The organism is Bacteroides sp. B1-V-101, assembly GCF_023656585.1.
GTDB classification, from domain to species: domain Bacteria; phylum Bacteroidota; class Bacteroidia; order Bacteroidales; family Bacteroidaceae; genus Bacteroides; species Bacteroides thetaiotaomicron.
The window spans coordinates 1-49,963 of sequence record NZ_JAMOKH010000045.1 but is presented as its reverse complement, the minus strand read 5'-3'; the positions used below and the strand labels follow the sequence as shown (position 1 = coordinate 49,963).

Below are 49,963 nucleotides of genomic sequence, written 5' to 3'. Positions count from 1 at the left end.
AAGTAAACCGGAGGCAGGAATAATAAATAATAAAGTAAACAGCTGCCAGGGTTAGTAATATTTCTAGTCAACACATAGCAGCTATTAGAGATAAACAAGTCAACCATTATTAGGGAAGTACAGAAAGTAGGAATAGAGTGCCGTTCTCTTTAGCTCTTCACGGCCGTGAACAGGTCTGCTCATGGCTGTGATCAACTCTTGTCACGACCGTGAACAATGCTTGCCACGGCCGTGAACAACTAAAGAGATCGGTGTCTTAATGGAACAATAAAGACACTATAAGAGAAAGATACCGGTAGTATACGGTATTTGTTGCGTAGGATCAGGACTCGGATGAAGTAGGCTTGATGGGGAGATAGCAGTAGGTGAGATGAACAGTGAGATTGGGAGGGAAGTGACAATAAAATGTATGGATGTAGCTATTGTCACCGTATTATCACCGCTTATTATCACCGATGATATGTTTATAATCAGTTAGTTAACTTCGAAAAGTGATAAGTGACAATAAAAAAGCGTTTTATTGCTTAGGGAAGAAACGTTTGTGTAGCTTTTGGTTATACAGGTTTGAATTGATTCGTAACGGTTCAAAAATGAATGAAACAGTAGTATCTCCATTGGGGGCACCCCCATTTTAAGATACTATTACTATCATTTTGCTCAAATCCGTACGTAAATGAAATGAATGATTGTGCTTCTTCCAGAAGCGGATTACACAGATTGATACGGTTTTTGGTAGATTGTACCGCTAAAAAAATGTGAAATCTGTGTAATCCGTATCTAAATCTTATGGTTTGCTTACGCAATAATTGTATACTTTCAGATTCTGTACCTTACTATTAAAGTTTCCTGCTTTCTCCAGCGGGAAAACTAGTGTACGTACATAGTTCATTGAATCTTTTCCCGCATTAAAGTAAAGTTTCTGCGTATTCATTTCATCAACCACTTTACCGTTGACTCTCAGCGTTGTACTGCAATTGTTTCCTTCTATCTGAATTGTTGCTTTTTCTCCTGGATTCACTTTGTAGGGGAAGGTATTCAGATAGCCGTCGCGTGCAAATCCCATCATCCCCCGAATAGGGTCTGACAGATAGAATACGGCGTTAGGCGAACGGAACAATTCGGTTCCTTCACTTTCTTTTGCTCCGGTAATGTCGAAACTGACAGTGTAATTATAGCCAATTTCCGGATAATCGGAAGTGCTGCCGGGAGCGACTGTGGAACGTTCGTATACCAATTCCGGCTTTTTGCCGATTCTTGCCAGTTGGTTGACTCCGGGCGCTTCGCTGAGGAGGGCACGTTTTTCATTGAATGTTTCATAAGGAATGCCTGTTTGAGCGCCTGTCCACATCTTTACAGAGAGTGTTTGCAGGGGCGAGAATATACGGTGATGGATGTCTTTCACCGAGATACCGTTGCCGACATGGTCGTTCCAGATGGCAAACATACCGCCAAGAATGGAAGGATGTTTTTCGTCGAATACAGCTTTGCCGATATGGGCGGGTGTCCACTCCTTATATAAGTATGGTTCGTTGAGGTAATCATAATAGTAGCCGGCTTTCGGAACGATATATATCAGTCCGTCCGGAATACTGATCAGTTGATATCCGTCTTTGATCATGGTTGCCGGATCGGCGTATCCGTTGTACCAAGCATTCATGACGACATTTTCTGATTTGACGGGCGTATCGCCTTTGGCATGGCTGAGCGCGCCCCATACAACTGCTTGCTTGCCGAAACCTTCCACAAAACGGATGTAATGGTCGGTGAAAGCACGGAATTTTTCTACCACGTCTTTCTTCGCGTTCGAGTATTCGTCTGTACCGATATGTACACGCTTGCCTACGAATACCGGATTGTCGCCCTCCAGATATTCTTTGAACAGAGCATCTACGAATTCGTAAGTTTCCGGCTTGAATAAGTCGAGGTGATCCATGCCGTACTCCTTGCTTCCGATTTCCGGTTTGTAATGGGTGAGAGCCAGTGAGTGGGCGGGAACGTCAATTTCCGGAATGATTTCCACGAAGTTGGATACCGCCTGTTTCTGGAAGTCGATAAATTCTTTCTTGGAGTACGAGCCGTCACGGGCTGTCAATCCCGGATAAGTCTCTGATTCCAGCCGGAAGGCAGCGTAAGTCTTGTCCCAGTTGTGTTCGAAGTATTGCTTGAATCCATTATCGTTCAGATGGACTTGCAGGGTGTTCATTTTGTAGTAAGCCATGATTTTCACCAAGTCCTGCAGATAAGCCATCGGAATGAACTTACGGCCACAGTCTATCATGAAACCGCGAAGCGGATAATCGGGATAATCACGAATCGTTCCTTGCGGGAGTGAGCGTTCCTGATTTTGTTCCGCCAGTTGCAGGAGTGTGCGTGTGCTCCAGTAAAGACCGGTCGGGGTGGGAGCGGAGATGGCTACACGGTCGGTTATCTTGATGGCGTAACCTTCCTCACCGAGCTTCTTGTCTGCCGACAAGGATAGGACGAAATCGCCGGGCGTGGCTTTGCCTTGTGCTACGCTTAATGTCTGCCCGAACATCTGTTGATAATCGTCGGCAAACATCCGGGCTATTCTCAGTAATTCGGGATTTTGGGAAGTGCAGACGATTCGGGCGTCTTTTCCCGGGGTGAAGTTACCGTCTTTTCCCGTCCATTGTTTGAGTTCGGGGACAACAAACGGTTTCGGGTTGACAGCGGCACGGGTTAAGCTACCCGTCAGACAAAAGATGACCAATAAGGCCAGAACTTTCAAAGATACAAACTTGTTTCTCATAAGGGGGATTTTTGTGTTTTTGTTAATTAATAAATGATTATAGTTAATTATTGGCTGAAAGTAGGCATAATTTGGATATCTGTCAACAAGTGAAGCTATTTATTTTTTATTTTTGTGTTTTTCAAAATGATTAAACCCGATTCAGAATGTTAGTACTTCTATCTTGTGCCAAGACGATGAGTGCGGTGTCGAAGGTGAAAGTCCCTTTGACTACGATCCCCCGTTTTCAGAAGGAAGCGGCGGAAATAGCGTTGCAGATGTCCCAGTTTTCTGTAGACGAATTAGAACGTCTGCTGCGTGTAAACGCAAAGATTGCTGTGGAGAATTATAAACGTTATCAGGCTTTTCATGCGGAAACCACTCCGGAATTGCCTGCTTTGCTGGCGTATACCGGCATTGTATTCAAACGGCTGAATCCGAAGGACTTCTCTGCAGAAGATTTCGGGTATGCGCAGGAACATTTGCGGCTGACTTCTTTCTGTTACGGTCTGTTGCGTCCTTTGGACGTGATTCGTGCTTATCGGCTGGAGGGGGATGTCGTATTGCCGGAATTGGGGAATCAGACTTTGTTTTCTTATTGGCGGTCGCGTCTGACGGATACGTTCATAGAGGACATCCGATCGGCAGGAGGAATCTTGTGTAATCTTGCCAGTGACGAGATGAAAAGCCTGTTTGACTGGAAGCGGGTGGAGAGCGAAGTCCGTGTGGTCACTCCCGAATTTCATGTCTGGAAGAATGGAAAGCTGGCTACGATAGTGGTGTATACCAAGATGTCCCGTGGCGAGATGACACGTTTCATATTGAAAAATAAGATCGGAAATCCGGAGGAACTGAAAGGATTCTCGTGGGAAGGGTTCGAGTTTGACGAATCGCTTTCGGATGAAAGGAAATTGGTATTTATTAATGGGATGGGAGAATAAGGAATATGACAGAAGTAGAGAAGATGCGTAGCAGCCAGTTGGCTGATATGTCCGCGCCGGAGTTGCAGGTGCGTTTTGAGCATGCCAAGAAGTTGCTGGCGATCATGCGCGGGTTGAGCACGTACGATGACGGGTACAGAGAATTGTTGGAAGAACTGGTGCCGGGTATTCCTGAAACTTCGGTGATCTGTCCTCCTTTCCATTGCGATCACGGAGACGGGATAAAGTTGGGCGAACACGTGTTTGTCAATGCCAACTGTACTTTTCTGGACGGAGGGTATATCACAATCGGTGCCCATACGCTAGTCGGTCCTTGCGTACAGATTTATACACCGCATCATCCGATGAATTATCTGGAGCGTCGCGGTTCGAAAGAGTATGCTTATCCGGTTACGATCGGCGAGGATTGCTGGATTGGCGGCGGTGCTGTCATTTGTCCCGGTGTGACGATTGGCAACCGTTGTGTGATAGGAGCGGGAAGCGTCGTGACGAAAGATATTCCCGACGACAGTGTTGCAGTCGGGAATCCGGCGCGCCTTATCCGTAAGCAGGCTTGACCGGGAATCTTATTTCCCGGATTTGAGTGTTCCCACATTGTTGGCTTTATCTTGTTCTGTTTAGTGGACAGGCTTGGAGAAGGGAAAGTTGCATGAAAAAAAACTTTTTTCATTATTTGCTGATAATCAGTTGGTTTTTATTTTTGATAAAAAGTTTCTTGAAAAATAATATGCAAAATGTTTGGAGGTTTCAAAAAAAGCCGTACCTTTGCATCGCTTTTGAAACGGAAGTGTACGGGCGCTTAGCTCAGCTGGTTCAGAGCATCTGGTTTACACCCAGAGGGTCGGGGGTTCGAATCCCTCAGCGCCCACAAAGAATACCGAAACACTTCCGTCAACAAAAGGGCGCTTAGCTCAGCTGGTTCAGAGCATCTGGTTTACACCCAGAGGGTCGGGGGTTCGAATCCCTCAGCGCCCACGAAATAGAAGTCTTACGAAGAAATTCGTGAGACTTTTTTTATTTCTTACCGCTTTTATACAAACTTTCTTTATCCTTTTGCCTTATAACTCAGGAAAAAGAGTTAATTTTGCAGTCTGATAATTATCTAAGAAAACGTATGGAACTTGATGTATTAACGGCCATATCTCCGATTGATGGTCGATATAGAGGCAAAACTAAAGCTTTGGCAGCTTATTTCTCTGAATTTGCACTGATTAAATACCGTGTACAGGTAGAGGTGGAATACTTTATCACCTTGTGCGAACTGCCTTTGCCGCAGTTGAAAGGAATCGATAGCAGCGTGTTTGAAACTTTACGGAATATCTACCGTAACTTCTCGGAAGCAGATGCGCAACGCATTAAAGATATCGAAAGTGTAACCAACCATGATGTAAAAGCCGTAGAATATTTCCTGAAAGAAGAATTCGATAAGCTGGGTGGAATGGATGACTATAAAGAATTCATTCACTTCGGATTGACTTCTCAAGACATTAATAATACGTCTGTGCCTCTTTCTATCAAGGAAGCTTTGGATAAAGTCTATTATCCGCTGATCGAAGAACTGATTGCACAACTGAAAACGTATGCAACAGAATGGGCTGAAATCCCGATGCTTGCCAAAACTCATGGGCAACCGGCTTCTCCGACTCGTTTGGGTAAGGAAGTGATGGTATTCGTTTACCGCCTGGAACGTCAGCTGGCTATGCTGAAAGCATGTCCGATCACTGCAAAATTCGGTGGCGCTACCGGAAATTACAATGCTCATCATGTAGCATATCCTCAATATGACTGGAAACAATTCGGTAATCGGTTTGTTGCAGAGAAACTGGGACTGGAGCGCGAAGAATATACCACTCAGATTTCGAACTACGATAACTTGTCTGCTGTCTTTGACGCGATGAAACGTATCAACACCATAATGGTGGATATGAACCGTGACTTCTGGCAGTATATTTCTATGGAATACTTCAAGCAGAAGATCAAAGCCGGTGAGGTAGGATCAAGCGCGATGCCGCATAAAGTGAATCCGATCGACTTTGAAAATGCGGAAGGTAATTTGGGTATCGCAACTTCTATTCTGGAACACCTGGCTGTGAAACTGCCTGTTTCCCGTTTGCAGCGTGACCTGACAGACTCTACGGTGCTCCGTAATGTAGGCGTGCCTTTCGGTCATATCGTGATTGCTATTCAGAGTTCACTGAAAGGACTTCGCAAACTGTTGCTGAACGAACCGGCTATTTACCGTGATTTGGACAACTGCTGGAGCGTAGTGGCTGAGGCAATCCAGACGATTTTACGCTGCGAGGCTTACCCGCATCCGTATGAAGCATTGAAAGCTTTGACCCGGACCAACCAGGCTATTACAGAAAGTTCTATTAAAGAGTTTATCGAAGGCTTGAACGTAAGCGAAGATATTAAAAAAGAGTTAAGAGCAATTACTCCGCATACATATACGGGACTTTAATTGTTTACTTATACAATAAACGTGTTTTTTTAATAGGCCGTGAGGCCAAAGTCTAATTTTATTCGAATAAAAAAATGAGCACAGAAAACGAAGAATGGCGCGAAAATTCTTACAATGAGGAGAATACAGGTGCCGGCCGTGATGGTAACAAGTCTTACAACAGAGAAGGTGGAGAACGTCCGTATCGTCCTTCTTACAACCGTGAAGGTGGGGATCGTCCGTATCGCCCGCGATTTAATCCGAATAGTGAAGGTGGAGAGCGCCCACAGCGTTCTTATGGTGAACGTTCTTATGATCGCCCCCAACGTCCTTCTTACAATCGTGAAGGTGGAGACCGTCCGTATCGTCCTCGCTTCAATAGCAACAATGAAGGAGGCGAACGTCCGCAACGTCCTTACAACCGCGAAGGTGGTGAACAACGTTCTTATGATCGTCCTCAACGCCCTTCTTACAACCGTGAAGGTGGAGACCGTCCGTATCGTCCGAGATTTAATCCGAACGGCGAAGGTGGCGATCGTCCGCAGCGTCCTTACAATCGTGAAGGTGGCGAGCAACGCTCTTATGGCGACCGTCCGTACCGTCCCCGTTTTAACAGTGGCGAAGGTGGCGACCGTCCTCAGCGTCCTTATAACCGCGAAGGTGGTGATCGTCCATATCGTCCCCGCTTCAACAGTGGTGAAGGTGGTGGCTACCGTAATAACAACGGTGGTGGCTATCGTCCGAGATTTAACAATGACCGTTCGCAGGGTGGCTATCGTCCGCGTCCGCGTACCAGTGATTACGATCCGAATGCTAAGTATAGCATCAAGAAGCAGATTGAGTACAAGGAACAGTTTGTTGATCCGAACGAACCGATTCGTCTGAATAAGTTCTTGGCTAATGCCGGTGTTTGCTCACGTCGCGAAGCTGATGAGTTTATCACAGCAGGTGTGGTTTCTGTAAACGGTGAAGTAGTAACTGAATTGGGTACAAAGATCAAACGCTCGGATGTGGTGAAGTTCCACGATGAACCGGTAAGCATCGAACGTAAGGTATACGTACTGTTGAATAAGCCGAAAGATACGGTTACTACATCGGATGATCCGCAGGAACGCCGCACGGTAATGGATCTGGTAAAAGGCGCTTGCAACGAACGCATTTATCCGGTAGGGCGTCTTGACCGCAACACGACTGGTGTACTTCTGTTGACAAATGACGGTGACCTGGCTTCCAAGCTGACACACCCGAAATTCTTGAAAAAGAAAATATATCATGTTCATCTGGACAAGAACCTGACAAAAGCAGATATGGATCAGATTGCAGCCGGCGTACAGTTGGAAGACGGTGAAATCCATGCAGATGCTATCAGCTACACAGATGATTTCAAGAAAGACCAGGTAGGTATCGAGATTCACTCCGGCAAGAACCGTATCGTTCGCCGTATTTTCGAATCACTGGGATATAAAGTAGTAAAACTCGACCGTGTATTCTTTGCCGGACTGACCAAAAAAGGTCTGCGCCGCGGAGACTGGCGTTACCTGTCGGAAGCAGAAGTAAACTACCTCCGCATGGGGTCGTTTGAGTAATATATAATATTGTATTAAAAAAGTTTTATGGAAAAGATTGGTAGAACAAAAATTGTTGATCTGTTGAAGCGCGAAGATATTGGCGCTATGGTCAATGTGAAAGGATGGGTTCGCACCCGCAGAGGTAGCAAACAAGTTAACTTTATCGCACTGAATGACGGTTCTACAATAAATAATGTGCAGATCGTAGTAGATCTGGCTAATTTCGATGAAGAGATGCTGAAACTGATTACTACCGGGGCTTGTATTAGTGTGAACGGAGTAATGGTGGAATCTGTGGGTTCCGGTCAGAAGGTGGAAGTGCAGGCTAAAGAAATCGAAGTGCTGGGTACTTGCGACAATACATATCCATTGCAGAAAAAAGGTCACTCCATGGAATTCTTGCGCGAGATCGCTCACTTGCGTCCGCGTACCAATACCTTTGGTGCAGTGTTCCGCATTCGTCACAACATGGCGATTGCTATTCACAAGTTTTTCCATGAAAAGGGATTTTTCTATTTCCATACACCGATTATCACAGGTTCCGACTGTGAAGGTGCCGGACAGATGTTTCAGGTAACTACCATGAATCTGTATGACTTGAAGAAAGACGAAAGAGGTTCTATCTCTTATGATGACGACTTCTTCGGCAAGCAGGCAAGTTTGACAGTATCCGGTCAGTTGGAAGGTGAATTGGCGGCCACTGCTTTGGGTGCTATCTACACATTCGGTCCTACTTTCCGTGCCGAAAACTCCAATACTCCCCGCCATTTGGCAGAGTTCTGGATGATTGAGCCGGAAGTTGCGTTCAACGACATTGCCGACAATATGGACCTGGCAGAAGAGTTCATCAAATATTGTGTGAAATGGGCGTTGGATAACTGTGCGGATGATGTGAAGTTCCTGAACGATATGTTCGATAAGGGCTTGATTGAACGTCTGCAAGGTATATTGAAGGATGATTTCGTTCGTTTGCCTTATACGGATGGTATCAAGATTCTGGAAGATGCCGTTGCGAAAGGTCACAAGTTCGAATTCCCTGTTTACTGGGGGGTAGACTTGGCTTCCGAGCACGAACGCTATCTGGTGGAAGATCACTTCAAACGTCCGGTGATTCTGACTGATTATCCGAAGGAAATCAAAGCCTTCTATATGAAGCAGAACGAGGATGGAAAGACAGTACGTGCGATGGACGTTCTTTTCCCGAAGATCGGTGAGATCATTGGTGGTTCTGAACGTGAAGCGGATTATAACAAGCTGATGACTCGTATTGAAGAAATGCATATCCCGATGAAGGATATGTGGTGGTATCTGGATACCCGTAAGTTCGGTACTTGTCCTCACTCCGGTTTCGGACTCGGTTTTGAACGTCTGTTGCTGTTTGTAACAGGTATGTCAAATATCCGTGACGTGATACCGTTCCCGCGTACACCGAGAAATGCTGATTTCTAATATTTCGGTATATTTATGTAAAACTCGCATAATCTTTTGATTGTGCGAGTTTTTTTATGCATTTGATTGTTACTTTCTCAAAATAAATCTTTATATTTGGACATACGCCTTTAAAAGTGTTAACTAAAATCATATTGTCATGAAAAAGCTCTATTTCTTTACCATGCTTTCAATTATGTTGTTAGCGGTAACAGGTGCGACGGCCCAAAAGAAAACCAAATTCAAACCGGCCGATTTGAAAGGGATCTGGCAGTTGTGCCATTATGTATCAGAATCTCCCGATGTTCCGGGATCGTTGAAACCCAGTAATACATTTAAGGTATTGAGTGATGACGGCAGAATCGTGAATTTTACCATTATTCCCGGTTCGGATGCGATTATCACAGGATATGGTACGTATAAACAGTTGACTGATGATTCTTATAAAGAGAGTATCGAGAAGAATATCCACCTTCCGATGCTCGATAATCAGGATAATATTCTGGAGTTTGAAATAAAGGATAATGATTATCTGCATTTGAAATACTTCATCAAGAACGATCTGAACGGAAATGAACTGAACGCTTGGTATTATGAGACCTGGAAACGGGTGGAGATGCCGGCTAAGTTTCCGGAAGATATTGTGCGATAAATTAGATTGCAATATAGATTCTTTGTTGTTTTTTGACCTCCCCGGTGTCAATCCGGAGGAGGCCTTTTTATTTTCTGCACCTTATCTACAAATATAGTAAGTTTCCCTTGTCATTCAACCCGATAAATCCAAAAAAAGCTAGAAATAGTTTGCCAATTCAAAGAAAAGCCGTACTTTTGCAAGCCGATTATTATCACAAAATGATAAGAGATTAATTCATAGCAAGTTAGTCCTCCTTTGTCCGGGGAGGCTGATATGTGGTGAAGAAAATTTTTAGTAGTAACATTTAAAAAACAAAATTAGAGTGGATACTTTAAGTTACAAGACCATTTCTGCAAACAAAGCGACCGTAACCAAAGAATGGGTTATCGTTGACGCTACAGACCAAACTTTAGGTCGTCTGGGAGCAAAAGTTGCAAAATTGCTGAGAGGAAAGTACAAACCAAACTTTACTCCTCACGTAGACTGCGGTGATAACGTTATTATCATCAATGCAGACAAAGTAAAACTGACTGGTAACAAATGGAATGACAGAGTATATTTGTCATATACAGGCTACCCTGGTGGTCAGAGAGAAATGACTCCTGCCCGTTTGATCACTAAACCGAACGGCGAAGAGAGATTACTGAAAAAAGTAGTGAAAGGTATGCTTCCTAAGAATATCTTGGGAGCTAAATTGCTGGGTAACCTGTATGTATACGCTGGTAGCGAACACAAACATGAAGCTCAGAGCCCGAAAATGATTGATATTAATTCATATAAATAAGATATAATGGAAGTAGTAAATGCATTAGGCAGACGTAAACGTGCAATTGCACGTGTATTCGTAAGCGAAGGTACAGGAAAGATTACTATTAACAAGAGAGACCTTGCAGAGTACTTTCCATCAACTATACTTCAGTATGTTGTAAAACAACCATTGAACAAGTTGGGTGCTGCTGAGAAGTATGACATCAAAGTAAACTTGTGTGGTGGTGGTTTCACTGGCCAGTCTCAGGCATTGCGTTTGGCAATCGCTCGCGCATTGGTTAAGATGAACGCTGAAGATAAGGCTGCACTTCGTGCTGAAGGCTTCATGACTCGTGACCCACGTTCTGTAGAGCGTAAGAAACCGGGACAGCCGAAAGCTCGTAGAAGATTCCAGTTCAGCAAGCGTTAATGTGCTGCCTGACCGAGGAATATGTTTAGTATCTAAACTACTGGGACTCTGCTCATAGACTACCCAGCGGTTGGTTTAGAAAAAACAAAAAAGAAAGTAAACGATTTAAAGAAAAAACAAGATGTCAAGAACAAATTTTGATACTTTATTGGAAGCCGGTTGCCACTTCGGACACCTTAAGAGAAAGTGGAACCCTGCAATGGCTCCTTATATTTTCATGGAACGCAATGGTATTCACATCATTGATCTCCACAAAACAGTTGCAAAAGTAGACGAAGCTGCTGAAGCTTTGAAACAGATTGCCAAATCAGGCAAGAAAGTTCTTTTTGTTGCTACTAAAAAACAAGCAAAGCAGGTTGTTGCTGAGAAAGCTCAATCTGTTAATATGCCTTATGTAATCGAGCGCTGGCCGGGTGGTATGTTGACCAACTTCCCGACTATCCGTAAGGCTGTGAAGAAGATGGCTACTATCGATAAATTGACTAACGATGGTACATATTCTAACCTTTCTAAGAGAGAAGTTCTTCAGATCTCTCGTCAACGTGCAAAATTGGACAAGACTTTGGGCTCTATCGCTGACCTGACTCGTCTGCCGTCTGCATTGTTCGTTATCGACGTAATGAAAGAAAATATCGCAGTTCGTGAAGCTAACCGTCTGGGTATCCCTGTATTCGGTATCGTTGATACTAACTCTGATCCTACAAACGTTGACTTCGTAATTCCTGCTAACGATGACGCTACTAAATCGGTAGAAGTTATCCTGGATGCTTGCTGTGCTGCAATGATCGAAGGTTTGGAAGAAAGAAAAGCTGAAAAGATCGATATGGAAGCTGCTGGTGAAGCTCCTGCAAACAAAGGCAAGAAGAAATCAGTAAAAGCAAGACTCGACAAGTCTGATGAAGAAGCTATCAACGCAGCGAAAGCTGCTGCCTTCATCAAGGAAGACGAAGAGGCTTAAATATATAAATGTGCCAATTTGCTAGCGTGCAGGCGTGTGGTAGTTACCTCATCCTGCATTGTATTGGCAGATTGGCACATTTTTTGTTTTGAAAATTATTATTCATTTAAATAAAGGAAATTATTATGGCTGTAACTATGGCTGATATTACCAAGCTGCGCAAAATGACCGGAGCTGGTATGATGGATTGCAAGAACGCATTAACAGAAGCTGAAGGCGATTACGACAAGGCAATGGAAATTATCCGTAAGAAAGGACAAGCTGTTGCTGCTAAGCGTTCAGAACGTGATGCTTCTGAAGGTTGCGTTTTGGCTAAGACTACTGGTGACTATGCCGTTGTCATTGCTCTGAAGTGTGAAACTGACTTTGTGGCTCAGAATGCTGATTTTGTGAAACTGACTCAGGATATTCTTGATCTTGCTGTGGCTAACAAATGCAAGACATTGGACGAAGTAAAAGCTTTGCCGATGGGTAACGGTACTGTACAGGATGCAGTGGTTGACCGTAGCGGTATCACAGGTGAGAAAATGGAGCTTGATGGTTACATGACTGTAGAGGGTGCAAGCACTGCTGTTTACAACCACATGAACAGAAACGGTCTTTGTACCATTGTTGCTTTTAACAAGAACGTTGACGAACAGTTGGCTAAGCAAGTAGCTATGCAGATTGCTGCCATGAATCCGATTGCTATTGATGAAGACGGTGTTTCTGAAGAAGTGAAGGAAAAGGAAATTGCTGTTGCTATCGAGAAAACAAAAGCTGAACAGGTACAGAAAGCTGTAGAAGCTGCTTTGAAGAAAGCTAATATCAACCCTGCTCATGTAGATAGCGAAGAGCACATGGAAAGTAATATGGCTAAGGGCTGGATTACAGCTGAAGATATAGCTAAGGCAAAGGAAATTATTGCTACCGTTTCTGCTGAAAAGGCTGCACATCTGCCGGAACAAATGATTCAGAACATCGCTAAGGGTCGTCTGGGTAAGTTCTTGAAGGAAGTTTGTCTGCTGAACCAGGAAGATATTATGGACGCTAAGAAGACTGTAAGAGAAGTATTGGCAGCTGCTGATCCTGAACTGAAGGTTCTTGACTTTAAGCGCTTCACTCTGAAAGCTGAATAATCTATCTCAAAAAGATAATAGAGAAGGGCGGAACTTTGATGGTTTCCGCCCTTTTTCATTATCCTCCGACTCCTTTGGTCTTTGTATATCCTTCTTTTATCAGCAGGTCTATCACTTTTTGTTTGAAATCTCCCTGTACGATGATTTCCCCGTCTTTGGCCGAACCTCCGACTCCGCATTTACTTTTTAGCATTTTTCCGAGTTCTTTTTGGTCATTCTCTGTTCCAACGAATCCGGTGATGAGTGTAACTACTTTGCCGCCACGGTTTTTTCGGTCGAGAGAAACCCGAAGGTTCTGTTTATTCTTGTCCAGCGTCACTTGTTCCTGATCGTCATCCATGTCATAGTTGAAATCAGGATTTGTAGAGTAGACCACGTTCAATCTATCTTTCCAATCATTATTTTTCATATACTTCAGCTTTTATTGTGTCAAAAGTAATATTTTGTGGGGAACTTTGCAATCTTTTGTTTACTTTGGCGTCTAATAATAAAACGAAATAAGACTAATAAACAGAAAATGATGAAACGATCCATAGCGTTTGCTCTCATATGTTCTTTTACTATTTCTCTTTGGGCACAAACATTTAAAGGCAGAGTAGTTGATCTTGCAGGAAATCCGATCCCCTATGCGGCACTCTATCTGAAAGAACTTAAAACAGGCTTCACCACCGATGATAGCGGCTGTTTTCAGACCTCGTTCCCGGCGGGACAATATACCTGTGAGGTTTCTTCTTTAGGTTTCGCCGGACAAACATTCTCCTTTTCCATATCTGCCGGAGATGTGGAAAAGAATATTGTGCTCTCCGAACAAATATATAGTCTGCGGGAAGTGAATGTGGTGAAAGGTGTGGAAGATCCGGCCTATTCCGTAATGCGTAAGGCGATTGCGAATGCTCCTTATTACCGGACACAGGTGAAGGGATTTAGAGCCGGCACCTATCTGAAAGGCACGGGAAAAATGAAGACTATTCCCGCAATTCTAAAGCTGTCGAAGGAAGTCAGAAAAGAGTCGAAAGAGTTTCCTGATGGGCAAAACCTATCGTACTTCAGACAAGAAAGCATGGATTGGCTGGAAAGGCTTGCCTTCCTATGTGTCTGAGTATAATTTTGTGGATGGCTTCTGGCTGGGAGCTAAGTTTGAAACAGGGTTGAAGCTATCGGAGGCATCTACTTTGCGATTCACTCCTTCTGCTTATTATACCACTGCCCGTAAAGCGGTAGCAGGGCAAAGTGAACTCTCCTTGAGTTATGCTCCGAGGCGACGGGGATACATGGAACTGTCCGGCGGAGTTCTTTCTGCCGATTATAATGGAGAAAGTGGAGAATCCCGTCTGATAAATACCGTTGCCTCTTCTTTCTTCGGGCGGAATGATGTGAAACTCTATGAGAAGCGTTTCCTGTCTTTCCAAAATAAGATCGAACTGGCGAATAGTTTGTTGCTTTCTACCTCGCTATCCTGGCAGCGACGGCAGATGCTGGAGAATCATATACACCGGAGCTGGTTCAAGAAAGAAGCGGAGTCGAATATTCCGGACAGCCGGGCATTCTATCCGATGCCGGAAAATGAATTGTTGAAAGCTTCCTTTGCCTTGGAATATACACCGGCTCATTATTACCGGATGTACAGAGGAAAGAAAGTATACGAAGAATCCAGATACCCTACCTTTACATTGCGTTATGACCGTGCCTTCCCGTTGAAAGGTTCTTTGCCTTCTCCGTCCTATCACTTGGCGGAGTTTTCGGCCAGGCAGAGCATAGAGTTCGGAATGTTTAATACACTGAACTGGGCTGTTAATGCCGGAACATTCTGGAATAAGAGCGGTATGCAATTCCCCGATTTCAAACATTTTGCGACCACAGGCTTGCCGGTGACGGAACGCTCGTTTGATACAGGATTCTCTTTGCTGGATAATTATGCATACTCTACCAATACCCGTTGGGTACAAGCCAATATGTCCTGGTATACACTCTATCTGTTGCTGAAGTTCCTTCCTTTTCTGAAAAAGAAGAATCTCGACGAAGCGCTGCATCTCCGTACACTCGTGGGATACGACCGTCGTCCCTATTCGGAAATCGGCTACTCCATCGGATTCATGAAACTGGCACGGTTAGGCGTCTTCCTTGGCTTCGACAGTTTGAAATACCGCTCGGCGGGAGTTTCCGTCAGCATTCCGTTGTCAACGTTTGCGGGAGAATAGCGCCTGTGTAGAAATAGTATGAATCATTCTTGCAATTCCGAAAAAAAACGTATTTTTGTCAATCTTATAACCTGAATAAATAAAAGAAATGGCCGAGAACCAAAAGATACAGCAGATAGATTGTACGAAAGTGCCGGAGCCTACTTTGCGCAGACTGCCGTGGTACTTGTCGAATGTCAAGTTGCTGAAGCAAAGAGGCGAACGTTTTGTCTCTTCTACGCAGATATCTAAGGAAATAAATATTGACGCTTCACAGATAGCAAAAGACTTGTCGTATGTGAATATCTCCGGGCGTACACGTGTAGGGTACGAGGTCGATGCGCTCATTGAGGTTTTAGAGCACTTCCTGGGGTTTACGGAGATACATAAGGCTTTTCTTTTTGGAGTCGGCAGTCTGGGAGGCGCACTTTTGCAGGACTCCGGTCTGAAGCATTTCGGGCTTGAGATTGTGGCTGCTTTTGATGTAGACCCGACTTTGGTCGGCACTAACCTCAACGGGATTCCTATCTACCATTCGGACGATTTTCTGAAGAAGATGGAAGAATATGACGTGCAGATTGGCGTGCTGACCGTTCCTATCGAGATTGCCCAGTGCATCACAGATATGATGGTGGACGGGGGAATCAAGGCAGTCTGGAACTTTACCCCGTTCCGTATCCGTGTACCTGAGGACATCGTGGTACAGAATACATCCCTTTACGCTCATCTGGCGGTGATGTTCAACCGCCTTAATTTTAACGAAATCAAATAATGAAGATTATTGCCGTAGGAATGAACTATGCCCTGCACAATCAGGAGCTGGGACATACATCCGTAAATAAAGAACCGGTTATTTTCATGAAGCCCGATTCGGCTATTCTGAAAGATGGCAAACCGTTCTTTATCCCCGATTTTTCGAATGAAGTACATTATGAGACGGAGCTTGTAGTACGCATCAACCGTCTGGGAAAGAATATTTCTCCCCGTTTTGCCAGTCGTTATTATGACGCATTGACGGTAGGTATTGACTTTACCGCCCGTGACCTGCAACGAAAATTCCGCGAAGCGGGCAATCCGTGGGAACTTTGCAAAGGCTTCGACTCTTCTGCCGCTATCGGCACCTTTGTTCCGGTAGACCGCTACAAAGATATCCAGTCTCTGAATTTCAATCTGATGATTGACGGCAAGGAAGTGCAGCGCGGCTGTACGGCCGATATGCTTTTCAAAGTCGATGATATCATTGCTTACGTCAGTCAGTTTGTAACCTTGAAGATTGGCGATTTACTATTTACGGGCACACCTGTCGGAGTAGGACCGGTCAGTATCGGTCAGCACTTGCAGGGATATCTTGAAGGAGAAAAGCTGCTTGACTTCTACATACGTTGACCCGTGTATTCTTTATTTGACTCATTTATTAAATAGCTTATGAAAATAAGAGTAGGTTTTGGCTTCGACGTACATCAGTTGGTCGAAGGTCGTGAATTGTGGCTGGGCGGTATCCGTCTGGAACATTCCAAAGGGTTGTTGGGACATTCGGATGCTGACGTATTGCTGCATACGGTTTGCGATGCCTTGTTGGGAGCCGCCAATATGCGCGATATCGGTTATCATTTTCCGGATACTGCCGGAGAGTACAAGAATATCGACAGCAAGATTCTTTTGAAAAAGACGGTAGAGCTGATTGCGACCAAAGGATACCGTGTCGGGAATATCGATGCGACTATTTGCGCGGAACGTCCCAAACTGAAAGCTCATATCCCTTTGATGCAGGAGACGATGGCAGCCGTCATGGGAATCGATGCGGAAGACATCTCTATCAAGGCAACTACGACGGAGAAACTCGGTTTTACCGGACGGGAAGAAGGCATTTCCGCTTATGCTACCGTGTTGATAGAGAAGGACTGACAAAGCAGATTACTAACCCCCTTAAACAATAAATAGTATGAATCGAACTTTAAAATTATTCTTAGCACTGGTCTCTTTGTGTATGACCGCCTTCTGCTTCGCCCAAAAGAGCGAATTGCAGTTCAACAAAGACGGTAAATTTAAAATCGTACAGTTCACCGACGTCCATTTCAAGTATAAGAATCCCGCTTCCGACATCGCATTGGAACGTATTAATCAGGTACTCGACGAAGAACAGCCTGATTTTGTAATCTTCACCGGAGACGTCGTTTATTCCGCTCCGGCAGATAAAGGTATGTTGCAGGTGCTGGAACAGGTATCGAAGCGTAAACTGCCGTTTGTTGTCACTTTCGGCAACCATGACAATGAACAGGGAATGACGCGGGAACAGCTATATGACATCATCCGTCAGGTGCCCGGCAATCTGATGCCGGATCGTGGCTCGGTCCTTTCTCCGGACTATGTCTTGACCGTGAAAGCCTCTTCCGATGCGAAGAAAGATGCAGCCGTCCTGTATTGCATGGACTCTCATTCTTACTCCCCGCTGAAGGATGTGAAAGGTTACGCATGGCTCACCTTTGATCAGGTCAACTGGTATCGTCAGCAGAGCGCAGCCTATACAGCACGGAACGGCGGAAAGCCATTGCCGGCACTTGCTTTCTTCCACATTCCTGTGCCGGAATACAATGAAGCTGCTTCCGACGAAAATGCCATCCTGCGCGGAACCCGCATGGAAGAAGCCTGTGCTCCGAAACTGAATACGGGCATGTTTACTGCCATGAAAGAGTCCGGTGATGTGATGGGAATATTCGTGGGGCACGATCATGACAATGATTATGCAGTGATGTGGAAAGGAATCCTGTTGGCTTACGGTCGTTTCACAGGCGGAAATACAGAATACAATCACCTGCCGAACGGTGCCCGTATCATCGTGCTTGATGAAGGCGCCCGCACGTTCACTTCCTGGATTCGTCAGAAAGACGGTATCGTCGACAAAGTGACCTATCCGGCAAGTTTCGTCAAAGACGACTGGACCAAGCGTTAACTATTGCCAGCTTCACGTTGCTGAGGCGGGTATATTTGGAACCGTAGCTTTCGAACAGGCGTGACACCCGCGCCGATGCTACATATATAATTTCTCCCGGTCGATATTCATGCTCTATTCCGGATAGGGTGCATGATACCGCACTGGGAGTTTTTGATGGGATGCTCATCGTCACCAGGTTGCCGCTGGCATCGTTCAGAGTCAGTATCTGCTTGACGAAAAATTGCGGAGTCGTCCCGTATACTCTTGTTTTATACGGATCGTCTTCCAGGCGCACCCGCATGACTTTCAACTTTAAGTCCATCAGCTTCTCGTTCACTTCTCCCAGATAGCGGCTCTTCCGGCGTACCTCTTTGCTCTTCCGCAGCATCACGTCCAGATGTATCGAGTGATATGCCTGGGCTATTTTGACAAAACGCTCCTGTTTGGGAATCTTCGGAGTAAACTTATAGGCGATCCAGCTTAGATAGGCAGGATCGACTTTGAGGATTTCGTGCAGGAAGTGTCCCCTGTATTTGCCGAAAAAGATGAGGTCGTCACCGTTACTCTGCATTCTCTTCTCGTTGTAATCCATCAGGATGAGGCACCGTCGCGAATAATAAAACATGGTGCTTGCCATCCGCAGGGACTCGTTAATATCGGGAGATAAATCGTGTATATAGAGAATCGATTGCTTTTCGGGCAGGGGAGAGTAGAGCCAAAGGGAATAGTTGGGTTTTCCCGGTCGGGGCAATACCACCAGATAAACTCCTGCCTCTTTAAAGGAGGCTCTGCCTCGGTTGTATTCATTCAGTTTGGCATACAATAAGGCTTGCTCGCTTTCGGAAATTCCCGGTAATTTTGGATTAGCCATAATTGTTCTCGCTTTTGGTATAATTCAAATATACGAAATTATGACCAGAAAAGCAAATTTTGGCGTGAGTTTCTTCGAATAAGATCTGTTGGCGAAGTTAACTCGTTTCCGATTCAGTTATACGCTAAATTGTTAGTCCATATAAATCAAGTATCAGTATCATATAGAGCAATCGTTGGTTTCCTCGGAGGAAACGCCGGTTCCCTTTAAAAGGAACGGTCGTTTCCATTAAAAGGAACGCCCGTTCCCTCACCGGGAAACGACAGTTTCCATTACAAGAAATGATAGGAAACTATAAATCATTGAGGTCTAATCACATAGAGCAATATCGGTAATATTATAGAGTTTATGTTCATGTCCGTACAGTTTAGCTCATTTCCGCACGTTTTTGAACTAAATGATAGTCAATAGTATCTTCAATCTCCTCCTTCGGGAAGGAGGAGTACCCGTAGGGGGAGGTGGTAGGTGAATGCATAAATCTTTCATATACAAAGAAATAGGAATAAACATTATTTCTCCTACCACCTCGGTCTTCGACCACTCCTCCTTCTCGAAGGAGGAGATTCGAGATACTATTGACTTTTTAGTCACCCCCAATGGAGATACTACTGTTTGATTCATTTATCATTCGTTTTGAATAATAGAAAATGATTGTCTGATGATGGCAATGGGGCTATTGTCTGTTCATTCATTCGGGGACGCAAACTTTTCATTTCCTTTTTATGGCTGTCTGACTATAATCTTGTACTTTTGTATTCTTCTAATGATTGGAAATTCGGATGAAAGAACGAGATAAAAGAGTATTGGTCGGCATGAGTGGCGGTATAGACAGTACCGCTACCTGTCTGATGCTACAAGAGCAGGGATATGAAATAGTAGGAGTCACGATGCGTGTTTGGGGAGACGAGCCCCAGGATGCCCGCGAACTGGCCGCAAGAATGGGAATTGAACATTATGTGGCTGACGAGCGTATACCTTTTAAGGAGACCATCGTGAAGAACTTTATCGATGAGTACAAGCAAGGACGTACCCCGAATCCGTGCGTGATGTGCAACCCCTTGTTTAAATTCCGTGTATTGGCGGAATGGGCCGACAAGCTGGACTGCGCCTACATTGCGACCGGACATTACTCCCGCCTGGAAGAGCGGAGCGGGCACATCTATATTGTAGCGGGAGATGATGATAAAAAAGATCAGTCCTACTTCCTATGGCGGCTGGGGCAGGATATACTGAAGCGGTGTATCTTCCCGTTGGGCGACTATACGAAAATAAAGGTGCGTGAGTACTTGGCGGAGAAAGGATATGAAGCTAAGTCTAAGGAAGGCGAAAGTATGGAAGTCTGTTTCATTCAGGGAGATTACCGTGATTTTCTGCGCGAGCAATGTCCGGAACTGGATACGGAGATCGGTCCGGGATGGTTTGTCAACTCCGAAGGAGTGAAGTTGGGACAGCATAAGGGAGCACCTTATTATACCATCGGTCAGCGGAAAGGACTGGAGATAGCCTTGGGAAAGCCCGCTTATGTGCTGAAAATCAATCCGCAGAAGAATACAGTGATGCTGGGAGATGCCGAACAACTGCAGACGGAATATATGCTGGCGGAACAAGACCGGATAGTAGATGAGCAAGAATTGTTCTCTTGTGAGAATCTTGCGGTGAGAATCCGTTACCGCAGCCGACCGATACCTTGTCGGGTGAAACGCCTCGAAGACGGACGCTTGTTGGTGCGTTTCCTTGAGACGGCTTCGGCTGTTGCCCCCGGTCAGTCTGCCGTGTTCTACGATGGACGGCGGGTACTTGGCGGTGCGTTTATCGCTTCGCAGCGGGGGATCGGACTGGTGATCATAGAGAATAAAGACGAATTGTAGAATAAAATAAATAGAGAGATTCAGATGAAAAGATTAGTATTAGCGGCATTGATCCTGACTACAGCGGTGGGAGCATCTGCTCAATTTACCTCTACCGATACCTTGAAATATCGGATCAGCCTCACAGATAAGGCTGCAACCACTTATTCCATCCAGCAACCGGAGGAGTTCCTTTCCAGAAAATCCATCGACCGCAGGTTGAGACAGAAGCTGGCTATCGACTCTACCGACTTGCCGGTATGCAAGAAGTATGTAGATGCCATACGAAAGAAAGGCGTCCATGTGCTTGTCACTGGAAAATGGGATAATTTCGTTACAGTCTCCTGCAATGACAGTATGCTGATCGATGAAATAGCCAAACTGCCTTTTGTCCGTTCCACCGAGAAAGTGTGGCAGGGAAAAGTGTCGGCAGTTACCAAAAGAGATTCGCTGATCAATGATCCGCAGCGTTCGGACAGCCTGTATGGGCCCGCTATCACTCAGATTGAAATGAGCCGAGCCAACCTTCTCCACGATGCCGGATTCAAGGGACAGGGCATGACGATTGCCGTTATCGACGCCGGATTTCATAATGCGGACAGAATCGAAGCGATGAAGAATATCCGCATACTCGGAACACGCGACTTTGTGAACCCCGAAGCGGACATCTATGCCGAAAGCAACCACGGTATGTCAGTGCTGTCTTGTATGGCAATGAATCAGCCGAATGTCATGGTCGGCACCGCACCGGAAGCCTCCTACTGGTTGCTTCGCAGTGAGGATGAGGCTTCCGAGCATTTGGTAGAGCAGGATTATTGGGCGGCAGCCATCGAATTTGCCGATAGTGTGGGCGTGGATGTTGTGAATACCTCACTGGGTTATTATACCTTTGACGACCCGACCAAGAACTATCGTTACCGTGACCTGAACGGACACTATGCACTGATGTCAAGGGAGGCTTCGAAGGCGGCAGATAAGGGTATGGTCCTCGTTTGCAGTGCCGGTAACTCTGGCAGCGGCTCATGGAAGAAAATCACTCCTCCGGGCGATGCCGAGAATGTACTGACTGTAGGTGCTATTGATAAGAAGAAGTTACTGGCCCCGTTCTCTTCTGTCGGCAATACTGCCGACGGACGTGTGAAACCGGATGTCGTAGCAGTCGGCCTCAAGGCGGATATAGTGGGCACAGACGGTAATCTTCGTCTGGCCAACGGAACCTCTTTCTCTTCTCCTATCATGTGCGGAATGGTAGCTTGCCTGTGGCAGGCCTGCCCGAAGTTGACCGCCAAAGAAGTGATCGAACTGGTGCGCAGCGTAGGCGACAGATCCGATTTTCCGGACAACATCTACGGTTATGGCATTCCGGATCTCTGGAAAGCATACCAAATGAGCAAAGAATAACGAACGGTCCGCTATTCTTCGTTGTTAGGCTATATCAAATTCGCATCTCATTATAGAAATGTGTCATTCATTTATCGTTAATTATGCCTATGGATTCTCTTTCCCTACTAGAGCTAAATGCGCTTGTTCGGCGAAGTCTGGAGCAATGTCTGCCCGATGAATATTGGATACAGGCAGAACTGAGCGATGTCCGTTCCAATACTACCGGACACTGCTATCTGGAGTTTGTGCAGAAAGACCCGCGCAGCAACAATCTCGTAGCCAAGGCACGGGGTATGATCTGGAGTAATATCTACCGCTTGCTGAAACCTTACTTTGAGGAAACTACCGGACAGTTATTTACTTCCGGCATCAAAGTCCTGGTGAAGGTAACAGTCCAGTTTCACGAACTCTACGGTTACAGTCTGACTGTTCTCGATATCGACCCTGCCTATACGCTGGGCGATATGGCCCGCCGTCGTCGTGAGATACTCATGCAACTCGAAGAAGAAGGAGTACTGACTTTGAATAAAGAATTGGAAATGCCGGTTCTTCCTCAACGTATAGCGGTCATTTCCTCTGCCACCGCAGCCGGATATGGAGATTTCTGTCATCAGTTGCAGCACAATTCTGGCGGATTCTTTTTCTATACCGAACTGTTTCCGGCGTTGATGCAGGGCAATCAGGTGGAAGAGTCCGTATTGGCTGCATTGGATCGCATCAATGACCGGGTGAACGAGTTTGATGTAGTGGTTATCATACGAGGCGGAGGGGCGACTTCGGATTTATCCGGTTTTGATACGTACCTCTTGGCGGCCGCTTGTGCCCAGTTCCCGTTGCCCGTCATCACCGGTATCGGTCACGAGCGGGACGATACGGTGCTCGACTCTGTGGCACATACCCGGGTGAAGACTCCGACGGCTGCTGCCGAACTTCTGATTCACCGGATCACCGAATCGGCAGATCATCTGGAAGAGTTATCCGCCCGTCTGCAACAAGGGGCGTATGCCCTGCTCGAACAGGAAGGACGGAGGCTGGGAATGATTCAGACCCGCATCCCGAACCTTGTTCACCGAAAACTTACAGATGCCCGCTTTGCCTTGCTGGCAGCCGGAAAAGACTTGGCGCAAGCCACTCAGACCCTGTTGTCCCGTCATCGTCACCGGCTGGAACTTTTGCGGCAACGTGTGGCGGATGCTTCTCCCGACAAACTGCTGAGTCGTGGATATAGCATCACGCTGAAAGACGGAAAAGCGGTCACGGATGCCGCTTCGCTGAACCCCGGAGACCAGTTAGTGACCCGTCTGGCTAAGGGAAGTTTCACTTCCGAAGTCCGGCTCGATGAGCATTATTATTCATCTTAAATACAATAAATATGGCAGCTAAAAAAGAAACATACTCTCAGGCAATGGAGCGTCTTGAGAAGATAGTCCGTCAGATAGACAACAACGAACTGGATATCGACACTTTGAGCGAAAAAATAAAAGAAGCCAATGAAATTATTGCCTTTTGCACCGAGAAACTGACAAAAGCGGATCGGGAAGTCGAAAAATTGTTGCAAGAAAGGCGGCAGTCTGAATAATAAAAGTTATTTTTGCGAATCAAAGCGTAAAATAAACTAATACATAACGATATGAAAGAAATAGACTGGGCGAATCTGTCGTTCGGATACATGAAGACAGATTACAATGTGAGAATCAATTTCCGTAACGGCGCATGGGGCGAACTGGAAGTCAGCAGTGATGAACATCTCAATCTGCACATGGCAGCTACTTGTCTGCACTATGGTCAGGAAGCTTTTGAAGGTTTGAAGGCTTTCCGCGGCAAAGACGGTAAAGTACGTATCTTCCGTCTGGAAGAAAATGCGGCACGTCTGCAATCTACTTGTCAGGGCATTCTGATGGCCGAACTGCCGACCGAACGTTTCAAGGAAGCGATTCTGAAAGTTGTAAAGCTGAACGAACGTTTCATTCCGCCTTATGAAACCGGTGCTTCTCTATACATTCGTCCGTTACTGATCGGAACAAGTGCCCAGGTAGGCGTACATCCTGCCGAAGAATATATGTTCGTGGTATTTGTAACTCCGGTAGGGCCTTACTTCAAAGGTGGTTTCTCTACCAATCCGTATGTGATTATCCGCGAGTTCGACCGTGCCGCTCCTCATGGAACGGGTATCTACAAGGTAGGCGGTAACTATGCGGCCAGTCTGCGTGCCAACAAGAAAGCGCACGATCTGGGCTATTCCTGCGAGTTTTATCTGGATGCAAAAGAAAAGAAATATATCGACGAGTGTGGCGCAGCGAACTTCTTCGGAATTAAAGATAATACGTACATTACTCCGAAATCATCTTCTATCCTGCCTTCGATCACCAATAAGAGCTTGATGCAGTTGGCAGAAGATATGGGCATCAAGGTAGAACGCCGTCCGATACCGGAAGAAGAACTGGAAACGTTTGAAGAAGCGGGCGCTTGCGGTACGGCTGCGGTAATCAGCCCGATTCAGCGTATTGATGACCTGGAGAACGGAAAGTCATATGTTATCTCTAAAGACGGCAAGCCGGGACCGGTCTGCACGAAACTGTATAATAAGTTGCGTGGCATTCAGTACGGTGACGAACCGGATACACATGGTTGGGTGACGATTGTGGAATAATTGATCTTTAAGTATAATCTCTTTTAATTGCGTAATTACTATGTTGAAACAAAATTCAGAGTTGCGTGCTCAAGCACGTGAAGCCCTTCGTGGAAAGTGGCCTATGGCAGCCGTTGCTGCTCTTATTTATTCGGCTATCGCCGGTGGTTTGTCTTCCATTCCTTTTATTGGATGGATCGGGTCTTTGTTGGTCGGACTGCCTGTTGCATACGGCTTTGCTATTTTGATGCTGGCTGTATTCAGAGGAGCGGAAGAGGTTGATTTGGGAGTGTTGTTCGCAGGATTTCAGGAATATAGTCGTATCTTGACTACTAAACTGCTGCAGGCTGTTTATACTTTCCTGTGGTCATTGCTGTTGCTGATTCCGGGTATCATTAAGCATTATTCTTATGCGATGACGGACTATATTTTGAAAGACGAATCAGAATTGTGTAACAATGCTGCCATTGAAAGAAGTATGGCAATGATGGAAGGCAACAAGATGAAATTGTTCCTGCTTGATTTGAGCTTCATCGGTTGGGCTATCCTTTGCCTCTTTACTTTCGGTATCGGATTCTTCGTTTTGCAACCCTACATGCAAGTATCTCACGCTGCTTTCTATGAAGATTTGAAAGCTCAGCAGGGTGGTATTAATATCAATGTAGAAGTAACTGTAGAAAACTGATAAGCGAATAAATATCATTCTATAGAATGGAGTACGGAGCAATCTGTACTCCATTTATTTTTGTAGTTTACGCCAAAAGTAAGTACCTTTGCGTCCTAATCAGTAATGAGATGGGAAAGAATAAATTAGAGAAGTTTGCCGATATGGCGAGTTACCCGCATGTGTTCGAATATCCTTATTCGGCGGTGGATAATGTGCCTTTTGACATGAAGGGAAAATGGCATCAGGAGTTTTTCGGAAATGATCATCCGATCGTGCTCGAACTGGGTTGCGGACGGGGTGAATATACCGTCGGACTGGGCCGGATGTTTCCCGATAAGAACTTTATAGCAGTTGATATCAAGGGTTCCAGAATGTGGACAGGCGCCACGGAGTCCTTGCAGGCAGGAATGAAGAATGTCGCTTTCCTGCGTACAAATATCGAGATTATCGAACGCTTTTTTGCAGCAGGTGAAGTCAGTGAAATCTGGCTGACCTTCTCCGATCCGCAGATGAAAAAGGCTACCAAGCGTCTGACCTCCACTTACTTCATGGAGCGCTACCGTAAATTCCTGAAACCGGATGGAATCATCCATCTGAAAACCGACAGTAACTTTATGTTCACCTATACAAAGTACATGATAGAAGCCAATCAGTTTCCTGTCGAGTTTATCACCGAAGATTTGTATCATTCGGATTTGGTAGACGATATCCTGAGTATTAAGACTTACTATGAACAACAATGGCTCGATCGTGGTTTAAATATCAAATATATCAAGTTCCGCCTTCCGCAAGAGGGAGTTTTGCAGGAACCGGATGTGGAAATAGAACTTGATCCGTACCGTAGCTATAACCGTAGCAAGCGGAGCGGACTGCAAACGAGCAAATGATAAGTAATAAGTGACAAGTAATAAGTAATAAATAGTAATTGAGTGGAGTTCTTAACTTTCCACTCTCAATTCTGAACTAATTATGGCTCTTTATCCGAAATTAATATTGGATGCGCTGGCAACGGTGCGTTATCCCGGTACGGGAAAGAATCTGGTGGAAGCGGAGATGGTCGCCGACAATCTCCGCATTGATGGCATGGCAGTCAGCTTTTCGTTGATATTTGAAAAGCCGACCGATCCGTTCATGAAATCAATGTTGAAGGCTGCTGAAACAGCTATCCATACATATGTGTCACCAGATGTACAGGTAACTATAACAACGGAAAGCAAGCAGGCAGCCCGTCCGGAAGTGGGCAAACTGCTTCCGCAAGTAAAGAATATAATTGGTATCTCTTCTGGTAAGGGAGGGGTAGGCAAATCTACCGTATCTGCAAATTTGGCGGTGGCTTTGGCTAAGTTGGGCTATAAGGTCGGTTTGCTTGATGCTGACATTTTCGGTCCTTCCATGCCGAAGATGTTTCAAGTGGAAGATGCCCGTCCGTATGCGGAAAAGATCGATGGACGTGACTTGATAATTCCGGTAGAGAAATACGGTGTGAAACTGCTTTCTATCGGTTTCTTCGTTGATCCGGATCAGGCTACACTCTGGCGTGGCGGTATGGCGAGCAACGCATTGAAGCAGTTGATTGGCGATGCCGATTGGGGTGATCTTGATTATTTCCTGATTGACCTTCCTCCCGGCACAAGTGACATTCATCTGACCGTTGTCCAGACGTTGGCAATGACGGGGGCAATTGTTGTTAGTACTCCGCAGGCGGTAGCGCTGGCGGATGCCCGCAAGGGAATCAATATGTTTACGAATGATAAAGTGAATGTACCTATTTTAGGACTGGTTGAGAATATGGCTTGGTTTACACCTGCCGAACTGCCGGAGAATAAGTACTATATCTTTGGTAAGGAAGGAGCCAAGAAATTGGCAGAAGAAATGAATGTACCTCTGCTCGGTCAGATTCCTATTGTGCAAAGTATCTGCGAAGGTGGGGACAATGGTACTCCGGTGGCGCTGGATGAAGATACGGTAACTGGTCGCGCTTTCTTGTCATTGGCTGCCAGCGTAGTTCGTCAGGTAGATCGCCGGAATGTGGAGATGGCACCGACTAAGATTGTAGAGATGCACAAATAAGTGCTCTTATTTACTTTAAATATAAAACCTCCCGATGATGTACTTTTGTCTGTCATCGGGAGGTTGTTTTATCTTATCGTATATTGGTATAGCTTGTTGTTACTTTGCGATTGGTGATTCTACTTTTCCAATGCTTTCATCAATTGTTCTTTCATGGTGTCCACTCCTGGGAATCCGGTTTGTTTATAAGTGATGTTTCCTTCTTTGTCAATGACAAAGTAAGTAGGAACGCCCCGGATACTGAACTTCTCGCGCAGATAGCTCCATTGTTCATCCGTCACACGGAAATGTTCTCCGTGAATGTCAGGAATCATGTTTCTCCAGGTTCCCAGCGGAGACGTTTCACCTGTGATGTAAAGGTAGATGATGTCTTTGTCTTTCAGTTCTTTTTTCATCGGGAGAATCTGTTTGTTGGCAGACCGGCATGGACCACACCATGTTGCCCAAAAATCAACTAATAGCGTATGTCCCCGGAATTTGGAGATAATGGAAGGGAATAAATCTTCATTCGAAACTTCTCCTGTCTCATTAACGGTGAATCCTGTTTTCTTCTTGTTGATTTCTATTTGTTTCAGCAGATCATTGTTCATAGCCAGAGCCATCTCATTGTATGCTGCGGGCATAGTTGCCAGTTCTGCCTTTTGCTTATCGTTAAGTGGATTGAGATCTCTCATGGAGACTCCAATCACCTGTGCTTTAAGATTTTGTATTAAGTAACCGGTAGCTGTATGATTGCTCAGGCTTTTAAGAATCTTATCATCTATGCCTATACGGCGTATGATGTCAAACAGTATCGGGTATTTGCTGTTGTAACTGGCTTTGGGTGAAAGGATATAGGTGAACTCCTGAAGACTTTCATAATATCCTTGCGGAATATCAATCTTAGTCTCGGCATAGTATTTATTTGCTTTTTCTCCTTCCAGTCCATTCGTCATGATATGGGCTAATTTCAAGTTCCTTTCAGTTTCGATAATCTTTAGTGCGGCAGACAATTCGAGGTCAGTATTAATAATCTCCTTATATGCTGGGCTTTCTTTCGACTGTGTGATTTGCTTTCTGAACTCGGGGAGTCGGGCAAGTATTTGAGCTTTGTATTCTTCTGCTGTTTTACCATTCAGCTTTTTAATCTGTTGTTGGTATTCTTCATAGCTATTGCCTTCAATGAAACTGAAACTCATAGGATGATCAGCCAGTTCTTGCTGTACTCCGGCCAAATATCCTCCGTAATAGATTTCTTTTCCGTATGGTTTTTCTGTTTGGCGAAGATGTGACTGCTTGCGGGCATTTTCGCGAAGATTGATAACGATTGAAGTGGTTTCCCCCGGTGCCAATAAGTAGCTGACAGCTCCAAAAGGAAACCTGATCATGCATGGGGTGACCATGAAGACATTCATCTCATGATAAAACGTTCCGTCATCCTGAATGCGGATTTTTCCTTCCTGAGCTTCGTCTCTTATTACATCTTGAAAATAAAGACTGCCTTTGTTGGGCATCCCTTTTTGGTAGTCAAGGATTCTTCCTTTGAGGACCGCTTTGGCGTATTTAACAACAGGTTCGGGCAGCGTCGTTTTATGGTCTGCTTTAGTGACTGTTACGTCTTTAGGCAGTCTGAACTTGCTGAATGTTTTCTTGTCCAGCTGTATGCCCCATATCTTATATGCTCCCTCAAAGTCTCCTTCAGAGAAATCCAGGCAAGTCACGTTTTGAGGGATGGGTGGGAAAGTTAATTGGAATTCGGCTTCACCGGATTCGGGCATCCAGAACTCTTTGTCCAGTGTAATGCCGATTCCCTTTCGGACAGGGTATAGGTTGCCATTATTGTCTTTCAGTACACTGCCGGTTGCGATCTTTATCCAGTATTTGGGCCGATAGAAAGCTTTGATATACACAGTGGTGACTGTGTCACTCATGACAATTTTGTCTACCTCTATACTTGAGGAACTCTGAGCTAAAAAGGGAGGACGTTCTACGATTCTGTCTTTAGCTTGTGCCATACAAAGTATGCTTACCAGCAAACTTATCATTAATGCGAATCTTTTCATACGATTAGGCTTTTATCTCCAACAAATGTAATCATATTATTGTAATAATCTATGCAAAAACAGAAAAAGGAGTGGAATCGCTTACGATTGCTCCTTTTTTCTGTTATTTATTTGTTAGGGGAATAATGATATTTCCGGTTTTGCTTATTGAAGTCGGAATGTAATAGGGAATGTATATTCTACGGCAACGGCTTGTCCGTTCTGTTTTCCCGGTTCCCACTTAGGCATACCCCGCACTACACGAATCGCTTCAGCGTCCAACCATGCCGACGCACCTTCTAATATTTTTATATTCGACACGTTACCGTCTTTTCCGATGACAATCTGGACCAGCACTTTTCCTTGTTCCTTATTCTGCTGGGCCATAGTCGGATATTTTATATTTTTGGCTAAGTAGCGCATTAATCCCTCCTGTCCTCCGGGAAATTTAGGCATCTCGTCTACGACTTTGAAAGTTGGTTCATTATTGGGTGTGGCTTCTTTAGGACCATAGCCCACCACTACGACCTCTTCAAACTTTTCTATTGCTACTGCTTCGGGTGTTTCTGCCGGTTTTGCAGGTTCCGGACCGGACAGACGGAAAGTTACGGGAACCGTAAATCTTACGTTCACAGCTTGTCCTCTTTGCTTGCCGGGTTTCCAATTAGGCATGGCAGCAATCACTCGTTCAGCTTCCTTGTCAAGATAGGGGTCTACGCCTCGAACTGTTTTAACGTCGGAAATGCTACCGTCTTTTTTGACTACGAACATCACAATCACACGTCCTTGCTTTCCATTTTCATGAGCTGTTGCCGGATATTTGATATTCTTGGCGAGATATTCCATCAGTGCTGATTGTCCACCGGGGAAGTCGGGCATTTCTTCTACAACTTCAAATACGACAGAATCATTTACAGTAGCACTTTTAACGGGTGCCGGAGGGGGAGGAGGAGCTACCTCTTTTGTTTTCTGTGTTCCTTTTTTATCCTGTAATGTCGCTACTCCCGTCATTCCATCGGGAAGTTCCGGACCATTGGCGAGTTCGGTTTGCGAAACACCTTGTTCTTCCGGTGCTGCCATCATTTCTTTGGCAAATTCTTTCGTTGTACGAGCTACTACTTCGATGTTGCTGATAATCATCAACAAGGCAGCCAAGGGAAGGAACATCAGATATTTAGTCCTTCCTATTTCTTTGGTTCTTCGTTTATTCATCATTTTGATACGATTTTTAAGTGGTAAAACATTGAAACTATTAGATAAATTTGCTGCAGCCTTGTGATGTGCCAGTCCCAGCAAGTGGTACTGGTATGATTTACTATCATGTCCCGTCTCTAATACCCGGTGATCTGCCATGTATTCCAGATTACCTCTGACTTCCCGTTTCATCAGCCAGACGAAGGGATTGAACCAGCAGAAAGTACACATGATCTCACTGACGAGTACATCTGCTGAGTGATATTGGCGGGCATGAGTCTCTTCATGCGTGATTATTTCGCTGATCTCAGATTCTGTATGCGATTCCGGATGTATGAATATCCAGTGGAAGAAGGAAAAGGGTCCTGTACCTTTCTTCAATATGTGTACACGTGATCCTTGTATCGTGCTTTTCGGGCATAGGAAATGCAATCGTATGATACTGCCCAGCTGGATCAGGAAGCGTAGGGTAAGAAGTAATACACCGGTCCAGTAGATAAATCCCAGAATTTGTGGGATTAGCTCCTGCCAATTGGCCGTTGTTTCCTGTGGTGCCTCGATGATTTGCTCCGGAAGTATGATCGTAGCATAAAGATCTGCCATTGCCACCATCGGCTCCTGCTCCTTTATCCACTCTTGAATATTCAGTAAGGGATAGAGCAGAGAGATGCCAAAGAAGCATAACAGAGCGGTCCGTCGCCAGTGGAAGAAGGTGTCTTTATGAAAAAACAACCGATAGAAAGCGTAGAACAATGCGATGGCTACGTTTATCTTTAAGAAATAGGCAAGTTCCGGAGTCATATCGATAAAGTTTCAGTTTATTTTTCTTTTCCTTTCTCTATCAGGTCGATAATGTCCTTAAGGTCATCCGTAGATATCTTCTGGTCCTTTGCAAAGAAAGAAACCATTTCCTTATAGGAGTTCTCGAAATAGTTGCGGACAACTCCACTCATGAAGTGGCGTTTGTATTCATTTTCACGAATAGAGGGAGTATACTGGTAGGTGTTCCCTATATGTTTCGATTTAACGTATCCTTTCCGTTCGAGATTTTTCACGATGGACGCAACGGTGGTATAAGGTGGTGCCGGTTGCGGAAACTTGGATACGATGTCCTTTACGAAACAGTCTTGTAACTCCCAAATGTAGATCATTACTTCTTCTTCTTGTATAGTTAACTTTTCCATGGAGATGATGTTTAATTACGATTCTTTCGCAAAGCTACGAATATTTCGTAATAAAGCAATAGCTAGTCGGTTAAATATTGTAAATGCCTGTTTGGGATGGGGTGATTTGTGGGTAAAAGCCCCTGATTCTCGTAAGCATGAAAATAATGTGGATAAACGTTATATTCATCCAAATAAGCAATCTTTAGGACATTTAGGTGAACAAAAAGCCTATCGTGGCTTTTTTATATAAAATAAATGAAATACTTTTGTAGAGTATAAAACGTATGTTAATAAAAGGAGAGTGCGTTTCAACACAAAGCAAAGCTTGAAAGATTCCCCGTACTCGATAATGAAGCTATTAACTATGCAGCCCGGAGGGAGGAGGGAGGCAAACTAAAAAATGACTGATATGAAAAAAGGTTTGATTTTTGTGCTGTTTGCACTTGTTTCTATCGTTTCTTATTCTCAGATTTCCTGGAATGCTAAAGTAGGTATGAACATGAGTAATTTCACAGGAGACGCTGATACGGACATGAGAGTAGGTTTTAATGTTGGAGTGGGAATGGAGTATCAGTTTACTGATATGTGGTCTATTCAGCCTTCGTTGATGTTTACTCAGAAAGGTGCAAAACTGGGTGATATCAAGGCTAATCCGATGTACCTGGAACTGCCGGTAATGGCTGCTGCAAGATTTGCTGTGGTAGACGGTCAAAATGTAGTTGTAAAAGCCGGTCCGTATCTGGCATGTGGTATTGCCGGTAAATACAAGATAGCTGGCGTTAAAAGTGATTTCTTTGGTGATGATGCAGCGAAAAGATTTGATTTTGGTCTAGGTATGGGCGTTGCTTATGAAATCAATCGGTTCTTTGTTGACTTATCCGGTGAATTCGGATTAGTTAAGATGTACGATGGTGACGGCTCTCCTAAGAACATCAACTTCTCTATCGGAGTAGGTTACAAATTCTAATTGAATTATATTCTCTTTATAATACCATTCATAAAGTCCTCTGCCCAATAGATGGAGCGGAGGACTTTTTCATTTCCTCCCATAAAGAAATTTCTCTTCCTATAAAGAAAAACGATGTATACTTCCGAAGAAGCACACATCGTACTAAACTCTCTCTCTCTTAATTGTCTCAATCGGTCATCTGTTTGGCCAGATTCTCTTTTTCTTTCAGTTCTTTATATCTCTCTATGGCGTGTTTCCGGCTCATCAGTATTTGCCAGCGGTATACCCAGCAAGTGGTGAGGAAATAAACGCCTGCCTGTATCCACAAAGCTTTGTATTCAAAGGCGACTTCGCTTAAGGTAGCTCCCATATTATTGATCTTCACAAAGCCGTTGATGCCGAATGTGGACGGGAAAATGTAAGAAACATATTTCCAGAACGGAGGAATGGCAGCTCCCGGCCACGAAATACCGGAAATAAACAGCAACGGTACGGAGGTGAATACAAAAATCAGCATACAGGTTTCCCGGTTGCGAATGGCGATGGAGGTGGTCATTGCAAAGAAAATGCAGGCCGCCAGATAGGGGGCGACGAATAATACCAGTGAACCGGGTTGCCCGATTTGGTTGAGGCTGAATAGTCTTGGCACGATATGCAGCACGTAAAATGATACCAGTACGTACACAAGGAAGTAACTTAGCCCCTTGCCAAGTACAATTCGCAACGTTCCGTTATAATGCCGGTTGATGGGAACAAGGTCTTTAAACCGGTTGTTTTCCCGGGCAGTTCCTGCTGCCAGTCCGATTCCGAGCAATAGTGTCTGCTGTATGATCAGTACCAATACGGCAGGAATCAGGAAAGCGGCAAAACCGGCTGTAGGATTAAAGATGGAAATCTCTTCATATTCTATCGGATAACCGGTGATTTCGTCCTGTCGCTCGGTCGTGTTCCCGCTACGCGCGATCTTTATATCTTTATTCATATCCAGTGATACGGCCGTATTGGCGATCAGCATGGATTTATAGTACAGCAATCCGCTCATGTCGCAATAGATACTGACTTGCGTCTGTTTTCCTTTGGCGATGTTGTCGCTGAAATCAGATGGGATATAGATGATGCCGTATGCAAGCCGGTTCTTCAGCATTTGCTTGGCTTCTTCCATATCGGCACAATAGGCAACAATCTGAATGTCCGGTGTGGCATCCACCTTCCGGAGATATTCGCGGCTCAGGGATGAATGAGAGTCATCGACTACAACGGCCGGAACTTCTCGTACCACTTCATTGTCATAGATAAAGCTGTACAGTAACGGATAGCCCAGTGGGACGAGGATAAAGAAAATCAGTACCCCCTGGTCGCGGAAAGTTGTCTGAAACTCTCGTTTCCAGATATAAAACAGGTCGTTGATGCCTTGGGCTATCTTGTCTTTAAATTTTATATCTTTCATCAGGGTATGTATTTATAGTAAACCAATGCTTCTTTCAAGCGGTGAACCACAAAGAAGGGAAGCATCATGAATATTAATAATGCCATATAGTTGGACCATGAGTAAGCCATGCTGTATCCGTTGAGCGCCTGATCTACATAAATCAGGAAATAATGACGTAACGGAAACAGGTTGCTCAAGGCCTGCAAAACAGGATTCATTGCCATCACCGGAAAAGAAAAACCGGAGATGGAGAATGAAATCACTCCCCACAAGGAGGCAAAACTTAATCCGAGGCGGAGTGTAGGCAGTGTACCTATCATGACGATGCCGCAACACTGGGATGCCAATACAAGGCAGAGCGTGGCGAATATCATCGGGAAGATGCCACTATTGCAGGGGAAATGCAGAAAACCATACAGGTATACATTATAGAATATCCCCATTATGAAAAAGACCACCGTATGCGGAAGCAGTTTGCCTGCCAGTGCGATGTAAATGGAGTTGTTGCTCATCCGCAACCATTCACGGGCAGTGCGGTCTTTGATTTCTACACCAATAGAATAAACGGTGACCATGAAGATGAGCAACATGAGTACTCCCGGTATCAGTGTATTGCACAGGTATACCGAATAGTTCAGCCACGGATTGTTCAGTGGATGCGTGTCAATCACGATCGGTTGCAGGAACCCCATTGCCTGATCTTCCGTAGCCCCTTTGGCGTACAGTACGCTCCTAGCCGCAGAGCCGGCGGTGAGTTCTCCCATCATTTTCATGTCTCTGAATAGTAAAGAACCTGCAATCAGATAGGAGTAATTGGTGTAGAAAGAGATTTTGGGCTGCCGTTGGCTTTGTGCCTCTGCCGACAAGCCTTTCGGGATATAGAAGAAACCGTAGATCTTGCCTTCCTGCACAGCGATACGCGCATCCGTCACATTGCTGTAATGAGCTACGACACCTGTTTGCGAGAAAGCATCCAGATTGCGGACAATGTTGCGTGAAGTAGACGAGTCGTCCATGTCTACCACGCCCGCCGGAAGATTCTGCGGAAGTCCCGAATCCATCAGGGTCGTGAAAAATAGGTAGCAGAACAATGGAGCGATGACCATGCAAAAGAGATAGAGCGGGCGTGATACTAACCGCCTGCACTCCCTCTGCATGACTTGCCATAAGGCTACATATTTCTTCTTTCTCTCTTTCATGATTATTTGTTAATGATAACGGACATACCCGGACGAAGATTTTCCACTTTTTCCATCGGAGAAGCTTTGACTTCAAATGTCTTCAGGTCGAACTGACCGGTAGTTTTGGTTGCTTTCCAGGCGGCGTAAGTACCTAAGTCTTTCAGATAGTATACTTTGAGTCTGACTGTTTTATTATCCAGCGCGGGAACAACAGCTTCAAATTCTGCTCCCATAGTCAGGTTTTTGAGCAAGTCTTCGCGTACGTTGAAAGTCACCCACATATCATTGAGTTCGGCTATGTTCATGATAGGAGCACCTGTGCCTACCAGTTCGCCTACTTTCGGGAAAATCTCGGAAACTTCTCCGGCAGCCGGAGCAATCAGATAGGTTTCCTTAATGTAAGATTCTACTTCGGCAACAGCTCCTTTGGCACGGTTCACCAACGCTTCGGCAGCCATCTTGTCTTCACGTTCCGCACCGTTCTTTGCCATAGTATATTGTGCTTTGGCAGCTTTCTCAGTAGCGATGGCAGCGTCGCGTTGTGCGGTTACTTCGTCCAGCTTTTGTGCGGGCATCACTCCTTGTTCATACAGGTTCTTGACTCTCTTGTATGATTTCTCGGCAATTGTAACACCGGCCTGAGCTTTCTGCCACATTTCATAGGCTGCCTGAATCTGTTCCTCACGTGCACCTTTGATTGCTTTTTCGTTTTGTGCCTGAGCGGCAGCTTCGGCGGCACGTGCCTGCTCCATTTTAGCCACTACATCGGGGGCTTCCAGAATAGCCAGTGTATCTCCGGCATTTACGCTTTGTCCTTCTTTCACACGAAATTCCAGTATACGTCCCGGAACTTTGCTTGAAACGCGGTATTCGGTAACTTCAGCCTGCCCCTGAATAATTTCAGGACCTTTGCGGAGCATGAAAAAGCCAACGACTGCAACGATGGCAATAACTCCCAGTAAAGTAAGAAATGCAAGCAGCATATTGCTGTTTTGTGATTTTATAGGTGCCATATTATTGATGAATTTTAAATTACGAATGATAAATTGATTGAATACCTCAGTCTTATAATTGTCAATTGTCAACTGTCAATTGTCCATTATTTCAGCGTTCCCAAAGACTTCTTCAGATAAATCTCCGTCAGCTTCACGTCGATTTGTGCGTCAATCTTTTCCGATTGGGCGGACAGCCATGCCGTTTGTGCTTCCAGGACATTGCTGGTGACAATGACCCCTTCTTTGAAGCCTAAGGTGGCATAACGGAGATTTTCGTCAGCCTTTTCCATATTCTTGGTTGCCATTACCAGTTTTTTGCTGGCTTCCTTTACTTTAAAAGCGGATTGGTTAACTTGCAATTCGATCTTTTCTCTCGCATCCTGAAGCTGATATTGTGCGATTCGTGCTTCTGCCTTGGCGGCTTTGGTCTTGTAAATGCCTTCCCCCCAATGCCAGATAGGTATCTGTACCATAACGCCCACATTCCACATTCCTTTGAATTTATTCTCAAAGCTGTTGAATACGGAAGGATTGGTCACCATATAATTTCCCATCAACGCAATGGACGGAAGATGTTCGGCGCGGGTAACATTTATTTTCTGTTTATAAATCTGAGTAGCTAGTTCAAGACTGCGTATCTCCGGACGGTTGGCGTAAGCGGTGGACATGTCGAAGTGGGTCTCTGGTGTGAGCAGTGGAATGTCCTCCATATTTTCGTCTGCCAACGTGATAGGAGAGCTGAGATCAATGCCACATAGTTGACACAACAACATTCGGGCCAGGCTTAATCCGTCTTCCACTTTAGTCAGTGTCATTTCCGCTTCGTTGACTTTCACACGTACGGACAAACCGTCGGCTTTTGTGGCAACTCCTTCGGCAATCATCTTTTCCACGTCGCTGTCCAGCTGCTGCAAAAGTTTGAGATAGCCTTCGGCCAGTTTCTTCTTGTTCACTAAGGATATGACTTGCCAGTAAGCCTGGTCAGTGCTCATGATAACCTCCTGCATGCCTCCTTGATGTTGCTGTTGCGCTAATTCTTCGGCATACTTTGTGATTTTATTATATGCACGGATTTTGCCGCCCATGTATAATGGCTGTGTCAGCGTGATGGCACCTGCATATACATTTCTTGTATCTGTGCGGAGCGCATCCACCAGTGAGTTTCCTGCCTGGTCGAGGGCGGGCAAGGCAGCTCCTAACTTTTCACTTAAAGAAGCGATAAGCGGTCTCAACTCCGGGTGTGCGGTAGCAATCTCTGTAGCCGTCTGTTGTATCGGACCGGCCAAATTGGTCCCCAATCCCGAAAGCGCCGCTTTCTGATCATTGTTCAATAATGAAAATTCTTTTTGATTTCTCATGTAAGTTCCCGTAGCCGAGAAACTGGGCAGGTAGTTGGTAAATGCAGCTTTGTGCTGATAATGAGCGGCATTTATTTTTTCATTGCTTATCAACAGATCTTTGTTGTTGGCAAGAGCTAATGCGCGGCAACTATCTAGGCTTAGGAAGCTTTGCGCTTTTACTATAAAAGTCAGGCTCAACAGAATTGTCAGAAGAAATAGTTTTTTCATCGCATCTTACATATTAATAAGGTGATACTTCTTTTTTAAATAACCCCGTTATCATATAAATTGTTTATTGAAATAGTTCATTTTTTTGTACTTGTTGACTTAAACAATAATTGCATAAACAACGATGCAAATGTATGTGCTTTCTGTGAAAACGCAAAATGAATTAGCTTTTTTTAAATGCTTCTCTTTGGAAAATATGCTATACTTGCATTTTGAAACATGATAAACATACTATAATGTTATTAAATCTGACAGAAGAACAAATCACTCAACTCGCTCCGGACGCTGCGTCTGTCAAAGCAGGAAAAGGGCTGGCGAACCGGACTAAGTGGGTACTTCTGGAGCATAGTGACCGCGCCATCTGGGGACACTGCCAAGGAAGTGGAAAAACGCCTTATCAAACAGTAGTTGATACAAAGAATATTGCATTCAAATGTTCTTGTCCCAGCCGTAAGTTTCCGTGTAAACATGGGTTGGGGCTTTTATTTATGTATGCTTCCCATGCTGATCTTTTCAAGGAAGCGGAGGAACCGGACTGGGTAACGGCATGGCTCTCCAAACGTGAAGAGAAGGCGGAGAAGAAAGAGCAGAAAGAGAAATCGGAAACTCCGGTGGATGAAGCGGCACAGGCCAAGAGGCAGGCCGTGCGCCATCAGAAGGTACTGGCCGGAATGGATGACCTTCAGATCTGGATGAAAGACTTGCTCCGCAACGGGCTGCTGAATATCCCGGAAAGAGCATATACACTATTTGAGCCCATATCCCGCAGGATGATTGATGCGCAGGCCGGCGGATTGGCGGGCAGGTTACGATCGCTACAGGAAATCAATTACTATACAGACAGTTGGAAATATGAGCTTACCGACAAATTGAGTAAACTGTATCTTCTGACAGAAAGTTATAAGAATCTGGATTCTCTTTCTGCTGAGTGGCAAACGGAAATCCGTACCCAGGTAGGATATCCGCAGGCGAAGGAAGAAGTGATGTCCGGTGTACCGGTGGCAGACCAATGGATCGTTTTGCATACCAGAAGCCGGAAGATAAATGAGCTGCGGACAGAAACTTTCTGGTTGTACGGGAAGTCCAGTCACCGTATGGCCCTCTATTTAAACTTTCTGGCTCCCGGAGCGTTGCCGGAATTTAATCTGGTTCCCGGTGGTGTCTATGAAGGAGAGTTGTATTTTTATCAGGGCGTTGCTGCCTTGCGTGCCCTGCCCCAAAACATGAAATGGCTGGATAGTACCTTCCTGCCTTCATTGTGTGCCGATATACCGGTTGCCATGCAATCTTACAGAGCAGTTATACAGACTCATCCGTTTGCGGAGGAAGTTCCTCTCTTGGTGGACAATGTCAGACTGGTAACAAGCGGAAATACGCACTATCTGCAGGATGCCGGAGGTATGGCCGTTCCGGTGCATATCGAAGAGACCGCACGTGTTGACATACTGGCTATAACAGGCGGAAAACCCTTCTCGGCTTTTTTGCTGGCAGACGCCGTTTCCTGTGAATTGAAAACAATCTGGTATCAATCTGAATTTTATTTTTGGAAAGATGAACTTAACTGATCATATCATCAATGTGGCATTGCTTGGCACTGCCACCCGTGAACTGATAACGACTGATTTCCCGGAAGAGTTGCAAGAAACTCTCCGCGACATTCAGGCGAAAGCAGAGGATGCGGAAGCTCTCTTCTATCAGCAGTCCGCTTTGGGCTTTGCCTTTGCACGTGCCGGAGTGGAAGCGCAATCCATTGCAGGAGTTGTCAATGTGACAGAAGCTCCGGAAGAAGACAAACCTTACTTCCTCCGTGAAGTGGGAGAGTTGCTTACTTCCCTGTATCTCAATAAAAATCAGTATCTTTTGCTGTATGCTTACCGGAAAGCTGCCGACAAAGGAAAATTGATCCCTCCTGCCTATCTGCAAACTTTATTGCGAAGAGCTTTTGACCGGAATAATCCCTACAGGTATGAGGAACAGCACTGGCTGTCTCTGCTGACAGGGCAAAGAGGACGTTGGCTTCTTCCGCAAATGGGATTTCCCGTATGGGGAGAATCCGGCAATGAAACTTGGGAAACCGCCTCTCACGAAGAACGGAAACGAATGTTGTCCAATCTGCGGAAAAATAGTCCGGAGCAGGGGCTTGCCTTATTGCAGACCGAACTGAAGAATGAGTCGGCTGCCCATCGGGATGAACTGATTCAGTGTTTGCGGTGGGGGTTGAGTAAATCAGACGAAGCATTCCTGCAAGAGATCGTGGCGACCGACCGGAGCAGTAATGTCAAAGAAACGGCCCGGCGATTATTGTGTAGCCTGCCGGACTCCGAACTGGTGAAAATATACGAAGAATTATTGCGGGGGAAATTACATTTCAATTTCCTTTTGGGATGGTCGTATGATAAGATTGAATTTACCCCTGAAATGAAGAAACTGGGACTTGAAGAGGTGAGTTCCAATAAAAACGAGAAGGATGATCGTTTCTTGTTACGCCAGTTGGCGGAACGTGTTCCATTAAGTTTCTGGAGTGAGTTTTATGACTGTCCGCCGGAGAAGGCTGCCGGCAAACTGGCGAAGAACCCTCCTTTTCAGAAACTGTTCGACCTGTCGAAACCGATTCTGAATTTCAATGACTCCGGTTGGGCATATTATACCTTGAAGGAGAATGCGGATGAAAAAATGGCGGACGCGTTGATGGGGTTATTGCCTTCCTCCCAACGTGAGGAAATAGCTTTTCAGTCGGAGAGAGGCGGCTATATTCCGGATAGCTGGTTCAACGAAGACGGCATCGGATGGGGAATGAAATTCTCCACTCGTGTATTCCAGCGGATACTTCGGAATAATTACTATCTTCCTAAGGAGACAGCCGAACGACTGGCATTATACTTCCCGTCCGAGATGAGAAAATTCATCGAACAGACAGCGCTTGCAACGGCCGCACAGGAGAATAATACCTCCACCCGTTTTTGTCGGTTGATGATGGAATACATGGATTTGAAGCAGAGAATAGATACCTTATTAAATAATGACTAATAAAAACAGAAAAAAGATATGAGCACTTTATTAAGACAACATGCTGAACAGCAATTTGCAGAAGAACTTCACGAGTTGAAACAGAATGAAACAAATCCCGTTCCGGAGAATTGGGAGATGTCTCCGCAGTCAGTGGTTACCTACCTGATGGGCGGTAAATTGAAAAACGGGTTTGAAGTTTCTCCTAAATATATAGGTAACCGTCGTCTGATGGAAATAGCTGTGGCAACCCTTGTCACCGACCGTGCGCTGCTGCTTTACGGACTGCCCGGAACTGCGAAAAGCTGGGTGAGCGAGCATATTGCCGCTGCTATTTCCGGTGATTCCACTTTGATAGTACAGGGTACGGCCGGCACCGGTGAAGAAGCGATCCGTTATGGATGGAACTATGCCCGTTTGCTGGCGGAAGGTCCGAGTGTGGGGGCATTGGTGCAAACTCCGGTAATGAAAGCTATGCAGGAAGGTAAGATAGGCCGTATTGAGGAGCTGACACGCATCGGTTCCGATGTGCAGGATACACTGATCACCATTCTTTCTGAAAAGACATTGCCCATCCCGGAGCTGAATACAGAAGTACAGGCAATCCGCGGTTTCAATATCATCGCTACTGCTAATAATCGGGATAAGGGAGTCAATGATCTGTCAAGCGCCTTGAAGCGCCGTTTCAATACGGTCATTCTTCCCTTGCCGGATTCTATTGATGAAGAAATAGATATTGTGCGCCGACGGGTAGAGAGTTTTGAGAAAGTAATGCAGCTCCCGGCTGAAAAGCCTGCTCTGGAGGAGATTCGCCGTGTCGTTACTATCTTCCGTGAACTTCGTCAGGGTGCTACTGCCGACGGTAAGACGAAACTGAAGACTCCGAGCGGAACGCTTAGCACGGCAGAGGCTATTTCGGTGGTAAACAACGGACTGGCGATGGCAGGTTATTTCGGTGACGGAGAAATTCATGCTGAAGATCTCGTATCCGGTATTTTGGGTGCAGTGGTCAAAGACCCCGTACAGGATAAAGTCGTTTGGCAGGAATATATGGAAACGGTCGTGAAGAATCGGGACGGCTGGAAAGATATTTACCGTGCTTCAAGGGATATGATTTAAAAAGAAAGGAAGAAATGGCTATTCATTTACTAGGCATCAGGCATCACGGTCCCGGCTCGTGCCGCAATGTGCTGAACTACTTGCAGGAACTGCAACCGGATCTGATTCTGGTAGAAGGTCCGGCAGAAGCCGAAGCGCTGCTGGCCTGTGTGGAAAATCCGCAGATGACGCCTCCGGTAGCTTTGCTGGCATACCAGCCGGACGAGCCTCAGAATGCAGTGTTCTACCCTTTTGCGGAGTTCTCGCCCGAGTGGCAGGCGATGCGTTATGCCGTACAGAACCGGATACCTTTCCGCTTTTTCGACTTACCTCTGATCTATTCGCTGGCTCTTCGGGCACAAAAGACCTCTGAACAGGAGACGGAAACGACCGCTGAAGTCGCAGAAGCCGGCGACCCGTTCGACTGGCTGGCTCATGCCGCAGGATTTACTGATGGTGAATCCTGGTGGGAAACTATGATTGAACACCGGCAAGAACCTGCCGATATTTTTCAGGCGGTACAAGAAGCTGTGACTGCTCTCCGGGAAGAACTTCCGGGGCACACCTCTCCGCGTGACCTGATACGTGAAGCGTGGATGCGTAAAATGATACGTGCGGCACAGAAGGAGAATTTCGAACGCATTGTCGTCGTCTGTGGTGCATGGCATGTACCCGCACTGGACGATATGCCCAAAGTAAAGGACGATAATGAACTACTGAAGGGACTTCCCAAAGTAAAGGTAGAATGTACATGGATTCCGTGGACGTATGACCGGCTTGCTTTCCGCAGCGGGTACGGTGCGGGAATCGAATCTCCGGGCTGGTATCATTATCTCTGGCATCATCCGGAGGATGATGGCACGCTTTGGGTGAGCCGGATCGCCTCTCTGTTGCGGCAGAAGAATATGGATATCTCGGTAGCCCATGTTATTGAAACCGTCCGTCTGGCACAGGTGACGGCTGCTTTGAGAGATCTGCCTTATCCTTCTCTGAATGAATATAACGAAGCTGTCACTACGGTGATGGGCTTCGGAGATGATATTTTGTTGCAGATTATCAAAGAAGAACTGATCATCAGCAACCGCTTGGGAAGTGTACCTGATGACGTTCCCAAAGTACCTCTGCTGGTAGACGTGGAGAAAATACAGAAACGTCTGCGTGTTCCGTTCACCGCCGAGATCAAAGAACTGATATTAGACCTCCGCAAGCCGAATGATCTGGAGCGAAGTATCTTCTTCCATCGCCTGCAACTGCTGGGCATCGACTGGACTATCCTCGGACGGATAGACGGGAAAGGTACTTTCAAGGAAAAATGGACCTTGTATCACAAACCGGAACAAATCATCCAAATCATTGAACGGGCTATCTGGGGAAACACGGTGATGGAAGCTACGCAGAAATATCTGTTGAAACAGATGGCGGAGATTCAGCATATCCCGGAACTGACAGCTTTGTTGAGTACGGTCCTCCCCGCCGATCTTCCGGTGCTGGTAGAAGCGATGACCGTACAGTTGGACCGTCTTTCGGCTGCTTCTACCGATATTCTGGAAATGATGGAGGCGGTCCCCGATCTGGTGAATATCGTCCGTTACGGAAACGTGCGTGATCTTGATTTCTCGAAGGTCGGTGATATGCTCGAAGCCATGATTGCCCGTATTCTTGCGGGTGGTGTATTGGTGTGTATCAATATCGATGAAGAGGCTGCCGGTGATCTTCTGAATAAATTGGTTGCCACGGACTATGCGCTCTCCATTCTGAATCGGGAAGAACTGAACCTGATGTGGCGCAATTTCATCGGTCAGGTACGTTCTTCTGCCAATGTGCATCCGTTGTTGTCCGGTTATGCTACCCGTCTGCTGAATGACAAAGGGGAAATCTCCGCAGAGGAGATGGAGACGACACTTAGTTTTTATTCTTCTGTTGGCAATGCTCCGGCAGATATGGCATACTGGTTCGAAGGCTTTTTGCGTTCATCCGGTTCGATCCTGTTGCTGGACGACCGTCTCTGGAATTTGGTGAATAACTGGGTATGTTCGCAGGACAAAGAAACATTTATGGAATTGTTGCCTGTATTGAGGCGTACTTTCAGCGAATTTACCTCTGCCGAACGCCGTAAGCTGGGTGAGAAAGCCCGTCGTACGGATTCTACGGGCACATCATCTGCCGTAGGAGCTTCGGTAACGGAGAATGAGTGTCTGAATCGGGAAGAAGCAAAGAAGGTAATCCCCGTGATTCGTCAATTATTGGGACTGGAAACAAAGTAAAGGAAAGAAGATGGAAGAAGAATTACTGAAAAGGTGGCGTCTGATACTGGGCGGCGATGAGGCTGACGGTACAGGCGTGACATTGAATCTGGAAGAACAGCGGATAGACCATTCTCTGGAAGCTGTATATGATAGTGACAGAAGAGGGGGGCTGGGTTCCTCGGCTCCCAAAGTAAGCCGATGGCTTGGAGATATCCGTGAGTTCTTTCCGCAGACAGTGGTACAAGTGATTCAGCGGGATGCTATAAAACGTCTGAATCTGACCAGTCTGCTTACCGAAAAAGAAATGCTGGAAACGGTCGTCCCCGATGTTCATCTGGTTGCCACCCTGATGTCGTTAAGCCGGGTGATTCCTGAAAAGAATAAGGAGATGGCACGCCAGGTAGTCCGCAAGGTGGTTGAGGAGTTGCTTCGCAAACTGTCGGCTCCTACGCAACAGGCGGTAACCGGTGCTTTGAACCGTTCCAGCCGTCGCAGGAACCCGCGTTACAATGAGATAGATTGGAAAACGACCATTACCAAGAACCTGAAAAACTACCAACCGGACTATAAGACGATTATTCCCGAAATCCGTATTGGCTACGGGCGTAAACGGAAAGCGATGAAAGACATTATCCTGTGTCTGGATCAAAGCGGTTCTATGGGGACGTCGGTCATTTATTCCGGCATATTCGGTTCTGTGTTGGCATCCATTCCGGTGGTATCTACCCGTATGGTGGTTTTTGATACGGCAGTCGTTGATCTGACGGATGATTTGCAAGATCCCGTGGATCTGCTTTTCGGGGTACAGCTCGGGGGAGGAACCGATATAGCCCGTGCGCTGACTTATTGTCAGGGAGTCATTACCCGTCCGCAGGACACGGTGATGGTGTTGGTGACTGACCTTTACGAAGGAGGAGACTCCAGAGAAATGAGAAAGAAATTTGTCTCGTTGGTCAATAGCGGTGTGCAGTTGATTGTCCTTCCGGCGTTGAACGATGACGGTGCTCCGTCCTACGACAAGGGGCATGCTGAGTTTCTCGCTTCCATAGGGGTGCCGACATTTGCCTGTACTCCCGATAAGTTTCCGGACCTTATGGCGGCTGCTTTGAGTAAACAGGACATTGGAATGTGGGTTTCTCAGAATGTAAAGAGTGAATGACAACTATTGGATAGAAAAGAAAGAAGGCTGTCCCTCATAGCGAAGGACAGCCTTTCTTAGCTTATATAAATGTAAGGGGATTGCTAATTACAGAGCACCTACTTCTTTCAAAGCAGCGTTTGTTCCGTGAACAGCTTTTGCGCTGGCAGCGAACTTAGCTTTTTCGTCAGCGTTCAGATCCAGTTCAACGATCTTTTCGATACCGTTCTTGCCAAGGATTACAGGAACACCGATGCAAATGTCTGATTCACCGTATTCTCCCTCCAGATATACTGAACAAGGGATCATCTTCTTTTGGTCGTGAAGGATAGATTCAACTACGAATGCTCCTGCTGCACCCGGTGCATACCATGCAGAAGTACCCAGCAACTTAGTCAGAGTAGCACCACCTACCATAGTAGCAGCAGCCACTTCGTTCAGTTTTTCTTCAGAGATGAAGTTAGTTACAGGCATACCTTTGTAAGTAGCGAAGCGAGTCAAAGGAATCATAGTAGTATCACCGTGACCACCGATAACCATACCTTCTACTTCGTTGGCGTTGCAGCCCAAAGCCTGAGACAAGAAATATTTGAAACGAGAGCTGTCCAGTGCGCCACCCATACCGATGATGCGGTTCTTCGGCAAGCCCAGAGCTTTCAATGACAGGTAAGTCATTGTATCCATCGGGTTAGAGATAACAACAAGGATTGCATTGGGAGAATATTTCAAGATGTTTTCTGCCACTGATTTAACGATACCAGCGTTTACACCGATCAGTTCTTCGCGAGTCATACCCGGTTTACGAGGAATACCTGAAGTAATTACAACAACGTCAGAGTTAGCAGTCTGAGCATAGTCGTTAGTGCAGCCTACTACAGTTGTGTCGAAACCCAACAGTTGAGCTGTCTGCATCATATCCATTGCTTTACCTTCTGAAACGCCTTCTTTAACGTCCAGCATTACTACTTCGTCTGCTACTTCATTGAAAGCAAGTACATTTGCACATGTAGCACCTACGTTACCTGCGCCTACTACGGTTACTTTTGACATAATACTATATATTTAAAAAGTTGATAATTTATTTCATGCTTTTTAGCGCGACAAAATTACAACGATAATCCTAATTAAAGAAATTTTTCCGTAATAATTTTCGTTAAAGAAAATGCCCAAGACTATGTTACTCTGTTACGAAATGATTACTTTTGTGCCCGTTATCGATTAACAATTGGAACTATGAACAAAAAAAGCCTTCTTATTGCAGCTGTAGCTGTTTTGGTGATAGCGATTATCGGCATCACTTATTTGTTGTTTACTGAAAAGAAAGCCAATCGCGAGCTGGTACAGGAATTTCAGTTGGATAAGGAAGATTTGGAGAATGAGTATAGCCAGTTTGTGCAAAAGTATGATGAGTTAAAGTTTACGGTAACTAATGACTCTCTCGCACTGTTGCTGGAGCAGGAACAATTGAAAACTCAACGATTGCTCGAAGAACTCCGTACCGTGAAAAGCTCGAATGCAACGGAAATCCGTCGTTTGAAAAAGGAGCTTGCCACTTTGCGTAAGATATTGGTAGGCTACGTCAATCAGATAGACTCACTGGACAGAATCAATAAACGCCAGCAACAGGTGATTGCAGACGTTACGCAGAAATACAACACTGCTTCACAGCAAATCAGTACACTTTCCAAAGAAAAGGAGAATCTGGATAAGAAGGTGACACTGGCTGCCCAGCTCGATGTGACCAATATCCGTATCGAACCGCGCAATAAACGGGGGAAGGTTGCAAAGAAAGTGAAAGACATCGTGAAGCTGGCTATCAGCTTTACAGTCGTGAAGAATATTACGGCAGAGAATGGCGAACGTACCATCTATATACGTATCACTAAACCGGATAATGACGCACTGACCAAGAGTGCATCCAACACTTTCTCTTACGAAAACCGTACACTGACTTACTCCATCAAAAAGTATATCGAATACAACGGTGAGGAACAGAACGTGAATGTATTCTGGGATGTGGAAGAGTTTTTGTATGCCGGAAACTATCGTTTGGATATCTTCGAGGGCGGAAATCTGATCGGCTCTCAGAAGTTTACGCTGGACTAACCGATATAAATTCAAGAAAAAAATGCGCCAATAAGCAGTAAAAGGCTTTTTGGCGCATTTTTCTATTAGAAAAAGGTTAACTTTGTGAAAACTAATAGAATAATACGTATGAAAAAGCACTTGACTCAGCTACTACTATCATTACTGTTTCTGGTGGTGACAGCCATGACTTGCGATGAACAGGATTGGGCTGAACCGATAGATGTTCCCTGTACTTTGAAAGAAGTGGAGTTATATCATTGGGATAATGCAGGTGAGAAACCTAAGGAGGCTGTTGATAACAAAGTTCTCAAAGAAGCTTATATGATGGAGATTCGTCTGCTGACAGATGCGGGGGAAAAAGATCCGGAATCTTATGACGCCGATCATTATCTTCGCCATGTATTATCGGATGGCATCAAAAAGATTCAGATATTTACGGAAACAGCTTTTAATGAAGAATTTCCCGCAGGGGCAGAAGTCACTTCCTGCTTTTATGACTATCCGAAGACGTTTGTTTAAGATCAGCAGACAGATTTTACTGTTAATGGAGGAGTTATATCCATGATAGATGAAGTAAATAAGATATATAAGGCGTTATTGACCATTCCCCAATCAGGCGGAGAGTTCCGTTTTCGTGTAGTGCTGACAATGGAAAGCGGTGAAACGGTTGAACGGCTGAGCGATCCGGTTACTTTCTATTAAATCTGCTGTCTATGAAGAAAATACATTTATTAGCCATGCTATTGTTTACTGCATGTGTTGTGCCTGTATCGCAGGCACAGGAAAGTCTGTTTCTTAAAGATCCATCTACCAAGAATAAGTTGCTACAGTTAGACTTGGATGTGGGAACCAACTTTGACCTGGCTTATCGGGGGAAGGGAAATATGTTCACGGCAATGTCGGATCAGAAATCTGTATTTCCTGCTATCAGCCTTCGTTTGCAACATTTCTTTTCGCGTAAATGGGGATGGTATACGAATATCCGTTTGGGGATTCCCGTGAAATATAGGCGGGATTGTTATACTGAATTAGTCCATGCAGTCGAAGCGGATTATTATGTGAATAATCTCATACCGGGAACGCAAAAGCCGGACGTTAATCTCTGTCTGGATTTTGGTGTTGCTTATCGCTTTGAAAATTCCCATTGGGCTTTTTATCCTCGTTTGGGGATTGGTGTGAATAGCATTTCCTATCAGCGTGTTTGTGCGGAACTAAAGAAAAAAGGAGGAAATGAATTATATAGAATAGAGTATAGAGGGGATGATGAAAGTAATTATGGCAGTGAGAGTATCGATGCTTTTATTCTTTCGGCAGGTATTACCGCCAACTATAAGCTCAGTCGAAATTGTTTTTTACTGTTGAATGTCAATTATATACAGCCATTGGGGAGATTTACTTATCGTAAATATGTAACAAACCTTTATACGGGAGAAAAGGTGGAGAGAGGAGCCTATAAAAGTTCTACATTCGCCCGTGCTCTGAATGTAAGTGTCGGATTCGGATTCCCTTTTTATCTGGGAAGAAAGACTAATAGAAAATCACCGCATAGAGAAAGAACCAGGCAGCTGATGGAACAGAAACGGAAAGCATACGGGTTGTTTCCGGGAAATAAGTAGCCATTTAATCATTTCTTTGCAATGATGAGCGAATAGAATTTAGCCTTTATACAAAGTTTGAAAAAGAAAAAATTCTGCCATCCGTAACAATTGGATTAACATTCTTATGATATACTTACGTGTCAGCTAGTCTCTCTATAAAAATAAAAACTATAAATTGCTGTCATCTGTCACTTTGTTGGGGGTAATATCTTGAATATGAGTGATTAATGAGGTGACGGCAGTAGGTGACGGCAGTGTGACGGCAAATTTTGCTGTCACACTGCCTTGTTTTCAATGGTTCCTTATGGTCTGTTTGTTGTTCTATATAGAGCTTTTTAGTTTCTCCCGTTTGAAACTTTTGTTTCTCCAGCTTGGAACTTTTGTTTCTCCAGCTTGGAACTTTTGTTTCTCCAGCTTGGAACTAAAGTTTCTCCAGCTTGGAACTAAAGTTTCATCAGCTTGAAACTAAAGTTTCAAAGCCTTGAAACCAAAGTTTCGGACGCTTGAAAACATTGGTTCCAGCGTATGGAAACTTATTATACTAGAGTGTTCATTATGTGTCGGACAGAATAGGATGTACTTCCCTAATAATGGTTGACTTGTTTATCTCTAATAGCTGCTATGTGTTGACTAGAAATATTACTAACCCTGGCAGCTGTTTACTTTATTATTTATTATTCCTGCCTCCGGTTTACTT

At 45.2% G+C, this 49,963-nt stretch carries 43 protein-coding genes, 2 tRNA genes and 2 pseudogenes; 35 read left to right on the top strand and 12 right to left on the bottom strand.

Annotated features, from left to right (window positions below):
- Positions 1–784: 784 nt before the first annotated feature.
- A complete protein-coding gene (locus NBH01_RS22725) occupies positions 785–2,770 on the bottom strand; it encodes a beta-N-acetylhexosaminidase (protein WP_225679452.1) in 1,986 nt (661 codons plus the stop codon).
- 146 nt (positions 2,771–2,916) lie between these two features.
- On the opposite strand from NBH01_RS22725, the gene yaaA reads away from it, so the two are divergent.
- The 12 genes from yaaA (at position 2,917) to tsf (ending at position 13,013) form a co-directional block, all read left to right on the top strand.
- A complete protein-coding gene (yaaA, locus tag NBH01_RS22720) occupies positions 2,917–3,690 on the top strand; it encodes a peroxide stress protein YaaA (RefSeq protein ID WP_008764139.1) in 774 nt (257 codons plus the stop codon).
- Positions 3,691–3,695: 5 nt separating this feature from the next.
- Positions 3,696–4,247 carry a sugar O-acetyltransferase gene (locus NBH01_RS22715; RefSeq protein ID WP_008764140.1) on the top strand — a complete coding sequence of 184 codons (552 nt, stop codon included), beginning with the start codon at positions 3,696–3,698 and terminating at the stop codon, positions 4,245–4,247.
- 236 nt (positions 4,248–4,483) lie between these two features.
- Positions 4,484–4,558, top strand: a tRNA-Val gene (locus tag NBH01_RS22710).
- Positions 4,559–4,590: 32 nt separating this feature from the next.
- Positions 4,591–4,665: transfer RNA gene (locus NBH01_RS22705), tRNA-Val, on the top strand.
- A gap of 139 nt (positions 4,666–4,804) precedes the next feature.
- Positions 4,805–6,151 (top strand): adenylosuccinate lyase, encoded by a 1,347-nt coding sequence (gene purB / locus NBH01_RS22700; RefSeq protein ID WP_250700319.1) that lies wholly within the window; start codon positions 4,805–4,807, stop codon positions 6,149–6,151.
- Between the two features lie 74 nt (positions 6,152–6,225).
- Positions 6,226–7,716 (top strand): pseudouridine synthase, encoded by a 1,491-nt coding sequence (locus tag NBH01_RS22695; protein ID WP_008760797.1) that lies wholly within the window; start codon positions 6,226–6,228, stop codon positions 7,714–7,716.
- A 27-nt stretch (positions 7,717–7,743) separates the two neighbouring features.
- Positions 7,744–9,147 (top strand): asparagine--tRNA ligase, encoded by a 1,404-nt coding sequence (asnS, locus tag NBH01_RS22690; RefSeq protein ID WP_055216360.1) that lies wholly within the window; start codon positions 7,744–7,746, stop codon positions 9,145–9,147.
- Between the two features lie 139 nt (positions 9,148–9,286).
- Positions 9,287–9,778, top strand: coding sequence for a DUF4488 domain-containing protein (locus tag NBH01_RS22685; RefSeq protein WP_008760799.1), 492 nt, complete (start codon positions 9,287–9,289; stop codon positions 9,776–9,778).
- Positions 9,779–10,082: 304 nt separating this feature from the next.
- Positions 10,083–10,544: a 50S ribosomal protein L13 gene (rplM, locus tag NBH01_RS22680; protein WP_008760800.1), complete on the top strand. Its 462-nt coding sequence runs from the start codon at positions 10,083–10,085 to the stop codon at positions 10,542–10,544.
- 6 nt (positions 10,545–10,550) lie between these two features.
- Positions 10,551–10,937: a 30S ribosomal protein S9 gene (gene rpsI, locus NBH01_RS22675; RefSeq protein WP_008760801.1), complete on the top strand. Its 387-nt coding sequence runs from the start codon at positions 10,551–10,553 to the stop codon at positions 10,935–10,937.
- 121 nt (positions 10,938–11,058) lie between these two features.
- Positions 11,059–11,895, top strand: a complete 837-nt coding sequence (rpsB, locus tag NBH01_RS22670; protein WP_008760802.1) for a 30S ribosomal protein S2 — start codon at positions 11,059–11,061, stop codon at positions 11,893–11,895.
- 125 nt (positions 11,896–12,020) lie between these two features.
- Entirely contained in the window at positions 12,021–13,013 is a 993-nt protein-coding gene (tsf, locus tag NBH01_RS22665) for a translation elongation factor Ts (protein ID WP_016269412.1), read from the top strand.
- 58 nt (positions 13,014–13,071) lie between these two features.
- On the opposite strand, the gene NBH01_RS22660 is transcribed toward tsf, so the two are convergent.
- The gene (locus tag NBH01_RS22660; RefSeq protein WP_022470914.1) at positions 13,072–13,422 is read right to left on the bottom strand and encodes a translation initiation factor; all 351 of its coding nucleotides are present in this window, start codon (positions 13,420–13,422) and stop codon (positions 13,072–13,074) included.
- 108 nt (positions 13,423–13,530) lie between these two features.
- Here NBH01_RS22660 and NBH01_RS22655 point away from each other — a divergent pair.
- The 5 genes and pseudogenes from NBH01_RS22655 (at position 13,531) to NBH01_RS22635 (ending at position 18,140) form a co-directional block, all read left to right on the top strand.
- Positions 13,531–15,211 (top strand): annotated as a pseudogene (locus tag NBH01_RS22655) (DUF5686 and carboxypeptidase-like regulatory domain-containing protein).
- Positions 15,212–15,299: 88 nt separating this feature from the next.
- On the top strand, positions 15,300–15,962 hold the full coding sequence (locus NBH01_RS22650) for a redox-sensing transcriptional repressor Rex (RefSeq protein WP_008760805.1): 663 nt from the start codon (positions 15,300–15,302) through the stop codon (positions 15,960–15,962).
- Positions 15,962–16,576, top strand: a complete 615-nt coding sequence (locus NBH01_RS22645; RefSeq protein WP_062694334.1) for a fumarylacetoacetate hydrolase family protein — start codon at positions 15,962–15,964, stop codon at positions 16,574–16,576. The genes NBH01_RS22650 and NBH01_RS22645 overlap by 1 nt, the downstream gene beginning before the upstream one ends.
- Before the next feature lie 39 nt (positions 16,577–16,615).
- Positions 16,616–17,095 (top strand): 2-C-methyl-D-erythritol 2,4-cyclodiphosphate synthase, encoded by a 480-nt coding sequence (gene ispF, locus NBH01_RS22640; protein ID WP_008764145.1) that lies wholly within the window; start codon positions 16,616–16,618, stop codon positions 17,093–17,095.
- A 37-nt stretch (positions 17,096–17,132) separates the two neighbouring features.
- Complete coding sequence (locus NBH01_RS22635; RefSeq protein WP_062694338.1) at positions 17,133–18,140, top strand: metallophosphoesterase family protein; 1,008 nt, start codon at positions 17,133–17,135, stop codon at positions 18,138–18,140.
- On the opposite strand, the gene NBH01_RS22630 is transcribed toward NBH01_RS22635, so the two are convergent.
- Positions 18,115–18,993, bottom strand: coding sequence for an exodeoxyribonuclease X C-terminal domain-containing protein (locus NBH01_RS22630; RefSeq protein WP_062694340.1), 879 nt, complete (start codon positions 18,991–18,993; stop codon positions 18,115–18,117). The genes NBH01_RS22635 and NBH01_RS22630 overlap by 26 nt on opposite strands.
- A 393-nt stretch (positions 18,994–19,386) precedes the next feature.
- Positions 19,387–19,614: a hypothetical protein gene (locus tag NBH01_RS22625; RefSeq protein WP_128832495.1), complete on the bottom strand. Its 228-nt coding sequence runs from the start codon at positions 19,612–19,614 to the stop codon at positions 19,387–19,389.
- Positions 19,615–19,772: 158 nt separating this feature from the next.
- On the opposite strand from NBH01_RS22625, the gene mnmA reads away from it, so the two are divergent.
- The 8 genes from mnmA (at position 19,773) to NBH01_RS22585 (ending at position 27,589) form a co-directional block, all read left to right on the top strand.
- Positions 19,773–20,861, top strand: coding sequence for a tRNA 2-thiouridine(34) synthase MnmA (gene mnmA, locus NBH01_RS22620; protein WP_055229261.1), 1,089 nt, complete (start codon positions 19,773–19,775; stop codon positions 20,859–20,861).
- A 24-nt stretch (positions 20,862–20,885) separates the two neighbouring features.
- Positions 20,886–22,241, top strand: coding sequence for a S8 family peptidase (locus tag NBH01_RS22615; RefSeq protein WP_008760811.1), 1,356 nt, complete (start codon positions 20,886–20,888; stop codon positions 22,239–22,241).
- 89 nt (positions 22,242–22,330) lie between these two features.
- Positions 22,331–23,584, top strand: coding sequence for an exodeoxyribonuclease VII large subunit (gene xseA / locus NBH01_RS22610; protein ID WP_016269417.1), 1,254 nt, complete (start codon positions 22,331–22,333; stop codon positions 23,582–23,584).
- An 11-nt stretch (positions 23,585–23,595) separates the two neighbouring features.
- Positions 23,596–23,802 (top strand): exodeoxyribonuclease VII small subunit, encoded by a 207-nt coding sequence (gene xseB, locus NBH01_RS22605; protein WP_008760813.1) that lies wholly within the window; start codon positions 23,596–23,598, stop codon positions 23,800–23,802.
- Between the two features lie 51 nt (positions 23,803–23,853).
- Positions 23,854–24,873, top strand: coding sequence for a branched-chain amino acid aminotransferase (locus tag NBH01_RS22600; protein ID WP_008760814.1), 1,020 nt, complete (start codon positions 23,854–23,856; stop codon positions 24,871–24,873).
- 40 nt (positions 24,874–24,913) lie between these two features.
- Positions 24,914–25,537 carry a DUF975 family protein gene (locus NBH01_RS22595; RefSeq protein ID WP_016269418.1) on the top strand — a complete coding sequence of 208 codons (624 nt, stop codon included), beginning with the start codon at positions 24,914–24,916 and terminating at the stop codon, positions 25,535–25,537.
- Positions 25,538–25,647: 110 nt separating this feature from the next.
- Positions 25,648–26,406, top strand: a complete 759-nt coding sequence (gene trmB, locus NBH01_RS22590) for a tRNA (guanosine(46)-N7)-methyltransferase TrmB (protein ID WP_008760816.1) — start codon at positions 25,648–25,650, stop codon at positions 26,404–26,406.
- Positions 26,407–26,488: 82 nt separating this feature from the next.
- On the top strand, positions 26,489–27,589 hold the full coding sequence (locus tag NBH01_RS22585) for an Mrp/NBP35 family ATP-binding protein (protein ID WP_048695156.1): 1,101 nt from the start codon (positions 26,489–26,491) through the stop codon (positions 27,587–27,589).
- 119 nt (positions 27,590–27,708) lie between these two features.
- Here the strand turns inward: NBH01_RS22585 and NBH01_RS22580 are convergent, their stop codons facing one another.
- From NBH01_RS22580 to NBH01_RS22570, 3 genes are all read right to left on the bottom strand, one after another.
- Positions 27,709–29,631, bottom strand: a complete 1,923-nt coding sequence (locus NBH01_RS22580; RefSeq protein WP_250700318.1) for a TlpA disulfide reductase family protein — start codon at positions 29,629–29,631, stop codon at positions 27,709–27,711.
- A 144-nt stretch (positions 29,632–29,775) separates the two neighbouring features.
- Entirely contained in the window at positions 29,776–31,605 is a 1,830-nt protein-coding gene (locus tag NBH01_RS22575; RefSeq protein ID WP_048695150.1) for a M56 family metallopeptidase, read from the bottom strand.
- Positions 31,606–31,622: 17 nt separating this feature from the next.
- Positions 31,623–31,988: a BlaI/MecI/CopY family transcriptional regulator gene (locus NBH01_RS22570; RefSeq protein ID WP_048695148.1), complete on the bottom strand. Its 366-nt coding sequence runs from the start codon at positions 31,986–31,988 to the stop codon at positions 31,623–31,625.
- On the opposite strand from NBH01_RS22570, the gene NBH01_RS22565 reads away from it, so the two are divergent.
- Positions 31,987–32,220: a hypothetical protein gene (locus NBH01_RS22565; protein WP_061473357.1), complete on the top strand. Its 234-nt coding sequence runs from the start codon at positions 31,987–31,989 to the stop codon at positions 32,218–32,220. The two genes, NBH01_RS22570 and NBH01_RS22565, sit on opposite strands and share 2 nt — an antisense overlap.
- 159 nt (positions 32,221–32,379) lie before the next feature.
- Entirely contained in the window at positions 32,380–32,937 is a 558-nt protein-coding gene (locus tag NBH01_RS22560) for a porin family protein (protein ID WP_008764158.1), read from the top strand.
- Between the two features lie 169 nt (positions 32,938–33,106).
- Here the strand turns inward: NBH01_RS22560 and NBH01_RS22555 are convergent, their stop codons facing one another.
- The 4 genes from NBH01_RS22555 to NBH01_RS22540 form a co-directional block, all read right to left on the bottom strand.
- Positions 33,107–34,366 (bottom strand): ABC transporter permease, encoded by a 1,260-nt coding sequence (locus NBH01_RS22555; protein ID WP_011109012.1) that lies wholly within the window; start codon positions 34,364–34,366, stop codon positions 33,107–33,109.
- Positions 34,366–35,547 (bottom strand): ABC transporter permease, encoded by a 1,182-nt coding sequence (locus NBH01_RS22550; protein ID WP_008760823.1) that lies wholly within the window; start codon positions 35,545–35,547, stop codon positions 34,366–34,368. The genes NBH01_RS22555 and NBH01_RS22550 overlap by 1 nt, the downstream gene beginning before the upstream one ends.
- Positions 35,548–35,549: 2 nt before the next feature.
- Positions 35,550–36,542, bottom strand: coding sequence for an HlyD family secretion protein (locus NBH01_RS22545; RefSeq protein ID WP_008764160.1), 993 nt, complete (start codon positions 36,540–36,542; stop codon positions 35,550–35,552).
- An 86-nt stretch (positions 36,543–36,628) separates the two neighbouring features.
- A complete protein-coding gene (locus NBH01_RS22540) occupies positions 36,629–38,092 on the bottom strand; it encodes a TolC family protein (protein WP_074856055.1) in 1,464 nt (487 codons plus the stop codon).
- Between the two features lie 236 nt (positions 38,093–38,328).
- On the opposite strand from NBH01_RS22540, the gene NBH01_RS22535 reads away from it, so the two are divergent.
- Genes NBH01_RS22535 through NBH01_RS22515 form a run of 5 tightly spaced genes read left to right on the top strand, consistent with a single transcriptional unit; the run spans position 38,329 to position 45,601 of the window.
- On the top strand, positions 38,329–39,657 hold the full coding sequence (locus NBH01_RS22535) for an SWIM zinc finger family protein (RefSeq protein WP_072066393.1): 1,329 nt from the start codon (positions 38,329–38,331) through the stop codon (positions 39,655–39,657).
- Entirely contained in the window at positions 39,644–41,119 is a 1,476-nt protein-coding gene (locus tag NBH01_RS22530) for a DUF5691 domain-containing protein (protein ID WP_250700317.1), read from the top strand. Before NBH01_RS22535 ends, NBH01_RS22530 begins: the two co-directional genes overlap by 14 nt.
- 18 nt (positions 41,120–41,137) lie before the next feature.
- A complete protein-coding gene (locus tag NBH01_RS22525; protein ID WP_008760828.1) occupies positions 41,138–42,217 on the top strand; it encodes an ATP-binding protein in 1,080 nt (359 codons plus the stop codon).
- Positions 42,218–42,231: 14 nt separating this feature from the next.
- Complete coding sequence (locus tag NBH01_RS22520; RefSeq protein ID WP_250700320.1) at positions 42,232–44,460, top strand: DUF5682 family protein; 2,229 nt, start codon at positions 42,232–42,234, stop codon at positions 44,458–44,460.
- A gap of 10 nt (positions 44,461–44,470) precedes the next feature.
- Positions 44,471–45,601, top strand: a complete 1,131-nt coding sequence (locus NBH01_RS22515; protein ID WP_196068127.1) for a vWA domain-containing protein — start codon at positions 44,471–44,473, stop codon at positions 45,599–45,601.
- 87 nt (positions 45,602–45,688) lie between these two features.
- Here the strand turns inward: NBH01_RS22515 and mdh are convergent, their stop codons facing one another.
- The gene (gene mdh / locus NBH01_RS22510; protein WP_008760830.1) at positions 45,689–46,630 is read right to left on the bottom strand and encodes a malate dehydrogenase; all 942 of its coding nucleotides are present in this window, start codon (positions 46,628–46,630) and stop codon (positions 45,689–45,691) included.
- Between the two features lie 183 nt (positions 46,631–46,813).
- On the opposite strand from mdh, the gene NBH01_RS22505 reads away from it, so the two are divergent.
- The 3 genes and pseudogenes from NBH01_RS22505 to NBH01_RS22495 all read left to right on the top strand — a co-directional run bounded on the left by NBH01_RS22505 (position 46,814) and on the right by NBH01_RS22495 (position 49,284).
- A complete protein-coding gene (locus NBH01_RS22505) occupies positions 46,814–47,686 on the top strand; it encodes a DUF8429 coiled-coil domain-containing protein (RefSeq protein WP_008764168.1) in 873 nt (290 codons plus the stop codon).
- A 108-nt stretch (positions 47,687–47,794) separates the two neighbouring features.
- A pseudogene (locus NBH01_RS22500) lies at positions 47,795–48,370 on the top strand (DUF5034 domain-containing protein).
- Between the two features lie 11 nt (positions 48,371–48,381).
- Positions 48,382–49,284 (top strand): hypothetical protein, encoded by a 903-nt coding sequence (locus NBH01_RS22495; RefSeq protein WP_250700316.1) that lies wholly within the window; start codon positions 48,382–48,384, stop codon positions 49,282–49,284.
- Positions 49,285–49,963: the final 679 nt, after the last annotated feature.

Coding starts and splice junctions, on each gene's coding strand:
- NBH01_RS22725 (WP_225679452.1), bottom strand. CDS start 2,770: ATGAGAAACAAGTTTGTATCTTTGAAAGTTCTGGCCTTATTGGTCATC.
- yaaA (WP_008764139.1), top strand. CDS start 2,917: ATGTTAGTACTTCTATCTTGTGCCAAGACGATGAGTGCGGTGTCGAAG.
- NBH01_RS22715 (WP_008764140.1), top strand. CDS start 3,696: ATGACAGAAGTAGAGAAGATGCGTAGCAGCCAGTTGGCTGATATGTCC.
- purB (WP_250700319.1), top strand. CDS start 4,805: ATGGAACTTGATGTATTAACGGCCATATCTCCGATTGATGGTCGATAT.
- NBH01_RS22695 (WP_008760797.1), top strand. CDS start 6,226: ATGAGCACAGAAAACGAAGAATGGCGCGAAAATTCTTACAATGAGGAG.
- asnS (WP_055216360.1), top strand. CDS start 7,744: ATGGAAAAGATTGGTAGAACAAAAATTGTTGATCTGTTGAAGCGCGAA.
- NBH01_RS22685 (WP_008760799.1), top strand. CDS start 9,287: ATGAAAAAGCTCTATTTCTTTACCATGCTTTCAATTATGTTGTTAGCG.
- rpsI (WP_008760801.1), top strand. CDS start 10,551: ATGGAAGTAGTAAATGCATTAGGCAGACGTAAACGTGCAATTGCACGT.
- rpsB (WP_008760802.1), top strand. CDS start 11,059: ATGTCAAGAACAAATTTTGATACTTTATTGGAAGCCGGTTGCCACTTC.
- tsf (WP_016269412.1), top strand. CDS start 12,021: ATGGCTGTAACTATGGCTGATATTACCAAGCTGCGCAAAATGACCGGA.
- NBH01_RS22660 (WP_022470914.1), bottom strand. CDS start 13,422: ATGAAAAATAATGATTGGAAAGATAGATTGAACGTGGTCTACTCTACA.
- NBH01_RS22650 (WP_008760805.1), top strand. CDS start 15,300: ATGGCCGAGAACCAAAAGATACAGCAGATAGATTGTACGAAAGTGCCG.
- NBH01_RS22645 (WP_062694334.1), top strand. CDS start 15,962: ATGAAGATTATTGCCGTAGGAATGAACTATGCCCTGCACAATCAGGAG.
- ispF (WP_008764145.1), top strand. CDS start 16,616: ATGAAAATAAGAGTAGGTTTTGGCTTCGACGTACATCAGTTGGTCGAA.
- NBH01_RS22635 (WP_062694338.1), top strand. CDS start 17,133: ATGAATCGAACTTTAAAATTATTCTTAGCACTGGTCTCTTTGTGTATG.
- NBH01_RS22630 (WP_062694340.1), bottom strand. CDS start 18,993: ATGGCTAATCCAAAATTACCGGGAATTTCCGAAAGCGAGCAAGCCTTA.
- NBH01_RS22625 (WP_128832495.1), bottom strand. CDS start 19,614: ATGAATCAAACAGTAGTATCTCCATTGGGGGTGACTAAAAAGTCAATA.
- mnmA (WP_055229261.1), top strand. CDS start 19,773: ATGAAAGAACGAGATAAAAGAGTATTGGTCGGCATGAGTGGCGGTATA.
- NBH01_RS22615 (WP_008760811.1), top strand. CDS start 20,886: ATGAAAAGATTAGTATTAGCGGCATTGATCCTGACTACAGCGGTGGGA.
- xseA (WP_016269417.1), top strand. CDS start 22,331: ATGGATTCTCTTTCCCTACTAGAGCTAAATGCGCTTGTTCGGCGAAGT.
- xseB (WP_008760813.1), top strand. CDS start 23,596: ATGGCAGCTAAAAAAGAAACATACTCTCAGGCAATGGAGCGTCTTGAG.
- NBH01_RS22600 (WP_008760814.1), top strand. CDS start 23,854: ATGAAAGAAATAGACTGGGCGAATCTGTCGTTCGGATACATGAAGACA.
- NBH01_RS22595 (WP_016269418.1), top strand. CDS start 24,914: ATGTTGAAACAAAATTCAGAGTTGCGTGCTCAAGCACGTGAAGCCCTT.
- trmB (WP_008760816.1), top strand. CDS start 25,648: ATGGGAAAGAATAAATTAGAGAAGTTTGCCGATATGGCGAGTTACCCG.
- NBH01_RS22585 (WP_048695156.1), top strand. CDS start 26,489: ATGGCTCTTTATCCGAAATTAATATTGGATGCGCTGGCAACGGTGCGT.
- NBH01_RS22580 (WP_250700318.1), bottom strand. CDS start 29,631: ATGAAAAGATTCGCATTAATGATAAGTTTGCTGGTAAGCATACTTTGT.
- NBH01_RS22575 (WP_048695150.1), bottom strand. CDS start 31,605: ATGACTCCGGAACTTGCCTATTTCTTAAAGATAAACGTAGCCATCGCA.
- NBH01_RS22565 (WP_061473357.1), top strand. CDS start 31,987: ATGGAGATGATGTTTAATTACGATTCTTTCGCAAAGCTACGAATATTT.
- NBH01_RS22570 (WP_048695148.1), bottom strand. CDS start 31,988: ATGGAAAAGTTAACTATACAAGAAGAAGAAGTAATGATCTACATTTGG.
- NBH01_RS22560 (WP_008764158.1), top strand. CDS start 32,380: ATGAAAAAAGGTTTGATTTTTGTGCTGTTTGCACTTGTTTCTATCGTT.
- NBH01_RS22555 (WP_011109012.1), bottom strand. CDS start 34,366: ATGAAAGATATAAAATTTAAAGACAAGATAGCCCAAGGCATCAACGAC.
- NBH01_RS22550 (WP_008760823.1), bottom strand. CDS start 35,547: ATGAAAGAGAGAAAGAAGAAATATGTAGCCTTATGGCAAGTCATGCAG.
- NBH01_RS22545 (WP_008764160.1), bottom strand. CDS start 36,542: ATGGCACCTATAAAATCACAAAACAGCAATATGCTGCTTGCATTTCTT.
- NBH01_RS22540 (WP_074856055.1), bottom strand. CDS start 38,092: ATGAAAAAACTATTTCTTCTGACAATTCTGTTGAGCCTGACTTTTATA.
- NBH01_RS22535 (WP_072066393.1), top strand. CDS start 38,329: ATGTTATTAAATCTGACAGAAGAACAAATCACTCAACTCGCTCCGGAC.
- NBH01_RS22530 (WP_250700317.1), top strand. CDS start 39,644: ATGAACTTAACTGATCATATCATCAATGTGGCATTGCTTGGCACTGCC.
- NBH01_RS22525 (WP_008760828.1), top strand. CDS start 41,138: ATGAGCACTTTATTAAGACAACATGCTGAACAGCAATTTGCAGAAGAA.
- NBH01_RS22520 (WP_250700320.1), top strand. CDS start 42,232: ATGGCTATTCATTTACTAGGCATCAGGCATCACGGTCCCGGCTCGTGC.
- NBH01_RS22515 (WP_196068127.1), top strand. CDS start 44,471: ATGGAAGAAGAATTACTGAAAAGGTGGCGTCTGATACTGGGCGGCGAT.
- mdh (WP_008760830.1), bottom strand. CDS start 46,630: ATGTCAAAAGTAACCGTAGTAGGCGCAGGTAACGTAGGTGCTACATGT.
- NBH01_RS22505 (WP_008764168.1), top strand. CDS start 46,814: ATGAACAAAAAAAGCCTTCTTATTGCAGCTGTAGCTGTTTTGGTGATA.
- NBH01_RS22495 (WP_250700316.1), top strand. CDS start 48,382: ATGAAGAAAATACATTTATTAGCCATGCTATTGTTTACTGCATGTGTT.